The following is a 57,671-nucleotide window of genomic DNA, read 5'->3' as shown; positions in this document are numbered from 1 at the left end:
CGGCAGCGGCAACATGCAGTCGCTGCAGCAGCAGGCGACCGCCGACGGCGTGGTCTGGCTGACGGTGATCTCGTCGGCGCCCGGCAAGCAGGGCCATGTCGATGCCGCCGAAGCGCAGCGACTGACCGAAAAGCGCAAAGCCGCGCCGAGCGCCGTGTTGCTCGACGAATCCGGCACCGCGGGGCGCCTGTATGAAGCCAAGACCACACCCCACATGTTCCTGATCGACCCGGAGGGCAAGCTGGTCTACGCCGGCGCGATCGACAGCACGCCCAGCAGCGACCCGACCGACATCGCCTCGTCGAAGAATTACCTGAAGGTCGCGCTGGACGAGGCGCGTGCCGGCAAGCCGGTCAGCGAACCGCTGACCTCACCCTACGGCTGCAATATCAAGTACTGATCGCCATCGGCCGCGCCAGCGGCACGGCCAGCGCGTACGCCACGAACGCTGCTGCCAACGCCAGCAAGTACGGCGACGACAGATCGATCCAGTACGCGCCGACGACATAGCCGACCGTGCCGACGACCAGCGCCGCGTACGCGCTGGCGGCGCCACCCCAGCGCGGAAGCCACAGCGCGACCACCATCAGCACCAGGATGCCGGCCGTACCGGTGGCCGAGGACTGCTGCACCAACTCGTAGACGCTGTCGCTTCCGAGCGCGATCCCGTACGCGACGACGCCGAACAGCACGACCGCGATCCGGTCGCTACGCAGGCGGCGCGCATCGCTCCAGCCCGGAAACAGCGGCGCGATGACGTTGTGCGCCAGCAGCGAGCCGGCCACCAGCAGCGCGCCGGACAAGGTCGACAGAATGGCCGACACCAAGGCGCCGAGGAACAAGATGTACAGCGGCAGCGGCAGTTGCTGCTGCGCAAACAGCGACAGGGATTGCTCCGGGTCGCGCCCGGCACCGATAAACGCAGCGGCGCCCAAGCCGATCGCCATTGGCAGCAAGCCCAGCAACAGATACAGCGATCCCGCCGCGACGGTGGCACGCGTCGCCAGCCGTGCACCGCGCATCGACAGCACGCGCGACACCAGTTCTTGTGCGGCGATCGTCGAGAACACCGGGATCGCCAGCGTGTCGAGAATGTCGAGCAGGCCGCGGTCGTGAGCGGGGTCGAGGCGCTCGGGCGGTAGCGAGACCAGCACCTGGGCGCCGCCGATGCTCAGGAACACGACGAACAAAGCCACGACGCCGGCGATCAGCACCAGCCCCTGGACCAGATCGGTGACCGCGTCGGCCCACATGCCGCCGATCGCGGTATAGGCGATCACCACGGCGGCCGCGAGCGTGATCGCCACCAGCAGTCCGATGTCACTGGCCGAGGCCAGCACTTGGCCGAAAGCACGGATCTGCGCCGCCGCCCACATCACCGACGACGGGATCATCACCAGGGCAGCCAGACGCTCGACGCCGCGCCCGTAACGCTGGCGGAACAGGTCGGCCAGCGTCATCAAGCCACGCTTCCACAGCGTGGCGGCAAACAGCACACCGAACAGCACGATGCCGATCGCATAGCCGAACGGATCGGCCAGCACGCCGGAGACGCCGGCCGCATAGGCTTCGCCGGCGGCACCGATGCAGGTCTCGGCGCCGTACCAGGTGGCGAACACGCTGAAGGTCCCCAGCCACGGCCCGAGGCTGCGGCCCGCCAGCAAGTAGTCGCTCTCGCTGCGGACGCGGCGCGCAAACCAGAACACGAACAGCAGTTGCGCGGCGATATACGCCAGCACGCAGCCGAGGACCAGATTCATCGAGGCCGTCGCCCGAGCGGCTTACAGGTCTTTGAACTGCCGGCGAAGCTCGTATTGGGTGTCGCCGACCACCGCTTCGAGCGCCTGGATGCGCGCTTCAAGCTGCGCGATGCGCTGCTGCTGCGCGTGAGCCAGCGACTGCAACTCGGCCAGTGTGCTGATCGGAGCAGCCGTCTTGTAGCGGCTGCGCAACACGCCGGCGATCAGTGCGGCGATCACGATGATCGCAACCATTTCGAACGGGTTCATCGGCGGACTATCAGTGGAATGGAGCGACGTGAAAGCTTACGACAGCAAGCCCTTGCGCGCTGCGTAGCGGACGACTTCCGCCGTGTTGCGCAGGCCGAGCTTTTCCATCATGCGAGCGCGATGGTTCTCGGCAGTCTTGACGCCGATATCGAGGATCTGCGCGATTTCCTTGGTGGTCTTGCCCTCCACCACCAACTGGAATGTCTCGCGCTCGCGCGCCGTCAGGGTGTCGTACGGGTCCAGACCGACTTCGCGCGGGCGTTGATGCTGGTCGGCCAGCGCCTTGGCGGCGCGCGGGCCGAAGTACGCCTGCCCGGAATGGATCGTCTTGATCGCCGTCATCAAGTCGGCCACCGAGGTGTCCTTGTTCAAGAAGCCCGAAGCGCCAGCGCGGATGATCGGCAGGATGTACTCCTCCTCCTCGTGCACGGTCAGCACCAAGGCCTTGGTGTGGGGCAGCTTCTCGCGGACCCGCTTGACCACTTCCAAGCCCGACAGCCGCGGCATCGACAGGTCGGTGACGACGACGTCGGGCTGCGTGCGCATGGCCAGTTCGACGGCCTCGTTGCCGTCAGCGGCTTGTGCGACCACTTCGCACTCGCCGGTTTCTTCGAGCATCGACACCAGACCCTGGCGCACGATGGTGTGATCATCGGCCACCAGCAAACGAATCGCCATCAGAGCCCTCCGGGCTTGGTTGCAGCGCCAGGCGCCGCCGAAATGTCATCGCCGGCTTCAACCGGCACTACCAGCGTAACGCGCGTCCCTTCACCGGGCGCCGATTTCAGTTCGAGCCGGCCACCGAACAGCTCGGCGCGGTCGCGCATGCCGCGCACGCCGACGCTGTCGCCGAGTTTGTCGGGATTGTTCAGCTCGCCGGGGTCGAAGCCGCGGCCATCATCGCTGACCTGCAAGCGCAGCAGATTGCCGATCCGCGTCAGGCGCACCTGAGCCTCGCTGGCACCGCTGTGCCGGATCACGTTGGTCAGCGCCTCCTGCGTGATTCGGAACACCAGGGTTTCCAGATCCGGCGTCAATCGCTGCTCACCAACCGTGGAACTGCATTCGATCGCGATCGCGCAGCGCTCGGCGAGCGTGCGCGTCAGCCACTGCAGCGCGACTTCCAGGCCCAGATCATCGAGCAGCGTCGGACGCAACAGCCGCGACAACTCGCGGGTGTCGTGCAGCGCGCTGCGGGTGATGTCGAGCGCATCGCCCAGCCGGCTGGCCAAGCCGACGTTTTCGTGCGCGTGCGCGTCATCGGCAATGCGCTGAAGGTGGTTGGCCAGCGCGGTCAGCGTCTGGCCGATGCCGTCGTGCAGTTCGCGGGCGAGACGGCGGCGCTCGTCTTCCTGAATCTTCCAGACCGCTTTGGCCAGCATCCGGAAGCGCTTTTCACTGCGCAGCGCCGCCTGAAAAAGCCGCTGGTTGTCCTCGGTTAGGGCCCGGACCTGGCGCAGTACGGCCTCGCGGTAGTCCTCGGAGGCGGCATCGAGCCGCTGTTCGGGTGTACCGGCCGATTGTTGATGCGGCGGAACCGGGTTATCCATTCCCTGACCGCGATCTAGATGGCGATGCGCGGCAAGCTGGTGCCCGATCGCAAGCAGGCCTCGAGTTGCGCCAGCGCAGTGCAGGCCGAACTGGCGCCGATCACCAGAGAGGCTTGGTCGCACAGGCCATGCAGGATCTCCAGGTCGAGCGCGCCGATCATCGATGCGTCCGTTCCGCGCAGCGCGCACAGCAAGCCCGAACGGCGACTGCCCAAGTCCAGCGGCATGCAGAACAGCGCCGCGCGACGCGAGTCGACGGCATTGGCTTCAAGCTGGAACGCGCGGCCCAGCTCGTCGGCGGCCACTGGCTGGCGTTCGCGCAGCACGGTGCGGACCACCAGCGACGCCTGCGTCAGCACCAGATCCATGGCCTCGACCGGGCGCATCGCGCGGATGCAGGCAATCTCCATCACGCCACTGTCATTGCAGATCAGCAAGAATCCGCGCGCCGCGCCGAGCAGATCCGTGGCGGTGTGCAGAATTCCGGCCAGTGCTTGGGTTGCGCCCTCCGACCCGACCGCATCGGTCAGAACGTCGGGTGTCAGCAGCTCGGCCGGCTGATCGCCAGCGATACGTTGACGGGCAGTCGTGCGCCGCCGTGGTGCAGCCGGGCGGACGCGCTCGGCGGACATCGAAAACGCACTGCGGTGGCCATGAAGCGTTAGGCGTGTCGCCATGGGCCTCGACCTCTCTGGTTCAATGTTGGAGATGGACGCTGGTGCCGAAGGGTCTGATCTTCCTCTTGAATCAAGGGAGACGCCACTGGCGACTAGCGTGTCGTAATGGGGCTACCGGGGTGCAAAACCCGAGCCACTTCCGCCTAGTAGGTCAATTTCCCTATAGGGTGTCTTACCCCGAACGCAGCAGCTGCTCTTGATGACTTCCCATTCGATCGTCGCGTCGCTGGCCGACGCCCTGACCCGCCGCCGGCAGCAACTGGCCTGCGCCGAATCCTGCACCGGCGGACTGATCGCCGCGTGGCTGACCGACCGCCCCGGCAGCTCGGCGTGGTTCGAACGCGGCGTGGTGACCTACACCAACACCGCCAAGTCCGAGCTGCTCGGGGTGCCGGACGACGTGTTCCGCGAGCACGGCGCGGTCAGCGCCGCCTGTGTGGCAGCGATGGCCTCGGGCCTGCTGCAGCGTGCGCCAGTCGACTGGACGCTGTCGGTCAGCGGCATCGCCGGACCCAGCGGCGGCAGCCCCGACAAGCCGGTTGGCACCGTCTGGTTCGGCTGGGCCGGTCGCGGGTTGGCGGCCGAAACCGAGTGCCGGCACTTCGACGGAGACCGCCAAGCGGTCCGGGAGGCGGCCGCGCTGCATGCACTGACCGGACTGCTGCAACGGATCGACCGGGCTGCCGGCTGAGTCTGTCGCCGGGCCTCGAACGCGGTGGCCGGGGCGACACCGATCACGCCCGGCCCCGCGATCTATGGGACAATCCAAGCCGTTCCGGCTACCCGCGCAAGCCTGCATCCGCCGCGGCGCCCACCCCGATTCACACCCGCAAGCCCGGCGGCCGTCATGGCCTGCCTACGAGAGAGTCACGAGAGAGCCAATGGACGAAAACCGCAAGAAAGCCCTTGAAGCCGCGCTAAGCCAGATCGACAAGCAGTTCGGCAAGGGCACGGTCATGCGCATGGGCGCCAACGACCGCACCGAAGTCGAAGCGATCTCCACGGGTTCGATCACGCTCGACGCGGCGCTGGGCATTGGCGGCGTGCCGCGCGGCCGCGTCGTCGAAATCTACGGCCCGGAATCGTCGGGCAAGACGACGCTGACGCTGCACATCGTCGCCCAGGCCCAGAAGGTCGGCGGCGTGGCGGCCTTCATCGACGCCGAGCATGCGCTCGACGTGTCCTACGCCGAAAAGCTCGGCGTCAACATCCCCGACCTGCTGATCTCCCAGCCCGACACCGGCGAGCAAGCGCTGGAAATCGTCGACATGCTGGTGCGCAGCAACGCGGTCGACATCGTCGTCGTCGACTCGGTGGCCGCGCTGGTGCCGAAGAGCGAAATCGAAGGTGAAATGGGCGATGCATCGGTCGGCGTGCAGGCGCGCATGATGTCGCAGGCGATGCGCAAGCTCACCGGCAACATCAGCCGCTCCAAGTGCACGGTGATCTTCATCAACCAGCTGCGCATGAAGATCGGCGTGATGATGCCGGGCCAGAGCCCGGAAACGACGACGGGCGGCAACGCGCTGAAGTTCTACGCGTCGATGCGCCTGGACATCCGCCGCATCGGCTCGATCAAGAAGGGCGACGAGGTCATCGGCAACGAAACCAAGGTCAAGGTCGTCAAGAACAAGCTGGCGCCGCCGTTCAAGCAGGTCGTGTTCGAAATTCTGTACGGCGAAGGCATCTCGCGCGAAAGTGAGCTGATCGACTTGGGCGTGGAACACAAGATGGTCGAAAAGTCCGGCGCCTGGTACGCCTACAAGGGCGAAAAGATCGGCCAGGGCAAGGACAACGCCCGCACCTACTTGCGCGAGCACGAAGATGTCGCGATGGAGATCGAGACCGCGCTTCGCACCAAGCTGCTGCCGCCGCGCGGCCGTGCGGCAGCGGAATAAGCCCCCGCTGGAAACGCCGCAGGCGCGCGACACCGCGCTGCGGCTGCTGGGGCGACGCGAGCATTCGGCTCGCGAGCTAAAGTCCAAGCTGCGTGCTCGGGGCCTGGAGTCCGACGACGCCGACCAAGTCGTCGACGGACTCGCCGAGCAAGGCTGGCAGAGCGACGACCGATACGCCGAGATGCTGGTGCGCTCGCGCATCGGCCAAGGCCACGGCCCGCTGCGGATCGAAGCCGAGATGCGGATGGCCGGCATCGACGCGGACGTGATCCGGGCGACACTCGACGCTGCCGGTGAAGACTGGGACGCCGTCGCGCGGCGTGTGTGGCAACGCCACTTTCGCGAACCGGCCACCAGCATGGCCGAGCGCCAGAAGCAGTACCGCTATCTGATGGGACGCGGCTTCGACGGCGGCACGATTGCCCGAGTACTGCAGCACGACCCCGAAGACGACTGACGTCACCCAGCGCACCGCGGCTAAAACCTAGCCCGGCCTCGGGTTTTTGACCTATCATGCGGCCCTTTTCTCTGGGGCTCGGGTCACCGTGAACAGCAACGAACTGCGCGCAAAGTTTCTCGCCTACTTCGCGCAACAAGCCCATACCGTAGTGCCCTCGTCACCGCTGGTGCCGGGCAACGACCCTACCCTGCTGTTCACCAACGCCGGCATGGTGCAGTTCAAGGACGTGTTCACCGGCCGCGACAAGCGGCCCTACACCCGTGCCGCCAGCTCGCAGCGCTGCGTCCGCGCCGGCGGCAAGCACAACGACCTCGAAAACGTCGGCTACACGGCGCGCCACCACACGTTCTTCGAGATGCTGGGCAACTTCTCGTTCGGCGACTACTTCAAGCGCGACGCGATCCAGTTCGCCTGGGAGTTCATCACCGGCCGCGACTGGCTGGGCATCGACCCGAAGCGCCTGTGCGTGACCGTCTACCAGGAAGACGACGAGGCCTACGAGATCTGGAACAAGACGATCGGCGTGCCGGCTGAGCGCATCGTCCGCATCGGCGACAACAAGGGCGCCCGCTACGCATCCGACAACTTCTGGAGCATGGGCGACACCGGCCCCTGCGGCCCTTGCACGGAAATCTTCTACGACCACGACCCGGACGGCTCCAAGGGCATCTGGGGCGGCATGCCCGGCTCGCCCGAAGAAGACGGCGACCGCTGGATCGAAATCTGGAATGTGGTGTTCATGCAGTTCGACCGCAGCAAGAGCGGCGAAATGACGCCGCTGCCCGCGCCGAGCGTCGATACCGGCATGGGGCTGGAGCGGATCAGCGCCGTGATGCAAGGCGTACACAACAACTACGACATCGACATCTTCAAGACACTGATCGATGCCGTTGCCGCACTGGCAAAGGTCGCGCCGGATTCGTCGGCCTCGCTGAAGGTGATCGCCGACCACATCCGCGCGACCAGCTTCCTGATCTGCGACGGCGTGATGCCGTCGAATGAAGGCCGCGGATACGTGCTGCGCCGGATCATGCGTCGCGCGATCCGCCACGGCTACAAGCTGGGCTTGAACGAGCCGTTCTTCTACAAGCTGGTTGCGCCGCTGGCTCAGGTCATGGGCGAGGCCTATGGCGAGCTGCGTACGCAGCAGGCGCTGATCGAGAAGACGATCAAGACCGAAGAAGAGAGCTTCGCGATCACACTCGACAAGGGCATGAAGCTGCTCGATGACGCCATCGGCAAGCTCAGCGGCCAGACGGTGATTCCCGGCGATGTCGTGTTCAAGCTGTACGACACCTATGGCTTCCCGTTCGACTTGACCGCCGACATCGCCCGCGAGCGTCAGCTGACGCTCGACGACGCCGGCTACGAGCGCGAAATGGAAGCGCAGCGCGCTCGTGCACGCGCCGCCAGCAAGTTCGGCGGCGCCGACGAACTCAAGCACGAGGGTGAGGCCAGCACCTTCCACGGCTACGACGCGCTGACGCATGAGCAGTCGCGGATCACGGCGATCTACGTCGGCGGCCAGAAAGTCGACACGCTGCCGGCCGGCAGCGAGGCGGTGATCGTGCTCGATCACACGCCGTTCTATGCCGAAGGCGGTGGCCAGGTCGGCGACCGCGGCGAGCTCAGCGCCGGCGATGCCCGGTTCACGGTGATGGACACCATCAAGGTCGGTTCCGGCGGCTTCGGCCATCGCGGGCGGCTGGAATCGGGCACGCTGACCAGCGGCCAGATCGTCAGCGCCGCGGTCGACGAGGCGCTGCGCGCCGCCACACAGCGCAACCACTCCGCCACGCACTTGCTGCATCGCGCGCTGCGCGAAGTGCTCGGCACGCATGTCGCGCAGAAGGGATCGCTGGTCGACGAAACCCGCACGCGCTTCGACTTCAGCCATGGCGCGGCGCTCAGCGCCGACGAGATCAAGCAGATCGAACAGCGGGTCAACCGCGCGGTGCTGGCCAACGTGCCCGTCGGCGCCACGCTGATGCACTACGACGCGGCGATCGAAGCCGGCGCGATGGCGCTGTTCGGCGAAAAGTACGGCGACGAAGTTCGCGTGCTGGCGATGGGCGACTACTCCACCGAACTGTGCGGCGGCACGCATGTGACGCGCACCGGCGACATTGGCTTGTTCAAGATCGTCAGCGAATCCGGCGTTGCCGCCGGCGTGCGCCGCGTCGAAGCGATCACCGGCGAAAACGCGCTGGCCTACGTCGGCACGCTGGAAGCCCGCTACAAGCAGGCTGCCGATCTGGTCCGGGCGGGTCGCGACGATCTGGCCGACAAGATCGAGCAGTTGCTCGACCGCAGCCGGCAGCTCGAAAAGGAACTGGGCGCGCTGAAGGGCAAGCTGGCCTCGGCCGCGGGCTCGGACCTCGCCGCGCAGGCGCGTGACGTCGCCGGTACTCGTTTGCTGGTGTCACGCCTCGACGGCGTCGAGGGCAACGACCTACGCACGCTGCTCGATCAGCTGAAGAACAAGCTCGGCTCGGGCATCGTCGTGCTCGGCGCCGCCAGCGCCGGCAAGGTCAGCCTGATCGCCGGCGTGACCGCCGACCTGACCGCCAAGGTCAAGGCCGGCGAGCTGGTCAACCTGGTGGCGCAGCAGGTCGGCGGCAAGGGTGGCGGCCGGCCCGACATGGCCCAGGCCGGCGGCACCCAACCCGAGCACCTCGACACGGCCCTGGCCAGCGTCGAAGCCTGGGTCACCTCCAAGCTCGGCGGCTGACACGGCACCGGGCACTATCCAGCGCAGCCTGCCGAGGGCTGCGAACCCACTCCTAGCAGGTAGCAACAACGTCATGGCATTGATTGTCCAGAAGTATGGCGGCACCTCGATGGGCTCGGTCGAGCGTATCGAGCATGTCGCCAGCAAGGTCGCCAGCTGGCGCGCCAAGGGCCACCGCGTCGTCGTCGTCGTGTCGGCGATGTCGGGCGAAACCGACCGCCTTCTGAAACTCGCCAAATCGATCGACCCGCGCGGCAGCGAGCGCGAGTTCGACCAGATCGCCTCGACCGGCGAGCAGGTCACGATCGGCTTGCTGGCGCTGGCGCTGAACAAGGTCGGCGTGCCGAGCAAGAGCTACACCGGCTGGCAGGTCGCGCTGCGAACCGACAGCGCGCATATGAAGGCCCGGATCCAGGCCATCGACAGCGAGCGCCTGCTGGCCGACCTCGACGCCGGCATCGTGCCGGTGGTCGCCGGCTTCCAGGGCATCGACGACACCGGCGCGATCACGACGCTGGGCCGCGGCGGCTCGGACACGACCGGTGTGGCGCTGGCAGCGGCATTGAAAGCCGACGAATGCCAGATCTACACCGACGTCGACGGGGTCTACACCACCGACCCCCGCGTCGAGCCCAAGGCACGTCGCCTGGACCGGATCACGTTCGAAGAAATGCTGGAGATGGCCAGCCTCGGGTCGAAGGTGCTGCAGATCCGCTCGGTCGAGTTCGCCGGCAAATACAAAGTACCGCTGCGGGTGGTGTCGACCTTCGTCGACGGCCCGGGCACCCTGATCACGCTTGATGAAGATTCCCTCGGAGGGAACGTGGAAGACGCACTGATTTCCGGCATCGCGTTCAATCGCGACGAGGCCCAGCTGACCATCGCCGGCGTACCGGACCGGCCCGGCATTGCCGCCGCCATCCTGGGCCCGGTCGGCGACGCCAACATCGAAGTCGACATGATTGTGCAAAACGTCGGCGCCGATGCATCCACCGACTTCACCTTCACCGTACACAAGAACGATTACGACCGAGCCAGCGATGTGGTCAAGGCGCTGGCGGTGGAGTTGGGCGCCAAGGGCGTGCGCACGGCGACCGACATCGTCAAGGTCTCGCTGGTCGGTGTGGGCATGCGTAGCCATGCCGGCATCGCCAGCAAGATGTTCAAGGCGCTGGCGGCGGAGGGCATCAACATCCGAATGATCTCGACTTCAGAAATCAAGATCTCGGTCGTTATCGAAGATAAATACTTGGAACTGGCGGTACGGACGTTGCACCGGGCGTTCGAGCTGGATCAGGCGAAGAGCTAGCGCCTATACCAAATCGCCGGTCCTGGCAATCATGCATTGCGAGGACTAGCGACGCCGATCCCGCCGGGCGAGACTGAACACTGAATGCAGGAGAGCAACATGTTGATTTTGACCAGGCGGGTCGGCGAAACAGTGATGATTGGTGATGACGTGGCCGTTACGGTTCTCGGCGTCAAAGGCAACCAGGTGCGGGTCGGCATCAAGGCGCCCAAAGACACCCCGGTGCACCGCGAAGAAATCTTCGAGCGCATCCGTCGCGAAAACGAAGAGCTCCCCTCGGTCGTCAACGGCTGAACGCCGTTTTTTGCGGCCCGAACCTGACAGCCGACTCTAAAGTCGGCGTCATCAGGGCCTCGCAAAATAGTGCTGCAAAATCGCTTGTCGCAGCGGGGCTGGATGGATACAATGCGCGCCCTCGCCGGCGGCAGACACATAGCCCCTCGGCATTCGGAGAGTTGGCCGAGTGGACGAAGGCGCGCCCCTGCTAAGGGCGTATAGGGTTTATAGCCTTATCGAGGGTTCGAATCCCTCACTCTCCGCCAGTTAGCATTGGCGACAAGAAGTGAGAGCTTCTTGTGGTGGTTGTAGTACCTGCAGTTTCATGCGGGCCCGTAGCTCAGCTGGATAGAGTACCTGGCTACGAACCAGGTGGTCGGGAGTTCGAATCTCTCCGGGCCCACCAATTCGGTGGATCGTTGTAAACAAAAAAGCCGACGAGCTTCGCTCGCCGGCTTTTTTGTTGGCCGTCGGCCGCGGCGGGCTACAAGGCGCCGAGACGGAAGCGGTCGACGCGTACCGTCGCCGCGTAATAGTCGGTCAATGCGGCCAGGTAGCCGAGGCGAGCTTCAATCTGGCGGACGCGGGCATCAGCGGCTGCTTCTTCGCGCAGGTTGACGACGAAGAAGTCGCTGGCGCCGTCCTCGAACTTGTCACGCTCCGCGGCGGCCAGCAGGTCGGCCTGCTCGACTTCCTGGGCAGCCAGATCGACGAAGCGGCGCGCAGCCAACAGCTCGTTAGCGATGTTGCGGATCTCGATGGCGATACGCTCGTTGAGCAGCTGCTGGTCGAGCGTCAGCCGGTTGAGGTTGGCTTCCGACTCTGCAATGCGCCCGCGTGCGCTGCGCTGCTCGATCGGGATCGTCACATCGAGTTTGACGATGGCATCGGTGCCGTCGCGCGTGCGGCTGCCGGCGCCGAAGTCGCGCGCGGCTTCCAGGTTCAGATCCACGCGCGGCTTGAGCGCGTTCTGGCCCAGCGCCAAGCGGTTGCGCTCACGTTCGATGTCGGTGGCGATCAAGCCGACTTCGGGGCGCACCGCCAGCGCGGCATTGATCGTCGGCTCGATCGAGTCGGGATCGACGCTGCCCAGATCGGGCCACTGCGCGGGGCGCTCATCCGGCTGCGGCTGGCGCGGAAGGCCACGGTCGGTGCGCAGGAACAGGGACAGCTTGTTGGCCGACTCGGCGAGCTTGCGCTCCCCTTCGGCCACTTTGCCGCGACGCTTCAGAATGTACTGCAGGTTTTCGTTCAGATAGACCGACGCCAGATCGCCTTCGGACACGCGCGTCTGCAGGCCGCTCTGGCGCGTTTCGGCCAGCGCCAGCAGATCACGGTAAACCGACAGTGCATCGCCGGCGGCAAGCCAGTCGACATAGGCGCGCGCGGCTTGGTGCTGGACCCGCACCCGCGTCAGCGTCGCTTCGCGTTCGGCCTGCTGCAGGGCCAGACGGCTGTCGTAAAGACCACCACGACGCTCGTCGATATCGCGGTCGCGCCACAGCGAAAAGATCGCGCCGACCTTGACCTCGCCACCGCTGAGCGTCGCGAACTCATCCTCATAAACCGGGAACAGACCGTCGGCGATGCGGTAGCCGCCGTACAGCCGCGTACCCAACTCCGGCAGCGGCTTGACCACTTTGGAATCGAGATAGCGGCCGTCGTAGTAGCCGCTGAGCCGGTTCTTGGTCGACTGCTCCAGCCGCGCGTCGAACGCACCTTCGCTGGCCAGCAGTTTGCCGGCCTGGGCCTGTGCTTTCTGCAGCGCCGACAGAATCTGCGGGAATGAGTCGCGGGTGCCGTCGAGCAGCGCTTCCAGCGTCAGCGGCGGCACTGCCGAGGCCTCGCCCGGTGGCGCTTCGGCAGCGACCGCGGCGCCAACCGCCAACAGCGCGCTGGCGCCCCAAGCGCGCCATGCAGCGGCGTAGCGGCTCAGCCTCATTTCGACGACGCCTCACCCGAACCCCCGCGCGGGTCGGCGGCAACCGTCGGCTCCGGCGGGAAGTAGTTCAGCTGTCGCCAGATCTCATAGCCCAAGCGCACCTCGTTGAGCAGCACCCAGCCGCGCACCTTGCCGCCCAAGCGCAGGTAATGGTCGCCGGGCCACGGCTCGCCAGGCGGCTCGACAACGACGATGCGGTAGCGGCCATTGATCGATACGGCGGGGTCGACGTACTGAACCACGCCAGCAAACGTGCCGACCGCGACCGACGGCCAGCCGCTGAACTGCACCGCCGGCCAGCCTTCGAACATCAGCCGCACTTGCCGGCCCGGCCGCACCAGCACGGCGTCGAGGCCGCTGACGTAGATTTCGACCGCGCGCGATACCGACTGCGGCGCGAACGTCACCAGCACATCGCCTTCCTTGATGTAGGTCGAGGTATCGGCATTGGCCGTGCGCAGAATCATGCCGTCGCGCGGCGCCGTGATCAGCTGCGTTGCCTGACGCGACACAGCCGTCTCGGCCTTGGCCAGATCGGCGGCTGCACTGGCCTGGTAACCGCGCAGTTCTTTGTACTTGATCCGCGCTGCTTCGACGTCGCGGCGAGCGGCCAGGCCCTTCTTGAACAGCCGCTCCTTGCGCTCGACGTCGATCAGCGCGGTTTCGGTGGCGATGCGCGACGCATCGACGCGGCTGCGCACGGCGTCGAGTTCGGCTTGCAGACGCTGGATGTACTGCGGGTCGTTGTCGGCGATCTCCACCAGCGGATCGCCCTGGCGGACGATGCTGCCGTCGCGGACGTGCCAGGCCTTGATTCGGCCGCCGGTCAGCGCGGTCACCGACTGCACGCGATCGACCGGATTGAGTGCGATCAGCTGGCCGCTGCCGGGCGCAGTCTGTATCCACGGCGTCAGCGTCAGCATCAGCGCCAACAAACCGAGCATCGCGAGGATCAGCGCGCCGATCGCACGCGTCAGTCGCGGCGGACGCAGTGCCTGAATCGATCGAAACGGGGCCTCGTAGCGGGCGTCGAATTCGTGTTTGACGTTCATGCGGCGTCTCCGTCGCGGCGATCCAGCGGATGACCCAGCGTCTCAGGCCCCTGCAGTCCTTGTACGTCGTCGCGATGCGTAAACAGCACGAAAGTGAGTGACGGCTGGGCCAGCACGGCGTCAATCACGGCCTGCCGCTGGCGCTGCGACAGGCGATCGAGCACCGGGGTGACGATCAGCACGCGCGGGCGAGCCAGCAAGGCGATGGCGATCTTCAGCCGGATCGCATCCTCGGGCGACAGCGGGTAGCCGGTGCGGGCCAGCCGCGTGTCCAGCCCTTCGGGCAGACGCTCCAGCACATGCCCCAGGCCGAGCGCCTGCAGCTGGTCGCGCATTTGCGAGCGCGTGATCGACTCATCGCCCAAGCTCAGATTGTCGGCAATGCTCTGCTCCAGCGGCTCGGCATCATCGACGACGATCACCGCGTCGCGCAGTTGATGCACGTCGAGCTCGTCGACGTGCGCAGAGCCGATGCGAAGGCAGCCGCTGTCGGCGACGTGACGACGCTGGACCAGCGCCAGAACAGCAGCGCGCAGATCATCGTCGTCGTCCTGCACCCAGATCTTGGCACCGGCCGCCAGTGCGTAATCGAGCTGGTAGCCGATGCCGGCCCACTGCGTGTCGACACGGTCGAAGTGCAAGCCCAGCGGGCCAGCCGGCAAGGGCTCGCCCTGAATCTTCGATTCCTGCGGCGCTTCGAGCAGCTCGCCGAGTTTGTCGACGGCAGCGCACAGCTCGTAGTACTGGTCGAGCAGCGACGGCAAGCGCGTCAGCGACGTGAACACCGCAGCAAAGATCAGTTCCGCGGCGACCAGCTGGCCGAGCGTCAGCTGGTTGCGGATCACCAACCAGCCGCCGACGCCCAGCAGTCCGGCGCTGGCCAGCGCGTACAGTCCGTAGTAGCCGCACAACTGCGACAGCTTGAAGCGGAAGTGGCCGCGATGCTCTCCAACATAGGCAGCGATCAGATTCTCGGTCTGCTGCGCGGCGTAGCGGATCGTGCGCTCTGACTGGAACGATCCATGGACGCGGCCGAGTTCGGCAATCCAGCGCGCGGTCTTGAACTTGGCGCGCGACGCGGCCAGCTTGGTGGTGACCGCGTCGTCGACCCAGCCGCGCCAGATCATCCAGGCGATCAGCAGCAAAACCGCGCTGAACACGATGAACACCGGGTTGTAGGCCGCCACGACGACGATGCCGACCAGCGACTGCAGCAGCACCGAGGTGCCGTCCAGAACCAGCTTGGGCACGTTGCGCTGCACGGTGACGACTTCGAAGAAGCGGTTGGCCAGCTCTTCGCGGTTGAGCCCGGGCGTCTCGATCACGCGCGCATGCAAGCTGCGCAGCACCGCGGTCTGCGACAGCCGCGCAAAGAAGCGGCGCTCGAAGCGGTCCATCAGATGCGATTGCACCGCGTACAGCAGGCCATACATCAGCAGCAGCGAAAAAAGCACGATGGCCAGCACGACGACCGGCCTCAGCAGCGCGGTATTCGACACCGTGCTGATCAATACCTGTACCGAGAACGGCACCGCGAGCGCCAAGACTGCAGTGGCCAAGCCGTAGACGAAGGCCAGCCAGTAGAAGCGGCGGTCGGGGCTGATGATCGAACTGAACAGCCGCGACAGACGTTGTCGTTGTGACGCGACATCCAACGGCGCGCCCATCAGCCCAGGCCTCCACTGCGAACGACCGCCGTCATCGACAGACGGCCGCGAATCGGTAGAGGCGCGTCGTGGCACGCGCCGCTCAAGCACACGGGCAGCTTCATCGGTGAGATCGCTTCTGTTTGTTCAGCTCAAGCCATTACAAGGGGGCGATTGGCCGAGATTCAAGCGGGGCCGCTAATTTTTTTGTGCAATGCGGCAGCGGCGGGGACGTCGGGAGCCGACCCGGCGACGATCATCTGTCGCATGAACGGCCCGTCAGTTTGGGTGGGCATCGGTTTTGACGGTATCCAGCTGCGCCGCCGCTGCTTGGCGCTGCGTCAGCTCTTGGATCAGCGCCTCGGCCTTGGCATAGCCGTAATACACGCTGCCGTCGGGAAAGATGCTGACCGGCGTACCGCGCAGGCTCAGGTCACTGGCGACCTGATACTGCTGCCGCACCGGGTCGTCATCGCACGCGACTTTGCGACTGCTGACGACGCCGGCGCGCAAACCAGCATCGAGCGCACCACGACGATCCTTCTGACACCAGACCACGCGAGCGCGCTCATACGGCTTGGACCCTTCGCCGAAGCGCGAAAAAAACAGATACCGCACGCCGACACCCTGCTCGTTCAACCGCGGCACTTCCTGATGCAGCAGGCGGCAGTACTGGCAGTCGATGTCGGTGAACACCGTAATCCACTGCGTCGGCGCTGCCGGAGCAAATTCGATAGCGCCGGACAGCAGCGGCGCGATCGTCTGCAAGCGGTCCTCGTTAAGGCGACGCTCGGTGATCCGCTCGCCGGTGTCGATGTCGACCAGGCTGCCCGACAGCAGAAATCGGCCGTCGGCGGTCACGTAGCCGATCGTGTGTTCGGCCCGCACTTCGAACAGGCCCGGCGATGCAGAGCGGACGATGTCCTCGCGCCGGACTTCGGGCAGCCGGCTGGCGAGGTGATCGCGCATCTGTTCGAGCACGGTGTCGACCGGCGCCGCTGGATCGCCAGCGGCCGCTGGCGCGGTCCACGCCAGCATCAGCAACAGCGCGCGCCGCAGCACCGCTCCGGCGCCCGGATGCGCGACCGGCTTGGGCATGCCGATCAACTGGCTGGGGTTTCGCCGGCCGCCTTCTGCAGCACCGCCAGCAGATCGTCGGGCGGACGATAGCCGGGCACCAGTTCGCCGTTGGGCAGCAGGATCGACGGCGTGCCGCGCAAACCCAGCTCGGCGGCCGCCTGCAGCTGCGCCATCACCGGGTTGTCGCAGGACTTGTCGCCCTTCAGATCGGCGCCCGACTTGGCTTGGGTCAGCGCGGCCTTGCGGTCGGCCGAGCACCAGACTTCTTCGGCCTTGTAGAACGACGGCGTGTCGGCGCCGGTCCGCGGGAAGAACAAATAACGCACGGCGATGCCGCGCGCGTTGTACTCGGCGATCTGGCGATGCAGCATCCGGCAGTAGCCACAGTCGACGTCGGTGAACACGGTGACCGTGTACTTGGCGGGCTGGGCCTCGGGCGCAAACTCGATGTAGCCGCTCTGATCGAGCTTCTCGACGAGCGCGATCCGCGCCTGGCGGCGACGGTCTTCGGTCAGTTCCTTGCGCGTCTGCAGGTCGGTCATGTCGCCGGCGATCAGATAGCGGCCGTCAGCGGTCACGTAGCCGAAGTTCATGCCGATCTGGATCTCGTACAGGCCGGGCATCGGCGTGGCACGCACGTGTTCGGGCAACAGCTCCGGCATGTTGGCGACGACGGCGGCGCGCACCGCTTCCAGCTCGGCGCTGGAGGCCGGCGCTGCCGGTTCCGACGCGGCGGCAGGCTGCGATGGCGGCTGATCGGGCGGCGTCGGCGGCTTGCAGGCGACCAGCGACAGCAATAGCAGGGCAGGCAAATAAAGGCGCAGTTTGTTCACGGAACGATCCACGAGGTGGGGGACCGGCGGGCTCGCCACCGGAGCTGCATGATGCCACCAACGCTGTGACGACGACGACCGCTTAGGCCCGAGGGTGATGTCGCTGGTGCAAGTCGCGCAGGCGTACCCGGGTGACATGCGTGTAGATCTGCGTTGTCGACAGGTCGGCGTGGCCCAGCAAGGTCTGCACCACGCGCAAGTCAGCGCCGTGGTCGAGCAGATGCGTTGCAAACGCGTGGCGTAGCGTGTGCGGCGACAGGTGCTGGCGGATGCCGGCTTTGGCCGCGTAGCGCTGGATCAGCTGCCAGAAGTTGTGACGCGTCATCGGCCCGCCGCGCGAGGTGACGAACAGCCAGTCGGATTCCTGACCTCGCGACAGCTCGGGGCGTGCCTGCGCCAGATAGTCCCGCAGCCATTGCTCGGCAATCTCGCCGATCGGCACCAGCCGCTCCTTGCCGCCCTTGCCGACCAGCTGCACCAGATTCTGCTGCAGGCTCAGCTGGTGTCGCTTCAGATTGACCAGCTCGCTGACGCGCAGGCCGCTGGCGTACATCAGTTCGAGCATCGCGCGGTCACGCAAGCCGCGCGGGCTGGCGACATCGGGCGCGTCGAGCAGCTGGTCGACCTGCGCCTGTTCCATGTGCTTGGGCAGCGCACGCGGCAGCTTGGGCGAGGTCAGCCGCGCACTGGGGTCATCCTTGCGCTGGCCGTCGCGGACCAGAAAGCGGTAGAAGCGCCGCAGTGCCGACATCAGCCGGGCTTGCGACCGAGCCGAAAACTGCAGGCTGCGGTCCTTGCCGCGCATCTGCTCGTGCAACCGGCCGCGCATCGCCAGATAGTCGCGGATGTCGGCTTCGCCAGCCTCGGCGATGGCAACGTCGCGGGTCGCCAGCCAGCGCGCGAACAGCATCAGATCAGACCGATACGCGGCCAGTGTCTGCGTGCCGCTACCGCGCTCGATCCACAACAAGTCGAGCAGCCGCTCGATCGCCGCTGCATCGTCGGCACGGGCCTGCTCAGCAAACGGAGAGGGGTCGGTCATCGGCGCATTGTAGAAGCGGATCGTCGCTCGATCCCCGATAATGCCGCGCCATGGCCACCGACACTCCTTCCCTGCCCGCGCGCCTGCTGGCAGGTCTCTACACCGCGTATGCCACGCTGGTGTTCTGCATCAACACCTTTTTGCTGATCTGCCCGCTGATCCTGATCGCGCCGGGGCAGACGCTGCGCCGTCACATCGGCGCCTATGGCGTGCGGCTGGGCCTGATGCTGATGCTGGTTCCGCTGCGGATCCGCGGCGCCGGCAATCTGCCCGCCGGGCCCTGCATCGTGGTCAGCAATCACGCCAGCTACCTCGACGGGCTGGTGATGACCGCCGTGCTGCCGCGCCGCTTCACGTTCGTGATCCAGCACGGGGTCGCCAGCTGGTTCTACGCCGGCACCGTGCTGCGTCGCATGGGCTACCGTTTCGTCAACCGCAGCAGCGCGCGAGCCGGCGCCGTGCAGACGCGGGCGATGCTGCGCGATCTGCACAACGGCGAGTCGCTGGCGATCTTCGCCGAAGGCACGTTCAAGGCCGAACCCGGCCTGCTTCCATTCAAGAACGGGGCCTTTCTGCTGGCAGCCAAAGCCGGCATTCCGGTCGTACCGGTCACGATCCGCGGCACGCGGCGCTTGCTCGGTGGCGGCTCGGTCCGCTTCCGCTGGAGTGCGGTGGAAGTCGACATCGCGCCCCCGCTGCCGGTCGGCGACCACGCTGCCGCATTGCGCGACGCGGCCCGCGCCGTGGTGCTGGCCCGCTGCGGCGAACCCGACGCAGCCGTCGCGCTCGCTGGCGCCGAGCCCGACCCGATCGCCGCCACGGCAGAACCCGCATGAGCCTCGAAAGCCCCGAAACCCCCGCTGCAGACGCCCTGTCGCCGCGCCAGCGCTACCAGCAGGACCTGGCGCGCAGCGGCTTCGTCGCCGACGCCTCGCAGGCGGCTGCCGTCGACGCGCTCGACGAGGTGTATCGCGAACTGCTGGCGTATCCGCCGAAAAAGAAGCTGCTCAGCAACCGGCTCAGCTGGCCGCCGGTGTCAGGCCTGTACCTGTGGGGCGGCGTCGGGCGCGGCAAGACGCATCTGATGGACGCGTTCTATGACTCGCTGCCGTTTGGCTACAAGCAGCGCACGCACTTTCATCGCTTCATGCTCGATGTCCACGAGCGCCGGCGCACCTACTCGCACAAGCGCGACCCGCTCAAGCTGGTCGCGCTGGAGATCAGCCATCAAGTGCGCGTGCTCTGTTTCGACGAGTTCTACGTGTCCGACATCGCCGACGCGATGATCCTCGGCAAACTCGTCGAATACCTGTTCGACGAGGGCGTGACGCTGATTGCGACCAGCAACTGTGCGCCGGACGAGTTGTACAAGGACGGCTTGCAGCGCCAGAACTTCGTGCCGGCGATCGAGCGCATCAAGCAGCGGCTCAAGGTGCTGAACGTCGACGGCGGCGTCGACTACCGACTGCGCGCGCTGACGCGGGTCAAGCTGTATCTGGTACCGGCCGACGGCGACGCCGACGTGCTGCTGCCACCGTGGTTTGCGCAACTGGCCGGCGAAGCCGGCAAGCCGGACGCGGTGATCCAGGTGCAAGGCCGGCCGCTGCGCACGCGGCGCAATGCCGGCGGCGTGGTCTGGTTCGACTTTGCCGAGCTGTGCGAAACCGCGCGCTCGGCCGCCGACTACATCGAGCTCGGCCGTGAGTACCACACGGTATTGCTGTCGAACATCCCGCAGCTGAGCTTCGAGCACGAGGACGGCGCGCGGCGCTTCATCAATCTGGTCGACGAGTTCTACGACCGCGGCGTCAAGCTGATCCTGGCCGCCGCCGTGCCGCAGGATCAGCTGTATGCCGGCCGCAAGCTGCGCTTCGAGTTCAAGCGCACGCTGTCGCGGCTCAAGGAAATGCAGTCCGAGGAATACCTGGCCAAGCCGCACCAGGTCTGAGCCATGCGCGGCGTTACGGCAGCTGCGCCTTGCCGTTGCGCTTGTAGACCAGGCCCTCTTTCATCACGAACTGCACGCGCTCCAGCTCGCTGACGTCCTTGAGCGGATCGCCGCTGACGGCGATCAAATCGGCGTAGCGACCTGGCGCGATGCGGCCCACGCGGTCGCTGCGACCGAGCAAGTCGGCCGCATGTCCGGTGGCGGACTGGATCGCCTGCATCGGGGTCTGGCCCCACTCCACCTGCTTGGCGAACTGCTTGCCGTTGTCGCCGTGCGGATAGACGCCAGCGTCAGTGCCGTAGGCGATCCGCACGCCGGCCTGCACGGCCTTGCGGAAGTTCTCACGCTGCAGCCGGCCGACCTGGCGCTCTTTGTCCAGAATTTTTTCCGGGTAGTTCAGACGCGCGTATTCGGCCAGGATGTAGTCGTCGTCGTAGACGTCGGCGACCAGATACGTGCCGCGCGCCTTCATCATGCGAATGCCCTCGGCATCGAGCAGGCTGCCATGCTCGATCGAATCGACGCCGGCGCGCACCGCCATCTTGATGCCCTCGGTGCCATGCGCGTGGGCGGCCACCTTGCGGTCCCAGCGATGCGCTTCGTCGACCAGCGCATCCATTTCGGCCTGGGTGTACTGCGGTGCGCCGACCGAATCTTCTTCGCTGAGGACGCCGGCCGTGGCCACCATCTTGATCACGTCGGCGCCGTACTTGACCTGCTCGCGCACCTTGAGCCGCACGGCTTCGACGCCGTCGGCGACGCCGGTGAATCCAGTAAAGCGCAGCGACGGCGACAGCCCGGTGAAATCGGCGTGACCGCCGGTGGCACCGATGCCGTGCCCGGCAGCGACGATGCGCGGACCGCGCGTACGCTGTTCGTCGATCGAGCGACGCAGGGCCACGTCGACGAAGTCCGGCGCGCCCAGATTGCGCACCGTCGTGAATCCGGCCAGCAAGGTGCGCTCGGCATAGAGATGAGCATTGACGGCCACGTCGATCGAGCTGTCGCGGACCAAGGACTCGTAATAATCGCCAGGATCGCCGGTGATATGCGTGTGGCAGTCGATCAGGCCCGGCAGCAGCGTGGCGCCGCCCAGGTCGATCAGCTGCGCGCCTTCGGGGATCGGCAACGCGCTGCCGACCGCGGTGATGCGCCCGCCTTCGATCAGCACCACGGCGTCACGCAGCGGCTGGTCGGCGACCCCATCGATCAACTGCGCCGCGCGGATCGCGGTCACAGGGTCGGCGGCCTGAAGCGGCATCGAGGCGAGAGGCCATAACGCAAGCAGCAGCATCGTGGCGGTCGCCATGCGGCCCGCGCTAACCAAAGTCGTCAAAGTCCGTCCTCATCGTGATTGCGGCCGTGATCGGCCCGTCCGGCGGCAGGCTAGGCCGGCGCCGAGAAGGGCGTCAACGCAGGCGGCGCGATTGCCCCCGCATCACAGGCGCGCGGCCATCGCGGCCACCACGGCTGCCACCCGCTGCCGCAACGTTGGGCATCGATGCACCCGCGCCCATTCAGGCCACGGAATGTCGTTGTCACATGCCAGCGCGGCGCCCGTTCACCGATTCGGCGTCAGCAAATTGCCTACAGATCGCGGTGCGCCGCTGGAAGTTTACAGGCGTGCACAAAGCGGACCATGATATTCGATAACTGCCCCCGTCTCGGGCAACAGGGAGAGAACCCATGACGTCTGTTTCGATTAGGCTTCCGCTGTTCACGGCCGGTCTGCTGCTGATCGCCACTCCGCAGGTCGCGATGGCACAGGCGCGCGCTTCGGCGGGGGTCAACGTCAACGTCGACGTCAATGCAGGGCGCGGCGTTGTTCGCCCGAACGATCGTTACTACGACGAGCGCTACTACGACGACGGCTATTACGACGATCGTCGCGCACCGCCGCAGCGCGGCTTGGTGGGCGGGATCGTCGGCGGCGCGCTCGGCATTGCCGGCGACGCTACTCGCGGCGCACTCGGCATTGCCGGTGACGCCACCCGCGGCTCGCTGGGCCTGGCGCGCGACGTGACCCAGGGCGTGCTCGGCGCTCCGCAAGGCGGCCGCGTGTACGGCCCTGGCCCGGCGCGTGGTGGCAGCGTCAATGTCGGCGTTGGCGTCAACGTCGGCGCCGGTGTCGGCACCGTGCGTCCCGCGCCGCCGCGCTCGCCTTACATCTACCGCCACGATGACCGTCGCGACGATCGCCGCGACAACCGTCGTGACGAATGGCGTAACCGCGACTGATCCTCGGACGCATCGGCGACTCGGCTCAACCGGCTACAGTATGGAAAAGCCAAGAGAGCGACCCGATGCGTCATGTCTTCGTACTGGCGGCGCTGGCTTGGCCAGCGCTGCTGCAAGCTGCGGCGGTTGAGCACTTCACACCGACCGGCAGCTCGCGCGACGTACAACAGGCCGTAGCCCGCTTTTCGGAGCCGATGCAGGCTCTCGGCGACGCCACGGCCGCTGCGCCTTACGACGTCGACTGCCCCACGGCCGGCCAAGGCCGCTGGATCGACGACCGTCAATGGGCTTATGACTTCATCGAGCCCCTGCCCGCTGGCCTGCGCTGCCGGTTCACGCTAAAACCCGGCCTGACCACGCGCTCCGGTGCCCCGATCACCGGCACCCGGGACTTCGCTTTCGACACCGGCGGACCTGCAATCCGCCGCTCCCTGCCAGCCGATGGCGATCGCAGCGTCGACTCCGCTGCGATCTTCCTGCTGATGCTGGATGCATCTGCGACAGCGGCCAGCGTTGCCGAGCACGGCTACTGCAGCGCCGACAATCTGGCCGAACGTCTGCCGCTGCAGGTTTTGCAAGGCCCCGAACGCGAGGCGGTACTGAGTCAACGTCGCGCGCTGGGCTATCGCTACTACGAATTGCTGCGCGACGAGCGGGACCAAGACTGGAACCCGATGCCGGCGTCGGAACGCGAACAGCGCGAGCGTCGCTTGCTCGTGGTGCGCTGTGCGCGGCCACTGCCCGAGAACACCGACATCGCGCTGACCTGGGGTGCCGGCATCCGCAGCGCCAGTGGCGTTGCCACGACCCACGATCAGGTATTGAAGCTGCGCACCCGCGCCCCGTTCACGGCGAGCCTGGGCTGCGACCGGGTCAACGCCAATGCCCCCTGCGTGCCGGTGTTGCCGCTGCATCTGAGCTTCAGCGCGCCGGTGACCGCACAGCAGGCGCGTCAGATTCGTCTGGTCGGCCCTGGCTTCGAACGCGCCGCGCGCTGGGACGAGCCGGACTCGGGCGGCCCGGTCGAGCGTTTGCGCTTCGATGCACCGCTGCCCGAAGGCGCCCAACTGCAATTGCAGCTGCCGGCCGACTTGCGCGACGACGCCGGCCGGCCGCTGGCCAACGCCGGCAGCTTCCCGCTGGCGGTGGTCACCGACCAAGCGCCGCCGTTGGTCAAGTTCAGCGGCGAGTTCGGCATTCTCGAATCCAAGCTCGGCGGCGTGCTGCCACTGAGCTTGCGCGACGTCGAGCCGGCCGTGGCCGCGCAGCGCATCGGCGGTACGCGCCGGCGCATCGACGACGAGGCCGAGGTGCTGCGCTGGATCGCGCGCGTGCGTCAGCGCATGTCGCCGCAGTGGGCCGACGACAAGCCGGTGCCGCCCGGCGTCGAGTCGGTATTTGCCGGCGCGGGCGATGACGCCAACGGCGCGCAGGCGTTCGAGCTGACGCGGCCGGCCGGCGGAAAAGCCTTCGAGCTGATCGGCATTCCGTTGACCGAGCCCGGCTTTCACGTCGTCGAGTTGGCCAGCCCCAGGCTCGGCGCCGCGCTGCTGGGCAAACCGGCCACGCGTTACGTGGCGACGACGGCCTTGGTGACCAACCTTGCGGTGCATTTCAAATGGGGCCGCGAAAGCTCACTGGCGTTCGTGACCACGCTCGACGGCGCGCGCCCGGTGGCGGCGGCCCAGGTCCGCGTCGTCGACGGCTGCGACGGTCGGCCGCTATGGAACGGCGTCAGCGACGCCAACGGCATCGCGCGGATCGACGACGTGCTGCCCAAACCGGCGTCGTGGGGCGATTGCAGTGGCGATGACGGCCATCCGCTGATGGTCAGCGCCCGCGCCGACGGCGATTTCTCGTTTGTGCTGAGCAGTTGGAGCGAGGGCATTTCGCCCGGCGATTTCGGATTCGATAGCGGGCTGTGGAGTGCGCCGCAGATCGGTCATGCGGTGCTCGACCGACGCCTGTTCCGCGCTGGCGAAACGGTGTCGATGAAGCACTACTGGCGCCAGCACACGCGTAGCGGCATCGCGATCGGCCAGCAGGCGCCGACGGCGCTGGTGATCGCTCACGCTGGCAGCGACGAGCGTGTGACGCTGCCGCTGCAGTTCGACGCGCAAGGCATCGCCGAAGGCCACTGGGCGATCCCGGCCAACGCGCGTCTCGGCCAGTACCAGTTGTCGTATCAGCGCGGCGACGAGACCCTCGGCGACGGCGGCAGTTTTCGCGTGGAGCAATATCGCGTGCCGCTGATGCGCGCGATGCTGCAGGCGCCGGCAGAACCCGCCGTGGCTCGACGCGAACTGCCGCTGGACTTGTATGTGGGTTACTTCAGCGGTGGCGGCGCCGGCGGGCTGCCGGTCAAGTTGCGTACGCAACTGCAAGCGCGGACGCCCGAGTTCGACGGCTACGAGGGCTATCGCTTCGACGCACAGCCGATCGAGCCCGGCATACGCGATGAAAGCGACACTGGCCTGTTTCCGGACGCGAACGAGGCCGATTCTGGCAGCGCGGCGAGCCGGGCCAGCCGCACACTGCCGCTGACGCTCGATGCCAACGGTGCCGCGCGCGCGGTCGTCGACGCGCTGCCGGCCGACGACACGCCGCAGACACTGATCGCCGAACTGGAATATCCGGATGCCAATGGCGAGCTGACCAGCGTCCGCAACAGCACCGCATTGTGGCCGTCGTCGGTGGTCGTCGGTATTGCGACGACCACGAACGGCGCCGCACCGGGCCGCGTGCCGGTCAAGGCCGTCGTGCTCGGGCTGGACGGTCGGCCGCTGCGCGGGCGCAAGGTCGACGTGACGCTGTATCAGGTCAAGCAGCACGCCTATCGCAAGCGACTCGTCGGCGGCTTCTATACCTATTCGCAGAGCAGCGAAACGATACGTCTCGACGCCGGCTGCAGCGCACGCAGCGACGCTCAGGGCTTGGTCCGCTGCACGCTGACACCCGGCGTCAGCGGCATGCTGTTGATCGAGGCGCGCGCGGCCGACGATCAGCGACGCGTCGCGCGAGCCGTCGATACGCGTTGGCTCGCCGGCGCCGACGACACCTGGTTCACCCAAGGCGATTCCGACCGCATGGACCTGGTCGCCGAGCGCCGCCAAGTCGAGCCCGGTGAATCGATCCGCTTACAGGCGCGGATGCCGTTTCGTCATGCCACGGCCTTGGTCACGGTCGAACGCGAAGGCGTGATCGACGCCTTCGTTACCGAACTGTCCGGCCGCGATCCGGTGGTGACGATCCCGGCGCTGGATCGTTACGCGCCCAACGTCTACGTGTCGGTACTGGCGCTGCGGCCGCGCGTCGGCGACTTCCGCTCGCGGTTCTATCGCTTCCTGCGCTGGCTCGGACTCGACCGCTGGCTGACGCTCGACGGCGACAGCCCGACCGCGACCACCGACCTGTCGCGGCCCGCATTCCGGATCGGCATGGCGGCGGTCGACGTTGGCTGGGCGGCGCATCGACTCGACGTGCAAGTGAAGCCTGGGAGCGACACCTACCAAACCCGCTATACGGCGCGCGTCGATGTGCAGGTCAAGCCGAGCGACGGCAGCGCGTTGCCGGCGCGGGCCGAGATCGCATTCACCGCCGTCGACGAAGCACTGCTCGACCTGCTGTCGAACGACAGCGTCGATCTGCTCGGCGCGATGATGCAGCGTCGCGGCTACGAAGTGCTGACCTCGACTGCGCAGACGCAAGTCGTCGGCAAGCGTCACTACGGGCGCAAGGCGCTGGCGCCGGGCGGTGGCGGCGGCCGTGGCGCGGCGCGCGAACAACTCGACAGCCTGCTGCTGTGGAAGGGGCGCGTGGCGCTCGACGCGCAAGGCCACGCGCAGATCGACGTGCCGCTGAACGACGCGCTGACCGGCTTCCGGCTGACCGCGGTGGCCAGCGCCGGCGCCGACCGCTTCGGCACCGGGCACGCGAGCATCCGCACCACGCAGGATCTGCAATTGCTGTCCGGACTGCCGCCGTTGGTGCGCGAAGGCGATCGCTTCGACGCGGTGTTCACGCTGCGCAACACCACGGCTCGCGCGCTGTCGCTGCGCGTCGACGCGCAAGTCGGCGCTGATGTCGGCGCGCCGATGCCGCCCCAGCGTGTCGACATCGACGTCGCCGCCAACAGCGCCGCACCGGCGCGCTTCCGCATCGAGGCGCCCGCCGGCGTCGACCATCTGCAATGGCAGGTCAGCGCTCGGCCGCGCGATGCAGCCGCCGATGCGACGCCGCTGGATGCGTTGAAGGTGTCGCAGATCGTCGCACCGAGCACGCCGGTCCGCGTGACTCAAGCCGCGCTGCTGGCGATCAACGACGGCCGGCTGACGTTGCCAGTGGCCACGCCGCCCGGCGCGCTGACCGGGCGCGACGGCGTCGCGCTCGGCGGCTTGCGGATCGGCTTGTCGCCGTCGCTGACGGCGGGCCTCGATGCGAGCCGCGACTGGATGCGCGACTACCCTTATGCCTGCGCCGAGCAGCGTGCGTCGCGCGCGGTGGCGCTCGGTGACCGCGCGCAGTGGGACGCCTTCGCCAGCGAACTGCCGCGCTATATCGATCGCCAAGGCCTGCTGCGCTACTTCCCGTCGAGCGCGCTCGACGGCGACGCCGAACTGACGGCCTACCTGCTGCAGCTGGCCAGCGAGTCCGGCTGGACGCTGCCCGATGATCTGCAATCGACACTGCTGTCCGGCCTGCGCCAGCAACTCGACGGCCGCGTATCGACCGTCGGCATGTCGCGTGGCATCAGCGACGCGATCCGGCTGCAGTCCATCGAAGCGCTGTCGCGCTACCAGATGGCGCGCGCAGCCGATCTGACGACGCTGCCGGGCGATCCGAGCCTGTGGTCCAGCGGCATGCTGGTCGACTACCTCGGCGCGCTGCAGCGGATCGATGACGCGCCCTCGCGCAATCAACGCCTGGCGCGAGCCAAGCAACTGCTGCGTGCACGCTTCAACGTACAGGGCACGGTCATCACGCTGAGCGCCGCTGGCGGCGACGCATCGCGACGCCCGCTGCTGACATCGGACGACAGCGTCGCGCTACGCGCGGTGCTGGCGCTGCTCGCCGAAGCCGACGCGCGCGACGAACTGCCGGCACTGATTCGCGGCGCGTTGCAGCGCCAACATGCGGGCCGCTGGGATCTGACCACGGCCAATGCCTGGGGCGCGCTGGTACTGCAAGGCTTCGCAGCACGCTACGAGCGCGGCCGCGTCGACGGGCGCACGAGCGCCACGCTCGACGGGCAGCAAGCCGATCAACGCTGGGCAGCCGCACCACAAGGCGCCGCGCTGGACTTGGCGTGGCCTGCGGCGGCATCGACTCTGCAACTGAGTCATGACGGCAGCGGCGCGCCGTGGGCGCTGGTGCAAAGCCGCGCCGCGCTGCCGCGACGCGAACCGTTCTCCAGCGGCTATCGGATCACGCGCACGCTGACGCCGGTGGATCAGCAAGTGGCCGGTCGCTGGACGCGTGGTGACGTCGCACGGGTGCGCCTCGAAGTCGACGCGCAGGCCGACATGCGCTGGGTCGTCGTCGACGACCCGATCCCTGGCGGCAGCACGCTGCTCGGCACCGGCCTGGGCCGCGATCCGGCCCTCGTCGCTGGCGACGGTGGCGCATCGTCGGCCAGCCGCGTGTGGCCCGCGTTCGAGGAGCGGCGTTTCGACGCCTACCGCGCCTATTACGCGTTCGTACCCAAGGGCCGTTTCCAGATCGAATACACGGTGCGCTTCAACACCAGCGGGCACTTCTCGATGCCGCCGACGCATGTCGAGGCGATGTACGCGCCGGAGATGCTCGGCGAGCTGCCGATCGATGCGCTCGACGTGGCCGGCGATGCCGCGCCGGCTGACTAATCGTCTGCTCGCGGCGCTGGCGCTGCTGATGGCCGGCAGCGCCAGCCTGCTCGCAGCTGCCTGGCTGTGGGACGTGACCACGCCGCCGGCAATGCCCGACCCGGACGCCGCACGCGCTGCATACCGAACGTCCGACGCGGTACTGCTGGATCGCCATGGCGCGCCGATTCAATCGCTGCGGATCGACCTGCACGGTCGCCGGCTCGAATGGACGCCGCTAACGGACGTGTCGCCTGCGTTGCGGGCTGCCGTGATTCAGGCCGAGGACCGGCGCTTCGAACAGCATGCAGGGGTCGATCCGCTGGCCGTGCTCGGCGCGCTGCGCGACCGCGTCAGCGGCCGGGCACGGCGCGGCGCCAGCACGATCACGATGCAGCTGGCCGCGCAGCTCGACCCGCAACTCGGCGGTGGGCGCCAGCGCCGCAGCATGCTGCAGAAGCTGCGCCAGATGCGCGCCGCGCAGGCGATCGAAACGCGCTGGAGCAAGGATCAGATTCTGGAGGCCTACTTGAACCGCGCCGGGTTTCGCGGCGAGCTGCAAGGCATAGCCGCTGCGTCAGCCGCGCTGTTCGGCAAACAGCCCGCAGGCCTGGACGCTGACGACGCGTGGACGCTGGCCGCGCTGCTGCCGGCGCCGGGCGCAGCGCCGCCAGCGGTCGCCGTCCGCGCCTGCCGCTTGGCCCGGATCAGCGGCGCCGCTTGCGCCGCGCAGCAAGCGCGAACGCTAGCCGCGTTGGCCGCGCAACGGTCCGTCGGCGGCACCGGCGCTGCTGACGACACGTCGCTGGCGCCGCACTTGGCGCGCCAGCTGCTGCGCCGGGCCGGCGAGCGCGTGGTGTCGACACTGGACGCCGGCGTTCAACGGCTGGCGCAGCAGGCCTTGCGCACGCAGCTGGCGGGCCTGGGCCGCGAACAGGTCCGCGACGGCGCGGCCGTGGTCGTCGACAACGCCAGCGGCGACATGCTGGCCTACGTCGGATCGGCCGGGCCGGCCAGCCGCGCGCCGCAGGTCGACGGCGCGCGGGCGCTGCGCCAAGCCGGCTCGACGCTCAAGCCGTTTCTGTACGCGCTGGCGATCGAACAGCGCTGGCTGACGGCCGCCTCGCTGCTCGACGACGCGCCGGTGGCGCTCGAAGCCGGCCCCGGCCTGTACCGCCCGCAGAACTACGAGCACGACTATAAGGGCTTGGTCAGCGTGCGCACCGCGCTGGCCGGGTCGCTGAACATCCCCGCCGTGCGCACGCTGCTGCTGACCGGCGTGGACCGCTTCCGCGAACGGCTGCACGACGTGGGCTACGTCGCCGGACTGACCCAGCCCGGCGACTGGTACGGCTATTCGCTGGCGCTGGGCTCGGCCGACGTCAGCCTGCTGGAACAGGTCAATGCCTACCGCACGCTGGCGCGCGGCGGGCGCTGGTCGCCGCTACGCTTACGGCCGTCAGACCCATCGCCGGACCCGCGCCCGGTGATCGCGTCCGAGGCCGCGTGGATCGTCCGCGACATCCTCGCCGACCGTAGCGCGCGTGCGATCACGTTCGACCTGGAAGGTCCGCTGTCGACGCCGTATCGCGCCAGCGTCAAGACCGGCACCAGCAAGGATCTGCGCGACAACTGGTGCATCGGCGGCACGCAGCGCTATACGGTCGGCGTGTGGGTCGGCAACTTCGAAGGCGACCCGATGCGCACCGTCTCGGGCATCACCGGCGCGGCGCCCGCCTGGCGCGAGATCCTCGACGCACTGCCGCGCGACGACGCCGATACCGATGCCGCGCCGGCCGGGCTGGTGCAGCAGGCGCTGCGCTACGAGGCCGGCATCGAGCCACCGCGCCAGGAATGGTTCATCGCCGGCACCCAGACCTCGCAGGTCGCCATCGCGCGCCCGACCGCGCAACGCGCCCGGCTGGTGTCGCCGGCCACGGGCAGCCTGATTGCGCTCGACCCCGACATTCCGCTGAGCCGCCAGCACGTGCCGCTTCAAGCGCAGCCGGCCAGCGCGTCGCTGCGCCTGAGGCTCGACGGCCGCGACATCGGCAGCGCCGCCAAGGTCGTGCTGTGGACCCCGCTGCCCGGGCCGCATCAGCTGGAGCTGCTGGACGCCGAGGGGCGTTCGCTGGACCGCGTCGACTTCAGCGTGCGCCGGCCCGGCTGACGCCGACGGGCTTGCATTTGTTCGCCTGCGCACATAGTTTGTCCGCATGAGCACACATTATCCTGCCAAGCCGATGCTCGATGACGAAGCGCTGCGGGTCGCCGAAGCGGCGCCGGGCAGACGCGTCAGCTACGGCAAAGACGAGCGCGCGCGGCTGGCCAAGATGGTCACGCGCCTGTTTGATCACTGGCAGCTCGATACCGCCACGCAAGCCGAATTGCTGGGCCTGTCGGCCGGCAGCCGCACCGCGCTGAGCCGCTACCGGCGCGGCACCCCGTTGCCCGACAGCCGCGACCTGATGGACCGCGTCGGGCATCTGTTCGGCATTCACAAGAGCCTGCGCCTGCTGTATCCGGACAACCCCGAACTGGCCTATGACTGGCCGCAGCGCCGCAACGCCTCGCTGGATCGCTACACGCCGCTGGAGATCATGCTGGAGCAGGGCCTGCCTGGCCTCGTCGCGATTCGCGGCTATCTGGACCATCTGCGCGGCTTGTAGCGATGGCGCTCTACGACCAAGCCGTGCATTTCGACGGTGACCTGTATCGCAACGTGGTCAGCCTGCGCGTGTCACGCAATCTGGCCGACGACCTCAGCGACGACCCGGCCGACGCCGCACTGTTCGCGCAAGCCGAAATCGCCAGCAAGCCGCGCCTGCCGCTGCCGGCGATCAACCGGCCGTTCGAGGCCGGCTACGGTCAGGCGGTGCTCTACCCGTTCGTGCGCGGCCACTGGTTCGCTACGCGGTTCTCCGATGGCGGCCACCCGGCTTGGTACGGATCGCTGGACCTGGAGACGACGGTGCACGAAACCGTGCATCACTTCCGTCGCCGGCTGATCGACGACATCGGCGCCCAGGCACACGCGCGGCCGATCAGCGGCGAACGGCGCGTGTACCGGGTCGCCGCCGACGCGCTGCTGGTCGACCTGCGCGGCAAGCTCGACGAACAACCGGCATTGGTGGACCGCAATTCCTACGCGGTCTGCCAAGGCATCGGCCGCGATCTGCAGCAACGCGGACATCCCGGCCTGCTGACGCGCTCGGCGCGCTGTGCTGGCGACAACGCGGTGCTGTTTGACCGGCGCTACTTGTCCGATGTGCGCGACCACTGCTACCTGCGCTATCGCTACGACCCGGCCAGCGCTATCGTCGAAGTCGAACGCACGCCGGGCCAAGTCTGGCTGCGGCTTTCCTGACCAGCCGGACTCTGCTTTTGGCCACCAACAAGACCATCGACCACGCCAAACTCGACCGCATCGTCGCCGACCAGCGCCGTGCGTCAGAAGCGCGCAACCTCGGCTACCGCGAGCGAGCGCTGAAGATGTATCCGTGGGTCTGCGGCCGCTGCGCGCGCGAGTTCACGCGAGTGAATCTGCAAGAGCTGACCGTCCATCATCGCAATCACAATCACGACGACAATCCGGAAGACGGCAGCAACTGGGAGTTGCTGTGCGTCTACTGCCACGACAACGAGCACTCGCGCTACAAGGATTTCACCGGCGACACCTCGACGCCGGCCCCGGCGGCCGTGGCCACCGGCAATCCGTTCGCCGACCTCAAGTCGCTGCTGAAGAAGTAGGCCGCAGCGGCGCGCGGGGCGCCGGCGGCAGGCGGCGGTCTAGCGTTCGAGCAGCTGCAGCTTGCCCGGCTTGCCGTCCCAGTCCTTGGCGTCGGCCGGCTGGGGCTGCTTTTCGGTGATCACCGGCCAGGTTTTGGCCAGCTCGGCATTGAGCTTTTTGAACTCGGCCTGGTTCTCGGGCAGATCGTCTTCGGCAAAGATCGCTTCGGCCGGGCACTCCGGCTCGCAGAGCGTGCAGTCGATGCATTCTTCCGGGTCGATCACCAGGAAGTTAGGGCCTTCGTGGAAGCAGTCCACCGGGCACACCTCGACGCAGTCGGTGTATTTGCACTTGATGCAGTTTTCGGTGACGACAAAGGTCATGGCGCGGACGGTCTGAGGCTGATGTAGGGGTGTGAAGCGCGCGCATTGTAGCCGATGCCGCTGCCGTCCAAGTCCCTACATCCGGACGACGCCGGCCGCCGCGCAAAGCGCTGGCGGTAATCGGTTGGCGTTACCATGGCGGTCCCCGACGCACTGGATGGACACCATGGCCGACGACGCCCTCGCTCTCACCAGCGGCAACACCTCACCGCTGCTGACCTTCGAGACGCAGCTGCTCAAGCAGTCCGCGGATATCGAAGCCTGGTTCCGCAGCCAGTGGCACCAAACCCCGCCGCCGTTCTACTGCTCGGTGGACCTGCGCAATGCCGGCTTCAAGCTGGCGCCGGTCGATACCAACCTGTTCCCCGGCGGCTTCAACAACCTGAATCCCGAGTTCGAGTCGGTCTGCGTCCAGGCGATCCAATCGGCGGTCGAACGCGTCTGCCCGACCGCGACCGGCTTGTTGCTGGTGCCCGAGAACCACACGCGCAACAAGTTCTATCTGGAAAACGTCGCCACGCTACATGACTTGATCCAGAAGGCCGGCTACCACGTCCGTGTCGGATCGCTACTGCCCGATCTGCGCGAGCCCACCGAACTGACGCTGGAGATCTCCGGCCGCACGTTGCGGCTCGAACCCTTGCAGCGCAGCGGCGACCGCGTGAACGTGGCGGGCTTCGATCCCTGTCTGGTGCTGCTCAACAACGATCTGTCGGGCGGCATTCCCGAGATCCTGCAGAACCTCGACCAGAACGTGATGCCGCCGCAGGAGCTGGGCTGGCATTCGCGGCTCAAGTCGTCGCACTTCGGCTACTACCGCGAAGTGGCGCGCGAGTTCGGCGCGGTGGCTGGCATCGACAGCTGGTGGGTCGATCCGCTGTTCCGCAACTGCGGGCAGATCAACTTCCTGAAGCGCGAAGGCGAGGAATGCCTGATCAGCAATGTCGAGCTGCTGCTCGAAGACATCAAGGAAAAGTACCGCCAGTACGACATCAAGGAACAGCCGTTCGTCATCGTCAAAAGCGATGCCGGCACCTACGGCATGAGCGTGATGACGGTGCGCAGCGTCGATGAGCTGCGCGAAATGAACCGCAAGGCACGCACGCACATGTCCAGCGCCAAGGAAGGCCGCGACGTCACCGGCGCGATCATCCAGGAAGGCGTCTACACGTTCGAAACCTGGGGCGCTGAAAACCACACAGCTGAGCCGGTCGTGTACATGATCGACCGCTTCGTCGTCGGCGGCTTCTACCGCGTCAACGAAAAGCGCGGCAACCAGGAAAACCTCAATTCGCCCGGCATGAGCTTCAAGCCGCTGCCGTTCGAAAGCTGCTGTAGCCACCCGGACCGAACGCTGTCGCCCGACGCAATGCCCAACCGCGCTTATGCCTACGGCGTGGTCGCCCGGCTGGCGCTGCTGGCTGCCGCCCGCGAAGTCGCTGCGTCGCACCGCCTCGTCGCTGCATCCAAGGCCGCTTGAGCATGCCGCGCCTAGGCGTGGTGATGGACCCGATCGGGTCCATCAAGCCGTACAAGGACACGACGCTGGCCCTGATGCTGGCCGCGCAGAAACGCGGCTGGCAGCTGGTGTATTTCGAGCTGGGCGACCTGTGGCTGCGCGATGGCGTGGCCTGGGGTCGCGGCCGCCGCGTCACGGTGGCCGACGACAAGCGCAACTGGTACCAGTTTGACTCCCAAGCCGAAGCACTGCGGCTCGGCGAGCTCGACGCGATCCTGATGCGCAAGGACCCGCCGTTCGACCTCGAATACGTGACGGCGACTTACCTGCTCGAGCGCGCCGAAGCGCAGGGTGCGCTGGTGGTCAACCGCCCCGACAGCCTGCGCGACTGCAACGAGAAGATGTTCACCGCGTGGTTCCCGGAGCTGTGCCCGCCGACGCTGTTCTCGCGCGACGCGGCGACGCTGCGTGCGTTTCACGCCGAACACGGCGACGTGATCTACAAGCCGGTCGACGGCATGGGCGGCATGGGCATCTTCCGCGTCGGCGCCGACGGTATGAATCTGGGGTCGGTGATCGAGCAGCTGACGCTGATGGGCACGCGCACGATCGTCGCCCAGCGCTATCTGCCGGCGATCAAGGACGGTGACAAGCGCGTGCTGGTCGTCGACGGCCAAGCGGTGCCGTACTGCCTGGCGCGCGTGCCGCAGGCCGGCGAGACGCGCGGCAATCTGGCCGCCGGCGGCAGCGGCGAGCCGCGCCCACTGACCGACGACGACCGCCGGATTGCCGCTGCGGTCGGACCCGAGCTGCAGCGCCGCGGCCTGCTGTTTGTCGGCCTCGACGTGATCGGCGACCGCCTGACCGAAATCAACGTGACCAGCCCGACCTGCGCCCGCGAGATCGACGCTGCGTTCGGCACCGACATCGGCGGGCTGCTGATTGATGCCATCGAGCGCCGGCTCGCCGCGCGCCGTTGAAGGCTTGGGCGATACTGCGGGCATGAGCCAGGACCACTTTCTGAAAAACCAGTTTCTCGTCGCAATGCCCGGCATGCAGGACGAGACGTTCAATCACACGGTATCGCTGCTGTGCGAGCACAACGACAAAGGCGCCGTGGCGCTGGTGATCAACCGCCCGACGGACCTGGCGCTCAGTGCGATGCTCGAACAGATGGGCCTGTCGCACGACGGCATCGGTGACGATCCGCCGATCTACTGGGGCGGCCCAGTGCAGCCGGAACGCGGCTTCGTCGTGCATCGCGAGCCGGGCGGCTGGGAATCCTGCCTGCATGTGCAGGACGACCTGTACATCACCACGTCGCGCGACATCCTCAGCGCGATCGGCAACGGCCGCGGGCCGCGCGACTATCTGGTCACGCTTGGCTACGCCGGCTGGAGCGCCGGCCAGCTCGAAGACGAAATCCTGCACAACTCCTGGCTCAACACACCGGTCAACGGCGACGTGCTGTTCGCGCTGCCGCCGCGTGAACGCTGGCAGGCGGCAACCCGGCTGCTTGGCGTCGACGTGACCCAGCTGACCGGCGCAGCGGGGCACGCCTGAGCCAGTACCTGGCCTTCGACTACGGTCAGCGCCGCATCGGCACGGCCATCGGCGACCGCCTGACCGGCGCCGCCCGCCCGCTGGCCACGATCGCCCAGCACAGCCAGCCGGACTGGGCGGCGATCGACCGGCTGATCGCGGACTGGCGGCCGGCGGCCCTGATCGTCGGCCTGCCACTGGACGAAGACGGCGGCGAGCAGCCGATCACCGAGCCGGCGCGCCGCTTCGCTCGACAACTGGAAGCGCGAACGCGGCTGCCTGTGCACTTGGCCGACGAGCGCTACAGCTCGCGCGCCGCCGACGATGCGCTGCGCAGTGCGCGCGCCAGCGGCGCAATGAACCGCCGGGTCCGCAAAGGCGACCGCGACGGCGAGGCGGCGCGGATCATCCTTGAACAATGGATGGCCGAGCAGCCGGGCTGAGTGCTGCCGGCGGAGTAGGACAAAACAGCCCATCCAGCACGGCGGGGCGCTCTGCTAAACTCGCGCCCCAGCATGAAAACTCCCTCCCTGCAACTCGACGAGCACGGCCGCCTGCGGCACTTGCTGACGATGGAGGGTCTGCCCCGCGACCTGATCCTGCGTCTGCTCGACCGTGCCGAAGGCTTGGCTCAAGCCACATCCGGCGCCGAAAAGAAGGTCGCGCTGCTCAACGGCCGCACGGTCGTCAACCTGTTCTTCGAAGCGTCGACCCGCACCCGCACCACGTTCGAGCTGGCGGCCAAGCGCCTGTCGGCCGACGTGATCAACCTGCAGATCGCCGCGTCGTCGACCAGCAAGGGCGAAACGCTGCTCGACACGCTCAAGACGATGGAAGCGATGCAGGCCGACATGTTCGTCGTCCGCCACGAAGCCAGCGGCGCAGCGCATTTCTTCGCCGAACATGCGGCACCGGGCGTGGCGATCCTCAATGCCGGCGACGGCCGCCACGCGCATCCGACGCAGGGCTTGCTCGACCTGTACACGATCCGCGCGCACGCGCCCAAGGCGCGCAGCGCCGGCTTCGGCGCCCTGTCGGTCGCGATCGTCGGCGACGTGCTGCATTCGCGGGTCGCACGCTCGGACATCCACGGCCTGCGCACGCTCGGCTGCGTCGACATCCGCGTCGTCGCGCCGCCGCCGCTGATCCCGGCCGGCATCGAATCGATGGGCGTGCGCGTGTTCCATGACCTCGAACGCGGCCTCGACGGCGTCGATGTCGTGATCCTGCTGCGACTCCAGAAAGAGCGGATGCTCGGCGCCTTCCTGCCGTCGCTGGCCGAATTCCATGCCGACTTCGGCCTAACTCGCGAGCGGTTCCGCCAGCTCAAGCCGGACGCGATCGTGATGCACCCCGGCCCGATCAACCGCGGCGTCGAAATCGAAGGCGAACTCGCCTATGGCGAGCGTTCGCTGATCCTGCAACAAGTCACGCACGGCATCGCCGTGCGCATGGCGGTGATGGCCGAGATTCTCGGCTCGCCTGCCGCCGAGGTGCTGTCATGAGCTCGTCGAGCACCGCGCTGTCGCTGCTGATCCGCAACGTCCGCGTGCTCGACCCGAGCAGTGGCTTTGACGCGGTGGTCAACGTCGGCATCCGTGACGGTCGCATCGACCATCGCGGCGAAGCGCTGCCCGACACCGCCTACGACCAGACGCTGGATGGTGACGGCTGCTGGCTGATGCCGTCGGCGATCGACCTCGCCGCCCGCTTTCGCGAGCCAGGCGCCACGCACAAAGCCGACTTCCAGTCAGAAACCGGCGCTGCCCAAGCCGGCGGCATCGGCTGCGTCGTGCTGCCGCCCGACACCAGCCCAGTGGTCGACTCCCCCGCCGTCGTCGACCGCATCAACGGCAAGGCCGCCCGCATTCACGGGCTCGACATCGCCGTACTCGGCGCGCTGACGCAAGGCCTCAAAGGCGAAGCCCTGGCATCGATGAGTGCGCTGCAGCGCGCCGGCTGCGTCGGCTTCGGCAATGCGCTGGCACCGCTGCGCAATGCGCTGGTGGCGCGGCGCGCCCTGGAATACGCACACGGCTTGAACGCCACCGTGCACGTGTTCGCCCAAGATGCTGATCTGGCCAACGGCGGCTGCGCCCACGAAGGGCCGGTCGGCACGCGGCTGGGCTTGCCGCCGATTCCGATCGCAGCCGAGGTCGCGGCGCTGCGGCTGTGGATCTCACTGGTCGAAGACACCGGAGCCCGGGTTCATTTTTGCCGGCTGTCGACCGCCAGCGGCGCGCAGTTGCTGGAATCGGCGCAGGCGCGTGGCTTGCCGGTCAGCGCCGACGTCGCTGCACACCAGCTGGCGATGATCGACGCCGACGTCGAAGGCTTTGACGCGATGGCACATCTGGTGCCGCCGCTGCGCACCGCGCGCGACCGCGACAGCCTGCGCGAAGCCGTGGCGCGCGGCGTCATCAGCGCCGTCTGCTCCGATCATCAGCCGCATGAGCCCGACGCCAAGATCAATCCGTTCCCGCTGACCGAGCCCGGCATCGCCGCGCTCGAAACGCTATTGCCGCTGCTGATCGAACTGGTCCATGCCGGCCTGCTGAGCCCGCTGCAGCTGGCGGCGCGCACCAGCCTTGGACCGGCGCTGGTACTCGGCCGTGCCGAGCCGGCCATCAGCCCCGGTTCCCCGGCCAACCTGGTGTTGATCGACCCCGAGCGCCGCTGGACGATCGACACCCGTGACCCGCTGAGCTGGCACAGCCGCGGGCGCAATACACCATTTGCCGGCCGTACATTCTGCGGGCGGCCGGTGCTGACGCTGCACGGCGGGCGCATCGTCTGGCAGGCACCGGCGGCCGCCGCCGGTGCGGCTTGATCAGCGCGTGGCGTCCACCGGAGCCGGCAGCGTGACGTATGGAGCGGCGTCGACCGGCGCGGCCGGTTTGCGGAACATGCTGCCGGGACTGACCGGCCGGGCATCGACGACCGGCGCCCGCCCCTCTTGCTCCCGCTTGAAGTTGTGCTGGGCAAAGTTGCCCTTGGCCGCATCGCCGAAATGACCTTGGTCGATATCGCCAAAGTGACCGGCCTGGCGGTCGCCGAAACGAGCCGGTGCGGACGCCGGCTCGTCGGCTTGGGCCAGACCGCCGGTGCCGAGCGTGGCCACTGCCAGCACGCCGGCGGCGACGTAGGTCGATGCGAGTCGATTCATCGTCAATACACTTCAGGAAGGACAGGCTGAGCCCGAGTATAGGCCGCGCGGCACAGGGTGCCTGCACGTTCGGTCATGGATATTTTGCACCCCGCTCACTATGCTTCGAAATATGGATTGCAGCGCTTTTGCATATGGCAGCCGCGCGTTTTGCCGTCACCCGCTTTAAGAACTTCCAAATCCTTGAGGATGCATCATGACGTTTCAGACGAGCTTTCAGGCCGATCTCGAAAAACTGTTCGGTCTCAAGACCGTCAGCTACAAGTACAACCTCGGCAAGACCGAGCTGTTTCATGAAGCCATCGCCAACGACCGCGGCCGGGTCAAGCGCGGCGGCGGCAGCAACGAGCAGAAGGCGTTCCCGACCATCCTCGGCGACAAGGGTCCGCTGGTGTACTACACCGATCCGGACTGCACCGGCCGCCGCACCAAGGACACCTACGCGGTCAAGTGGCCCGACGTGGCCGACGAGATCTGGTTCAAGGCCGACCTGAACCCCTACCAGCCGGCCCAGTACGAAGCCCTGCTCGCCCGCGTCGTCGCCCATCTGAATGAAAAGAAGGGCACGTTGTACGTGAAGGACCTGTTCATGGGTTCGGACCCGGATTTCGCGGTCCCTTATCGCTTCGTCGGCGAATACGCGACGCATGCGATGTTCTGCCACAACATGTTCCCGAAGGACCTGCAGGGCGTGAAGGACGTCGACAGCCGTCGCTGGACGATGCTCAACGTGCCCAGCTTCGTCTGCGTGCCCGAGCGTGATGGCTGCCGCGCCGAAGCCGCGGTGATCGTCGACACCAAGAACAAGATCTGCCTCGTGGCCGGCCGCGCCGACTACTGCGGCGTCAATAAGAAGACCATCTTCACGGTCGGCAACTACCTGCTGCCCAAGGAAGGCCGTCTGTCGATGCACTGCTCGGCCAACGTCGGCAAGAACAACGACGCGGCGATCCTGTTCGGCTTGTCGGGCACCGGTAAGACCACGCTGTCGGCCGATGCCAACCGCCGCCTGATCGGCGACGACGAGATCATCTGGTCGGACAACGGCCTGTGCAACCTCGAAGACGGCTGCTACGCCAAGCTGATCGACCTCGACAAGGAAAACGAGCCGGTCATCGCCCAGGCGCTGAGCAAGCCCGGCACGATCATCGAAAACGTGCCGCCGCTGCCCGGCAAGAAGATGGAAGAGTGCCACCCGGACGAACTTGATCTGTTCGACGGCTCCATCGCCGAGAACACCCGTTTCAGCTACCCGCTGGACGCCAACCCGAACATCATGCCCAACGGCCAGGGCCCGCATCCGAAGACCATCGTGCTGCTGACGGCCGATGCGTTCGGCGTGCTGCCTCCGGTGTCGATCCTTGAACCCAAGGACGTGATGTACCACTTCGTGTCCGGCTTCACCGCCCGCGTCGCCGGCACCGAAGTCGGCGTCAGCGAACCGCAGCCGACGTTCTCGGCCTGCTTCGGTGGCCCGTTCATGGCACAGCGTCCCAACGTCTACGCCGAGCTGCTGGCCAAGAAGATGGAGCAGAACAAGACCCGCTGCATCCTGCTGAACACCGGCTGGAGCGGCGGCGGCGCCACCAGCGGCGGCGCCCGCATGAAGCTCAAGGTCACGCGCGCATTGCTCAATGCAGCGCTCAACGGCGAGCTGGACAACGTTGAAACCGAAGTGCAGCCGATCCTGAATCTGAAGATGCCCAAGAGCTGCCCGGGCGTGGACAGCACGATCCTGAACCCGCGCAACACCTGGACCGACAAGGACGCCTACGACGCCACGGCGACCAAGCTGCGCGACATGTTCCGCGACAACTTCAAGAAGAAGGGCTTCGCCGCGTTCGGCATCGAAGAACGCATCTAAGCCTCGCGCGACATCGCGGTACAAAACGGCCACCCTCGCGGTGGCCGTTTTCGTTGGCGGCGCCGCAACGGCGCGGCGCCCGCGCTTTAGAACTGCGCTGCGATCGCGACGAACAGCTGCCGGCCGTTGGCCTGCTGCGCGAAGTAGGTGCCGGGGAAGAACGTCGCGTCGATCACCTGATTGAGCACGCGCTTGTCGCCGAGGTTGGTGCCGCCGATCGTCAGCGACAGCGATTCGTCGTCGTTGGCGATCGTCAGACGCGCGTTATAGATCGTGTAGGCCGGGACGAACGTGTTCGGGTCGAGATCGGCGTCGGTGAACTGGTCACCTTGATAGATCACGTCGCCGGCGAGGCGCCCGCCGAGGCCCAGCGGCAGCGGAAAGCTCAACTGCGGTGTCAGCGATGCGGTCTGTCGCGGCGCGAATGCGATGCGCTTGCCGCTCAGGTCCTGCAAGGCGCCGATCTGCAGATTGCCGTTGGCGTCACGCACCGGTGCCGGGGCATCGCGATAGTCGTCGTAGGTGGCGTCGAGCAGGCCGAAGCTGCCGCTGATCTGCAACGGCTGCCACGGCGTCAGCCACAGAAAGTCGCCTTCCAGGCCCTGCGAGGTCGCCGATGCCGCGTTGCTGACATCGAAGAACACGCCGTTGAATGCCAGCACCTGCAGGTCGGTGAACTTCGTGCGATACAGCGTGGCATTGAAGCGCAGCGTGCGGTCGAAGAACTCGGACTTGGCGCCGAGTTCGAAGGTGTCGGCGGTTTCGGGACGGAACTCCAGGTCCTCGCCGGTATACGACAGCGAATTGAAGCCGCCGCTCTTGTAGCCGCGCGCGTAGGAGCCGTACAGATTGACGCCAGTATCGGCGAAATACTGCAGCACCAGCTTGGGTGACACGTCGAACTCATTGCGCTGAAGTCCGCGCTGGTCGTAGGCATTGGCCATCAACAGCGTCGAGATCACGCATGGCGGGTTGTCGCCAACCGCGAGCCGGCAATTGGGCGTGCCGCGCGAATCGACATCCTTCTGCTCGCGGTTGATGCGCACGCCGGGCGTCACGGCCCAGCGCTCGGTGATGTGCCAGGTCGCCTGGCCAAACCCGGCGATCGACAGCGTGTCCTGCAGATAATCGAATGCGTAGTTGTCGGGCCCGATCAGCGGCGCTGTGATGTCGCCGAAGATCGGCAGGCCCGGCAGGCTCACATTGCTGCCGTCGCCGCAGATGCCGGGCGGCAAGCCGGCGAGCTGGCAGAAATCGCGCGTCAGCAGATAGCTGCCAATATCGGCGCCGGCATTGATGCTGGCCCGCAGCTGATAGCGCGAGTCGTAAACGAAGCCACCGGCGACGAACTCGACCTTGTCGCCGAGGCCAAACAACGTGTCGGTCTCGCCGGCGAAGCGCAGCTCGGCCGATAGCTGCTCGTGATGCTCGTGGCTGTCGAGCCGCGCGATGTCAGCCGGTGATACGTCCAGCTCGTTGAGCTGATTGATATGGAAGCGCGACCCGGCCAGCACCAGCACCGCGTTGCTGTTGTGCACGCTGCCGATGTCACCGATGGCCCACTGCGTGCGCAAGCCCAGCGTCTGCGAGCCCTTGTTGATGAAGCCGGCCGTATCGCTCTGCGTGCGGAAATTGGTCGGGTTGTCTTCGACGCCGGCATCGAAGGCTTCCAGATAGCCGCGCGTGTCGTCGTCGAGCTTGAACAGCTGGTACGGCCAGAACGGCGCCGAGGTGTCAGACGCCTGGAACATCAGGTCGCTGGTGACCGAATCGAACGGAAACAGCCGGAACTTCAGCCGCGCAGCTTTCTGCTCGAGCGCTTCCTCGTCGCGGTTCAGGAACGTGTTGCGCAGCTGGCCGTCTTCCTTGCGATACAAACCCGCGACGCGCGCCCCGCCCCAGTCGGCGAACATGCCGCCGGCGCCGGCATCGATGCGCTGCGTGTTGAAACTGCCGTAGGTCACGCGGCCGTCGCTGCTGAACGTATCGGTGGGGTTTTTCGTGGTCACGTTGAACACGCCGGCGATCGTGTTCTTGCCGAACAGCGTGCCCTGCGGGCCGCGCAGCACCTCGACGCGGTCGACGTCGTACATCGACTCGGTGAAGTAGCCCGGCCGGCCGTAGAAAATGTCGTCCTGGACGAAGCCCACCGAGCTTTCGAAGCTGGGATTGAACGCATTGGTGCCGAAGCCGCGGATGAACAGCTGCGGCGATCCAAGATCGTCGGCGTCGACGCGCACGTTGGGCACGTAGAGCGCCACGTCGGCCAGATCGGCCGCACCGGTTTCGCGGATGAAGCCACCGTCGAGCGCCGTGACCGAAATGGGCACCTCCTGCAATGACTGGCTGCGCTTCTGCGCGGTGACGACGATTTCTTCGAGCTGCGCCGGCTCGCTGCTACTCAATGCTTCGGCTGGCTCGGCCGGAGGTGCGACCGCGATCGTCTCCAGCGAATCGACTTCAATGTCGGCCTGCTGGGCCGCAGCAGTCGCGGTCGCGGCCGCCAGCAGCAGCGCCGTGAGGTTCAATGACTTCATCCTGTGTCTTCCCCGAGTGGTAGCGGACCGTGCAAAGCGGCGCCGTCGCGCCCGCATGCTAACGAAATCCGCAGCGACGTCCGCGCGCCTGCTCGCGTGAATCACGCCATGTCGGTGCAATTAGGCTGCATTTGCTGGTGCATCGCCAACCCCTCGGACCACGACCGGAAATCCCCTCAGGCGATGCGGTCATCGAATCGTCATCATCGAAGTGAACGTCGAGTCGGGTCGCTATCGATGCCTCGACCGCGCACGTTTCAGGGGGATGCTCGATCCGTCCGCACAGGGGTGTGCAGACGACTTTTTCCACGCCTCGATCGCCAATGGACGGGCGATGGCGTATCGCTGGATTGCCACCACTCGATGACTTCACTTCCGCGTCTGCTCCCGGCGGCCGCCAGCCTCGCGCTGCTGCTGTCCGTCACGCTGCCCGCCCAGGCCGTCTTCCTGGCCACCGACAAGCCGGCGCCGGCCAGTGTCGATCTGCGCCCCGGCGTGCTGCAGCCGGCGGCTGCGCAACTGGCGGCCGTATCGGCGCTGGGCGGCCACGCCACGTGGAATCGCTTCGGCACCGTGCACTCGCTGGTGCGTCACGGTGGCTATCTCGCGACCGGGCTCGCCGGCACGCCGGTCGAAGCCGCGCGTACGTTCATCAAGACCCACCGCGATTTGTTCAAGCTGTCGGCGGCCGCAGTTGATCAACTGGAGTTGGTCAACGACGGCATCACGCCGGGCAGCGCCGGCCATGCGGTGCTGTTCCGCCAACGCTTCGGCGGGATGCGCGTCAGCCACGACGGCCTGATCACGGTCGGCATCGCCGGCGGCAAGGTGTACTACGTGTCCTCATCGTCGGCCGGCGATCAGCCGCTGCCGGCAGCGCCGCGCCTGACGGCCGGTCAGGCTTGGCTGGCCGCCGCGGACGACATCAACCGGCGCGTATCGCCGAGTGCGATCCGCTCGATCACCGACACGGTGCAGGGCAAGGGCTGGAATCTGTTGCGCGTCGCCGGCTTTGCCGACGTGCAGCGTGCGCGCCTGGTGGCAATGCCGATGCCGCTGGGCGGCGTCGTGCCGGCCTACGAGACCATCGTGCTCGACAGCATCGCCGGCGTGCCGATGGCCTATGTGCACTTCATCGACGCGCGCAGTGGCGCGGTGCTGCGCCGTGAAAACCGCTTGTACAACCAGAGCGCCGGGGCCACGCCCACGCCTTTCACCGGCTCGCTGCCGGACGACGGCAGCTGCGCCGAGCGCGCCGACTTCGATGTCGCGGCCGGCAATGCATCAATCAGCGTCGTCGCCTCGGCCATCAATGTCGGCAATGACATCAACATCAACCTTTATACCGGCGGCAAGCTGGTGGCGACGACCGACCTGCTGACCTCGCCCGAAGCGCTGAACTACGCGCCGCCGGGCGGCGTCGCGGCTGGCACCTATCAGGTCGAAATCTGCAGCTTCGACGGCGCGGCACCGCTGCCGCCGACGAACTACGCCGGCTTGTTCACGGCCAGCACGACGGCGGCGCCCGGCACCGGCTCGCTGCTGCCGTATCCGCCGAAGTGGTCGTGGTTCGCCGGTACGCCGACGCAGGACTACAGCGACACCGACAACCGCGTGCTCGGCTGCTGGCAGAACACCGTCAACGGCAGCCCGGTTGCCGGCTGCGGCCTGGAACTGAACAACATCGCGGCGCGCGCGCCCTGGGACATCATCCCGGCGCTGGGGCTGCCGAGCTTCACGACGATCGGCAACGCCGCCGTCACCGCGCAAGCCTGGCTGTCGCCGCTGACGCCAGCCGAAAATATTCGGCCGGTCAGCACCACGCGCGAGTACGTCTACCCGTTCACCAATGTCTGGCACAACTCGCAGTGCAGCCCGACCAATCTGGTGCCCGGCGGCAACGACATCGACGCGGTGGTCGCGCATCTGTTCGCCACGCACAACCGCATGCACGACTGGAGCTACTTCCTGGGCTGGACCGAGCGCAACTACAACATGCAGCTCGACAACTTCGGCCTGACCGATCCGACCGTCGCCAACGACCCCGAGATCGGCAACGCGCAAGCCGGTGCGATCACCGGCGCACCCGGCACGCCGACGTTCGCGCTGCTCACCGGCCGTGACAATGCCAACCAGATCGCGCTGCAGGACGGCGTGCCCGGCATCACCAACCAGTATCTGTTCCAGCCGATCGGCGGCGTGATCTATGCGCCTTGCGCCGACGGCGATCTGGACATGGGCATCGTCGGCCACGAGTACACGCATGCGACGAGCAATCGCATGATCGGTGGTCCTGACCAAAGCATCGGTGGCCATCAGGGCGGCGCGATGGGCGAAAGCTGGAGCGATCTCGCGGCCACCGAATACCAGCTCGAATACGGCTTCCTGCCGCAGGCCGGCACTGACGACACGGCGCTCGGCTCTTACGCCACCGGCAACAAGCAGCGCGGTATCCGCGACTTTTCGCTTGAGGACAACCCGCTCAACTACAGCAATGTCGGCTTCGATACGCCCGGCCCGGAGGTGCATTCCGACGGCGAGATCTGGAACGCGGTGCAGTGGCAGCTGCGCAAGGCGTTCATCGACGAGTACAACGGCCGCTTCCCGGTCGGCGATGCCGCGCGTCAGAAGGACTGCGCCGACGGCAAGTTCCTGGCCGATGCCTGCCCCGGTAATCGGCGCTGGATCCAGCTGGTGTACGACTCGTTCCTGCTGATGCCCGCGGCACCGAGCATGCTCGATGCGCGTGACGCGATGCTCGCCGCCGACATGGCGCGCTTCGGCGGCGCCAACCAGAAGCTGATGTGGAAGGTGTTTGCGCAGCGCGGCATGGGCGAGGACGCGTACTCGGTCGACGGCGAAGACACCGCGCCGATCGCGCACTTCGGCTCGCCGCTGGAGAGCGCACAGACCACGCTGCGCTTTGCAACGCGCGCCGGTGATGAGTCCAATGCGGCGATCACCAATGCCAAGCTGTACGTCGGCCAGTTCAGCATGCGCAGCCGGCCGATCGCTGACACCGACCCGGCCACGGTCATCGACACCACGTCGGACATCACGCGGCTTGCCACGCAGAATCTCGGCGACACGGCGACGCTGGTGCCGGGCACCTACGATTTCATCGTCGTGGCGCCGGGCTACGGTATCCACCGCTTCTCGCGCGTGCTCTCCGCCGGCACCTTCGACTTTACGGTGACCTTGCCGACCAACTGGGCTTCGCTGAGCAAGACCGCCAGCGTCGTCACCACGGCCACCGACGAAGCCAACATCGCGCTGAAGGACACGGTGATCGACGACTCCGAAGAAACCGGTGCGCGCATCGGCGACAACGGTTTGGTCGCCGGCGCCTATGCGATCGTCAAGTTGGCTGGCGGCAGCCACCGCATCAGCAGCGTCAACGTCAGCACGGCGGCAGGCCCGAACAACCCGGGCCGCTTTACCGCGCTGCGCGCGTTCGAGTTGCTGGCCTGCAGCGGCAGCTGCGACACGCCGGATGCATTTACCAAGGTGATCTACACCAGCCCGGCCGATGCGTTCCCGAGCTTCTTGATCCGTCCGGTGCAGAACGATCTGTTCATCAAGAGCTTCAGCTTCGCGCCCGTCGACGCGACGCATTTGATGCTGAAAGTCGTCAGCAGCCAGTGCACCGGCAACCCGTTGTTTGCCGGCGAACAGGACGCCGACCCGCTGAACGACACCGACTGCGCAACGGCGGCGGCGCTGACCGATCCGACCGACCCGACGCAGCTGATCACGCCGCCGCCGGCACCGGGCAGCGTCGTGCGCCTGACCGACCTGCAAGTGTTCAGCGCTGCGCCGAGCGCGACCGGCACGCCGCCGGCCAGTGGTGGCGGTGGTGGCAGCGATGGCAGCGCCAGCACCGGTGGTGGTGGTGGCGGCGGCGCCGTCGGTGGCGTCACGCTGCTGTCGCTGATGCTGGCCGGCTTGCTGCGGCGCCGTCGCGCCGCAGAGGCTCGCTGAGCACGTCGCGGCCTCGCGCGCGGTATCGAGCCGCGTGCGGTGTTGCCTTCGGGGCAGCGCCGCACGCGGCTTTTTTGTGGCCGCGCGCGGCGCGGGCTAGGCTTGCAGCCGGCAGCCTTCGCGCCGCGACGCGGCCGCTGCGATGCGTATTGATGCCCTTGTTCAAACCCGTACCGGAGCTGCCATGCATCGCCTTGCGCATCTGATCTGCTGCCTTTCTCTGCTCGGCGCAGCCGGCGCTGCGATACCCTGCGCGCACGCGGCGCCGGCTGCGGACGCAGCGCGCAGCACGGCGCTGCCGTCGATCGCCGACAAGACGCGCGGCTGGACACGGTTTGACGGCTTCATGCCGCTGTACCGGGACGACAGCGAGGGCCGGCTGTATCTGGAACTGCCGCAAGCCGACATCGGCGCGCTGTACGTCACCACGCTGACGCAGGGCTTGGGCTCGAACGACATCGGGCTCGACCGCGGACAGATCGGCGACTCGCGCTACGTGCGCTTTCGCCGCGTTGGCCGCAAGGTGCTGATGGTGCAGCCCAACCTCGCGTTTCGTGCCGGCAGCGACGATCGTGACGAGCAGCGCGCCGTCGAGCAGTCATTCGCTGAATCCGTTCTGTTCGGTTTTCCGGTCGTTGCCGAAAACGGCGAGCGCAGCCTGGTCGACGCCACCGGCTTTGCGCTGCGCGACGTCCATGATGCGATCGGCGCGATCAAGCGTGCCGAGCAAGGCAGCTATCAGCTCGACGTCGAGCGCAGCGCGGTCTATTTGCCTGGCACCAAGGCGTTTCCGCGCAACACCGAGATCGAAGCGACGCTGACGTTCAAGGGTGAGACGCCCGGCGCCTATGTCAAGGACGTCACGCCCACACCCGAGGCCATCACACTGCGCGAGCGCAGCTCGCTGATCGCACTGCCGGAGCCCGGCTATCAGCCGCGCCGTTCGCACCCCGGATCGGGCTATATCGAAACCACGTTTGCCGACTACGCCACGCCGATCGATCACCCGCTGATGCAGCACTACATCCTGCGTCACCGCCTGCAGAAAAAAGACCCCGGTGCCGCCGTCAGCGATGCTGTCGCGCCGATCGTCTACTACGTCGATCGCGGCGCACCGCAGCCGATCCGCGACGCCTTGATCGCCGGTGCGCGCTGGTGGAATCAGGCGTTCGAGGCGGCCGGTTATCGCGATGCATTCCGTGTCGAACTGATGCCCGAAGGCGCCGACCCGCTCGATGTCCGCTACAACGTCGTGCAATGGGTGCACCGCGCGACGCGCGGCTGGAGCTACGGCAATGCCGTGATCGATCCGCGCACCGGCGAGATCATCAAGGGCAATGTGTCGCTGGGCTCGCTGCGCGCACGCTACGACTATCTATTGGCCGAAGGTCTGCTATCGCCGTACGACGATGCAGCCGGCGATGCCGCATCCGATGCGATCCGAGCGCTGGTGATGGCGCGGCTGAGCCAGCTGGCCGCGCACGAGATCGGCCACACGCTCGGCTTGCTGCACAACTACGTCGCCAGCCACGACGGACGCAGCTCGGTGATGGACTATCCGCAGCCGCTGGTCACGCTGCGCGACGACGGCAGTATCGACATCAGCGCGCCGTATACGCAGCAGATCGGCGCCTGGGATCAAGTGGCGATCGATTACGGCTACCGGCAGTTCGCACCCGGCACCGACGAGACCGCCGCACTGCGCGAAATCCTGACGCGGGCGCAGCGCGCCGGCATCGGCTTTCTGACCGACGAAGACGCGCGACCTGCCGGTGCCGCGCACCCGGATGTCGCGCTGTGGGACAACGGCCGCGACAGCGCTGCCGAACTGCGACGGATGATGGCCTTGCGGCGCGCGGCGTTGGCGCGTTTTGGCGAGCGTGCGATCAAGGGCCAGATGCCGATGGCGACGATCGAAGAAGCGCTGGTGCCGCTTTACCTGCACCACCGCTACCAAGTCGATGCGGTCGCCAAGACGCTCGGCGGCCAGCGCTATGTGTATGCGCTGCGCGGCGACGGGCAGCAACCGCTCAGCGCGGTGCCGGCCGCTGAGCAAGCCAATGCGCTCGATGCGCTGATCGACACGCTGGCGCCATCCGCGCTGGCCCTGCCCGACACCCTGCTCGATGCGATCCCGCCGCGTCCGCCCGGCTGGCCGGCGACGCGCGAGCTGTTCACGCGCACCACCGGTGTGAGCTTTGACGCGGTTGCGCCCGCGCGCGCGGCATCGGCGATCACGATCGCCGCGCTGCTGCAGCCGGACCGCGGCGCGCGGCTGGTGCAACAGCAAGCGCGCAACCGCCGCATGCCGGGCCTGGACACGGTGATCGACCGCTTGATCGCCGCCACGTTCGATGCCCAGCGCAGCAAGGACGACACGCAGCGCTTGATCCTGCATGCGCAGCAGCTGATCGTCGTCGACAAGCTGGTCGCGCTGGCGCGCAGCGCGTCCGATGGCAGCGTGCGCGGACTGGCCTTGCTCAAGCTGGACCAGCTGGCCGCGCGCAAACCGGCGGCCGGCACCGGCATGGCTGAGGCCGCCCAAGCGCGGCTGATCGCCGAGCGGATCGCGCGCGCCGCCGACGCTCAGCGCGACGCTGCGCCTGCCGGCATCGAGCTGCGACTGCCACCGGGTCCGCCGCTGGGCGGCTGAGCGTTCACGCCAGCGGCGTCCGATTGCGTCTACCATCTGGGGCCCACCTGCATCGCCATAGGCCATGAACGTCAAGCGCATCTTCTGCATCGGCCGCAACTACGCCAAGCACGTCGCGGAGCTGGGCAACACGTCCGACGGCGACTGCGTGGTGTTCATGAAGCCGCCGAGCTGCATCGTCGATGAAGGCGAGCCGGTGGTACTGCCGCGCGGCATCGGCGCGATTCACCACGAAGCCGAGCTGGTCGTGCTGCTGACCGGCGGCGGCCGCGATATCGCCGTCGACGAGGCGCTGGACTGCATCGCCGGCATCACGCTGGGCTTGGACCTGACCGCGCGCGACTTGCAGACGCAGCTAAAGAACAAGGGCGCGCCCTGGGAACTGGCCAAGGCCTTCGACGGCGCCGCGCCACTGGGCGACTTCAAGCCCTATCTCGAACAGGACCTGCAGGCGATCGAGTTCACCTGCCACGTCAATGGCCAGCTGCGACAGCGCGGCAACACCGCCGACATGCTCTACAGCGTGGCGCGACAGATCCACATCCTGAGCCATACCTGGACCCTGGAGCCGGGCGACGTGATCTACACCGGCACGCCGGAAGGCGTCGGGCCGGTCGAACCGGGCGACACGATCGAGCTGGCCAGCGCCGGCATCGGCCGCTTCCGCTGGACGTTCGCCTGATGAAATTCGACTGGAGTCGTATCGACTGGCGCGCGGCCGGCGCACGTCGCGGCTCGCTGCGGCTCAGCGGGCGCAAGCTGTCGCGCACGTTCTTCACCGGCCTGCTGGCGGTGCTGCCGATCATGGTCACGCTGGCGGTCGTGATGTGGCTGATCGGCGTGGCGGACACGTTCTTCGGCAGCTTCGTGCGCTGGTTTGCACCGGGCACTGCGTCGCTGCCGGGCATGGGCTTACTGATGTCGCTGCTGGTGATCTTCGTCGTCGGCCTGCTGATGCAGGCGGTGTTCTTCCGCGAGTTCATCAAATGGACCGAAGAACAGCTCGAACGCGTGCCGCTGATCAAGACCGTCTACAGCGCCGTCCGCGATCTGACGGGGTTTTTCTCGAAGAAGGACGATTCGCGCTTCGGCCGCGTGGTGATGGTGGCCATGCCGAATCTGCCGTTCCGGCTGCTCGGCTTCATCACCGTCGAAGACCTGACCGCATTCGGGCTGGCCCAGGACCACGACACGGTCGCGGTCTACCTGCCGATGAGCTACCAGATCGGCGGCTACACGGTGCTGATCGCGCGCCAGCATCTGGTCGAAGTCGACATGAGCTTTGAAGATGCAATGCGCTTTTTGATCACGGCCGGCATGTCGCGTGGCGCCGATGCGGCGCCGGGCGCCGCCGTCGTGATGCCGCCCGGCGTCACGCCACCGGGCTGAGGCGCGCGCCGGCATGACGCAAGCCGCGCTGTCGCCCGTCCGTGTCGCAGCGCCGTACACGCTGATGCTGCTGACCGGGCTGTATATCGCCCAGGGCATTCCCTACGGGTTTTTCACCCAGGCGCTGCCGGTGCTGCTGCGCGACGCCGGGCTGTCGCTGAAGGCGATCAGCCTGACGTCGCTGCTGTTCGTGCCGTGGACGCTGAAGTTCGTCTGGGGGCCGTTCGTCGATCGCGTCGGCGCGCCACGGCGCTGGCTGCTGCCGCTGCAACTGGGCAGCGCCGCCGGCGCTGCGTTGCTGACCCAGGTCGATCTGCAGCAGGGCTTTGCCGCGCTGTTCGCCGCGTTCTTCCTGTTCAACCTGTTTGCTTCGGTACAGGACGTGGTCACCGATGCGCTGGCCGTGCGGCTGCTGGACGAGCGCCAGCGCGGCTTGGCCAACGGCGTTCAGGTTGGCGCCTACCGGATCGGCATGGTGCTCGGCGGCGGGCTGCTGCTGTACGTCTACGCACGCTTCGGCTGGCGGCCGATGTTCCTGTCGATGTCGATGTTGCTGCTGCTGTGCTCGCTGCCGGCGTTCTGGCTACGCGTGCCGGCCGCACGCGCCGAACCGCTGCGCATCACAGGCCGCGCGCTGGTCGCCGGCTGGTGGACGCGCTTGCGTCAGCCCGGCGTGCTCGGCTTCATCGGCCTGATCGCCGCCTACAAGTTCGGCGACACGATGGCCGCCTCGCTGATCGGCCCGTTCATGCGCGACTGGGGTCTGCAGAAGGAGGCGATCGCGCTGATCAAGGGCACGGTCGGCTCCAGCGCCGGTCTGGCCGGCGCCGCAATCGGCGGCTGGGCAGCGTGGCGCTTTGGCCGGCGTCCGGCGCTGCTGGTGTTCGGGCTGGCGCAGACCGCGAGCATCGCGCTGTACGCGCTGGCCGGACTCAAGCTCGGCGGCGTGGGCATGGTGTGGGCCGCGTGCATCGCCGAACACGCCTTGGGCGGCATGGCCACGGTGGCGCTGTTTACGCTGATGATGGACGCCAGCGACCCCGATCATGCCGGCACCGATTACAGCCTGTACGCCTGCGCGATCGTGCTGACGCAGGGTGCAGCGGCCTTCGTCGGTGGCGCCGTCGGCGATGCATCGGGCTACGTCACCAGCTTTGTCGTGGCGACGCTGGCGTCGGGCGTCGGCTGCTTGCTGCTGGTGGCCCGCCTCGACCGCGGCGCCGGTCCGGCGGCGCTGCGCACGCACTGGCGCCGCTAGACCCGCAGCGCAGGCAGCACGCCGAAATCGGCCATGCTGCCCGCGACACCTCCCGTTATTCCGGGAACGGAATGCTGTTGTAGGCGCGCGTTGCCAGCCCCGCGTAGGCCGCGCGGCTGACGGTGCCCTTGGGGTTGATCCGGGCCACGGTGGCGCCGCCCTGCTGCGACAGCTGCACGTCGAGAATGCCCAGCGCGATGGCGTCCTGCACGTGGTTACGCAGCGCCGGATCGACGTCGGCGGCATCCGCCACCGGCACCGTGTTGCCTTCAGCGTCGAACGCAAACAGATCCATGCCCTCGTACTGCGCCGTCAGGGCCTGACGGCCGATCGCCTGCACCAGCGCAAACGCGGCCTGCTGGCGGCTGACCGTGCCAGCCGGGTTGAACTTGCCGTTGCTGGCAGGCGCCAGCGGCGGCAGCGCCTCCGGCGACAGGTCCATCAGCAGCTGGCCCGGTGCCGTCACCGCATCGGCAACGGCGGCGGCGAAACCGGTGGTGTCGGTGTAGCGCTTGGCCTGCGACGGCTCGCGCGTCTGGCGGACGCCGAAGGCCATCAGGTATTCGGCCAGCTGACGGCGCGTCAGCAGCGCGTCGGGCGTGAAGCCGGCCGGCAGGCCATCCACCAGGCGCTTGGCGACGGCGAATTCGATCGTCGTCTGGTCGCTGCGGCCGCGAATGTCGGCCAGACCCTGGGTCGTGCCGGTCTTGAACACGGTCAGCGTCGCATCGACGGTGCCCGGGCCGGCAATGCCGTTGGTGACGCCAAGTGGGTCGAGCGACACACCCGACAGCGAGCCGATGCCGCTGACGCTGAACTGCCAGATGCCGGCCCTGGCCGGCGCCGAGGTCGCGACCGTGGCGCCGAGCACCGGCAGCGCAATCGATGAGCCGTAGCGGTTGCCATCCGGGTCGGTCAGCACGATTGCGCAGGTGCAGGCATTGCCCTCGGGCTGGGTCCACTGCGCCAGCACCAGGCTGTCGTCGGCACCGACTTCGAAGCTGACCGGCTCAACCGCGCCGGCGGGTGCAAATGCGACGCTGACCGGGGTCACGGTCGACTCGCCGAGTGCAATCGACGCGAAGAAGCCACGCTGAGTGTGATTGGGCACGCCGTAGTCGCGGCGCAGCGACAGCGCCATTGCCAGCGCGGCCTCGACGTTGGCCATGCCGGCGCCGACTTCCCAAGGCTCGTAGCCGGGCATGTTGGTCGCCGTTTTCTCGAAGATCGGCTTGATCTCGCGCCAAGTCAGCGCCGGGTTGGCTTCGAGCAGCAGCGCGACCAGGCCAGCCAAGTGCGGTGCGGCCATGCTGGTGCCGGTCTTCTGCGTGTAGAACGGAATCAGCTCCAGCGGGATCGCGCCACTGCTGATGTCGGCCTCGGTATCCAGCGGCGTGAACGGGTCGGCCGCGACCGCGCGCGCCGAGATGTAGTTGGTGCCCGGCGTGACCACGGTCGGCCGGTCGTTGACGATCAGACGTTCGCCGTCGACGTCGGTGAAGTAGCTGCCGCGCGCCAGCGAGCCACGCGACGAACTCGGCGCCAGCAGGCCCGACTTCTCGGCGTTGGCCGCCGCCAGCACCCATGGCGCCTTCTTGAAGTTGCCGGTGATCGTGTCGGGGCCGCTGCCGGAGTTGCCGGCCGAGAACACGACGATCACGCCGCGGTCGGACAGCGCCTTGGTGGCGATGTTGGTCGGGTCGGCCGGGTCGAAGCAGGTGCCAACGTCGCCGGTGTTGCCGAACGAGTTGGTGACGATCCGCAGGTTGTATTCCGGGTGCGTGTCGAGGATCTGCATCGCGTAGTCGAAGCCGCCGAGCGTGTCGAGCACGAACAGCGCCGCGCCCGAGCCGTAACCGATCAGGCTGGCACCCTTGGCCGAGCCGGTGAACAGGCCGGCCGAGGCGGTGCCGTCGCCGGCGGCAATGCCGGCCACATGGCTGCCGTGCGAGCCGAGCACGTCGGTGTTGGGCACGTTCTCGATCGGCAGATTCGGGTTGATGCCGACCACGTCGCCCAGGCCGTTCAGATGGCCGAGCGCGTTCTGCAGCAGCTTGCCGCCGAACTGCAGGTCCCGATGCGTGCCGTCGATGCCCGAGTCGTTGACCAGAATGCTGATGCCCTTGCCGGTGTACGGCTGGCCGTCAGCATTGACCAGCGCGGTCTGCGCCTGGGCGCGCGTGACCGACGTCAGCACGTTGGCGGCTTCGTCGTCGAGCGTGACCGGGTCGTTGAAGCGCAGCGAGCGCACGCCGGGCGTGGCCATCAGCTTCTGTGCCGCTTCACGGGTGGCGACGATGCCGGCGATCGGCAGGCGGTTGAGTGTGTAAGCGCCACGCACCGGCAGCGTTTGCAACAGCGCCTTTTGCGCCGGCGTCACGCCGGCTTTGCCGTCGAAGCTGACGACGAACTGGCCCAGCGTACCGGGCCGCATCCGTGCCAGACGCTCGGCCGTGCGTGCGGCGCCGGTGGCCTCGCAGCTGCCGATCGACGCGGTCGGCGCCGGCGGCTCCGGTTGCGGCACTTCGGGCGTCGTCGGCGGCGTCCCGCCACCGGGCGCTGGCGTACCGGTGCCTCCAGCGCTGCTGCCGCTGCCGCAAGCCGCCAGCAGCACCAACCAGACCGACATCAACGAATGACGCACGACGAAACGCGAGACGCTCATAGGCTCGAGTGAAATGGCAAGACGAGGAAGCCTGGAGTGTAGGAAACCGCTGACAAACGGTCCTGAGAGATTCCCCGGCTAGCGTCTGCCTGCTTCCCCTCAGTGCCGTTTCGGCATCGAGTCGGTGATGGTGCGGGGGATTTGAGCCGCAACGCGTCGCACCGCCCCGACGGCTGCTGGCTGGCGCTGACGCCATACGCCGGCGGATGGCGGTCGCTACGATAGCGGCATGAACTTCCTGGCCCATCTGCTGCTGGCCGACCGCGTCGGCGCCGATCTGGCCGGCGCGGTGCTCGGCGACTTCGTCCGGGGGCCGGACCTGACGCGCTTCACGCCAGCGCTGGCGCACTCGATCCGCCTGCATCGGCGCTTGGACACGATCACCGACCAACATCCGCGCGTGCTGGCCGCGACGGCGCGGTTTGCGGCCGGCACGCCGCGCCGCTACGCCCCGATCATCCTCGACGTGCTGTGGGACCACGCGCTGGCGACCGACTGGTCGCACTACGCCGCTGGCGAGCGCCTGGGCGCATTCTGCCGGCGCAGCGCCCAGGCGATCGCAGCCCAAGCCGCGCTGTTCGATGGGCCGCGCCGGCCGAGTCGCAGCGGCATGAACGCGCTGCTGCTGAGCTATGCCACCGAGACCGGCATCGAGTTGGCACTGCGCCGCGTCGCGGGTCGGCTCAAACAGCCTGCACCGATGCTCGACGCGATCAACGGCTGGCAGGTGCATCTGCCGGCGCTGCGCGGCGACCTACCCGAGCTGATCCGCGACCTCGAGGCCGCGGCGCGCGACTTTGGCGCACCGCCAGCCGCGTCCCCGAATTCCTTTCCCTTGTCCCTTACGGAGTCACAACGATGAGCAAAACCCCGATGGTGCTGAGCGCCTGGCAACGCCTGTCCAAGCTGCCGCTGGGTCCGCGGCTGTTCACGCGGATGATCTGCATGAAGGCCCCGTACTTCGGCAGCATCAGCCCGCTGATCACCGAGCTGGCGTTCGGCCACTGCGTGGCCAGCGTCAAGAAGCATCGCGCCGTGACCAACCACTTGGGCACCGTGCACGCGATCGCGATGTGCAACCTGGCCGAAGTGGCCGGCGGCATCATGACCGAAGCCAGCGTGCCGCCCGACACGCACCGCTGGATTCCGAAGGGAATGACGGTGTCGTACTTGAAGAAGGCCGGCACCGACGTGCGCGCCGTGGCGCATTTCCCGACGCCGCCAGTGTTCGGCGACGAAGGCTTCGAGCTGCCGACCGCAGTGACGATCTACGACACGGCCGGTGAGGCCGTGTTCGAGGCCGAAATCAGGATGTGGGTTTCGCCCAAGCCCGCGAAGCGCTGAGCGTTTCGCCCGGGAAGGACGCCAGGATCTGGTTGATGCGCGCGTCCTTCTCGGTCCACAGCTGGCCCAGCCACAACTGGAAGCGCTTGCGGAACTCCGGATCGCTCTCGTAGCTGCCGACGAAGAATTCGTGCGGCACGGTCAGCTGCCGCACTTCAACGATCACCGTCCGCACCTGGCCGGACAGCAGGCCCCACAGGCCAAGCGGCCCTTCGGGATACACGATGGTGATGTCGAGCAGCGAGTTCAGCCGCTCGCCGAGCGCCGACAACGCAAACGCAAAACCACCGGCCTTGGGCCGCAGCAGATGCTGGTAGGGCGAGCTCTGCTGGTCGCGCTTGGCCACGGTGAAGCGCGTGCCTTCGAGGAAGTTCAGCACCAGCCCCGGCTGATTGCGGAAGCGCTCGCAAGCACGCCGCGTGGTTTCCAGATCCTTGCCGCGCAGCGCCGGGTTCTTCTTCAGCTCGCTGGTCGAATAGCGCTTCATGAACGGGTAATCGAGGCCCCACCACGCCAGGCCCAGCACCGGCACCCAGATCAGCTCCTGTTTCAGGAAGAACTTGAAGAACGGCGCCTTTTTGCCGAAGGCCTTCATCAACACGACGATGTCGTTCCAGCTCTGGTGGTTGGCGCAGACCAGGTACTGCCCTTTGGGATCGACGCTGGCGTCGACGCGGATCTGCCAGCGCGTCGGCAGAAAGTGGTCGACGAACCAGGTGTTGCAGACGGCCCAGTTCTGCGCGAGCGCCGACGCGGCGCGCGACAGCAGGTCTCGGGCTCGCGAGCCGACCGGCGTGAGCAGCTTGAGGAAGATCATCACGTAGAGCGGCACAGCCCAGAAGCAGGTGTTGACCACCAGCAACAGCGACATCGCCGAGCCGAGCAAGAAGCGCGACAGCGTTTTGAACATGCGGGTTTCCTATCGAGTCGTTGACAGCGACGGCTCTACGGCCGCTCGCAATGAAGGGACGGGTTTTACTCGTCCTGCGGCGAATGCGCCGACCAATGAATGTGTGCGATGCGCCAGCCATCGACACCGCGGCGCAGCAGCATCGTCTCGGTGCCATCGAGCACCAGCTTGCGGCCGTCGAACTGGCCTTCGGTGACCGTCGTCGAGATCACCCACGCGGTGTTGGTGTCCTGGCTGGCCTCGCGGCGCAGCACGCGGC

Annotated in this window: 47 protein-coding genes and 2 tRNA genes (2 of these 49 cut by a window edge); 31 read left to right on the top strand and 18 right to left on the bottom strand. The window is 67.3% G+C overall.

What is annotated here, in order from left to right; genetic code table 11:
- On the top strand, nucleotides 1-400 hold the 3' portion of the coding sequence (locus tag BUB09_RS14690; RefSeq protein ID WP_072898736.1) for a thioredoxin family protein. 212 nt of this gene lie to the left of the window's left edge; the window shows 400 of its 612 coding nt (coding positions 213-612); its start codon lies off the left edge, out of view; it ends in the stop codon at nucleotides 398-400.
- Here BUB09_RS14690 and BUB09_RS14685 read toward each other — a convergent pair.
- From BUB09_RS14685 to BUB09_RS14665, 5 genes are read right to left on the bottom strand one after another with little or no spacing between them, the layout of a single operon-like run.
- On the bottom strand, nucleotides 390-1,760 hold the full coding sequence (locus BUB09_RS14685; protein WP_072898734.1) for a sodium:solute symporter family transporter: 1,371 nt from the start codon (nucleotides 1,758-1,760) through the stop codon (nucleotides 390-392). The two genes, BUB09_RS14690 and BUB09_RS14685, sit on opposite strands and share 11 nt — an antisense overlap.
- 21 nt (nucleotides 1,761-1,781) lie before the next feature.
- Nucleotides 1,782-2,009: a hypothetical protein gene (locus BUB09_RS14680; protein WP_072898732.1), complete on the bottom strand. Its 228-nt coding sequence runs from the start codon at nucleotides 2,007-2,009 to the stop codon at nucleotides 1,782-1,784.
- Between the two features lie 36 nt (nucleotides 2,010-2,045).
- On the bottom strand, nucleotides 2,046-2,687 hold the full coding sequence (locus BUB09_RS14675; protein WP_072898730.1) for a response regulator transcription factor: 642 nt from the start codon (nucleotides 2,685-2,687) through the stop codon (nucleotides 2,046-2,048).
- Nucleotides 2,687-3,559, bottom strand: a complete 873-nt coding sequence (locus BUB09_RS14670) for a sensor histidine kinase (RefSeq protein WP_072898728.1) — start codon at nucleotides 3,557-3,559, stop codon at nucleotides 2,687-2,689. Before BUB09_RS14670 ends, BUB09_RS14675 begins: the two co-directional genes overlap by 1 nt.
- A gap of 14 nt (nucleotides 3,560-3,573) precedes the next feature.
- Nucleotides 3,574-4,236, bottom strand: coding sequence for a GAF domain-containing protein (locus tag BUB09_RS14665; protein WP_072898726.1), 663 nt, complete (start codon nucleotides 4,234-4,236; stop codon nucleotides 3,574-3,576).
- 199 nt (nucleotides 4,237-4,435) lie between these two features.
- Between BUB09_RS14665 and BUB09_RS14660 the strand changes: the two genes are divergently transcribed.
- The 8 genes from BUB09_RS14660 (at nucleotide 4,436) to BUB09_RS14625 (ending at nucleotide 11,316) form a co-directional block, all read left to right on the top strand.
- Nucleotides 4,436-4,927 carry a CinA family protein gene (locus BUB09_RS14660; protein ID WP_072898724.1) on the top strand — a complete coding sequence of 164 codons (492 nt, stop codon included), beginning with the start codon at nucleotides 4,436-4,438 and terminating at the stop codon, nucleotides 4,925-4,927.
- A 190-nt stretch (nucleotides 4,928-5,117) separates the two neighbouring features.
- A complete protein-coding gene (gene recA / locus BUB09_RS14655; protein WP_072898721.1) occupies nucleotides 5,118-6,134 on the top strand; it encodes a recombinase RecA in 1,017 nt (338 codons plus the stop codon).
- Nucleotides 6,118-6,591, top strand: a complete 474-nt coding sequence (locus BUB09_RS14650) for a regulatory protein RecX (RefSeq protein WP_245793298.1) — start codon at nucleotides 6,118-6,120, stop codon at nucleotides 6,589-6,591. Before recA ends, BUB09_RS14650 begins: the two co-directional genes overlap by 17 nt.
- Nucleotides 6,592-6,679: 88 nt before the next feature.
- The gene (gene alaS, locus BUB09_RS14645) at nucleotides 6,680-9,325 is read left to right on the top strand and encodes an alanine--tRNA ligase (protein WP_072898717.1); all 2,646 of its coding nucleotides are present in this window, start codon (nucleotides 6,680-6,682) and stop codon (nucleotides 9,323-9,325) included.
- A 73-nt stretch (nucleotides 9,326-9,398) separates the two neighbouring features.
- Entirely contained in the window at nucleotides 9,399-10,634 is a 1,236-nt protein-coding gene (locus BUB09_RS14640; RefSeq protein WP_072898715.1) for an aspartate kinase, read from the top strand.
- Nucleotides 10,635-10,733: 99 nt separating this feature from the next.
- Nucleotides 10,734-10,928, top strand: a complete 195-nt coding sequence (csrA, locus tag BUB09_RS14635) for a carbon storage regulator CsrA (RefSeq protein ID WP_072898933.1) — start codon at nucleotides 10,734-10,736, stop codon at nucleotides 10,926-10,928.
- Between the two features lie 155 nt (nucleotides 10,929-11,083).
- Nucleotides 11,084-11,176: transfer RNA gene (locus BUB09_RS14630), tRNA-Ser, on the top strand.
- A 63-nt stretch (nucleotides 11,177-11,239) separates the two neighbouring features.
- Nucleotides 11,240-11,316 (top strand) — tRNA-Arg (locus tag BUB09_RS14625).
- Between the two features lie 78 nt (nucleotides 11,317-11,394).
- Here BUB09_RS14625 and BUB09_RS14620 read toward each other — a convergent pair.
- The 6 genes from BUB09_RS14620 to xerD form a co-directional block, all read right to left on the bottom strand.
- Nucleotides 11,395-12,852 (bottom strand): TolC family protein, encoded by a 1,458-nt coding sequence (locus BUB09_RS14620; protein WP_084083473.1) that lies wholly within the window; start codon nucleotides 12,850-12,852, stop codon nucleotides 11,395-11,397.
- Complete coding sequence (locus BUB09_RS14615; protein WP_072898703.1) at nucleotides 12,849-13,904, bottom strand: efflux RND transporter periplasmic adaptor subunit; 1,056 nt, start codon at nucleotides 13,902-13,904, stop codon at nucleotides 12,849-12,851. Before BUB09_RS14615 ends, BUB09_RS14620 begins: the two co-directional genes overlap by 4 nt.
- Nucleotides 13,901-15,571, bottom strand: a complete 1,671-nt coding sequence (locus tag BUB09_RS14610; protein WP_072898701.1) for an ATP-binding cassette domain-containing protein — start codon at nucleotides 15,569-15,571, stop codon at nucleotides 13,901-13,903. Before BUB09_RS14610 ends, BUB09_RS14615 begins: the two co-directional genes overlap by 4 nt.
- A 258-nt stretch (nucleotides 15,572-15,829) precedes the next feature.
- On the bottom strand, nucleotides 15,830-16,648 hold the full coding sequence (locus tag BUB09_RS14605; RefSeq protein WP_072898699.1) for a DsbC family protein: 819 nt from the start codon (nucleotides 16,646-16,648) through the stop codon (nucleotides 15,830-15,832).
- 5 nt (nucleotides 16,649-16,653) lie between these two features.
- Nucleotides 16,654-17,463 (bottom strand): DsbC family protein, encoded by an 810-nt coding sequence (locus tag BUB09_RS14600; RefSeq protein WP_175550215.1) that lies wholly within the window; start codon nucleotides 17,461-17,463, stop codon nucleotides 16,654-16,656.
- Nucleotides 17,464-17,545: 82 nt separating this feature from the next.
- Nucleotides 17,546-18,505 carry a site-specific tyrosine recombinase XerD gene (gene xerD / locus BUB09_RS14595; protein ID WP_072898697.1) on the bottom strand — a complete coding sequence of 320 codons (960 nt, stop codon included), beginning with the start codon at nucleotides 18,503-18,505 and terminating at the stop codon, nucleotides 17,546-17,548.
- 50 nt (nucleotides 18,506-18,555) lie between these two features.
- Between xerD and BUB09_RS14590 the strand changes: the two genes are divergently transcribed.
- Nucleotides 18,556-19,341: a lysophospholipid acyltransferase family protein gene (locus BUB09_RS14590; protein WP_072898695.1), complete on the top strand. Its 786-nt coding sequence runs from the start codon at nucleotides 18,556-18,558 to the stop codon at nucleotides 19,339-19,341.
- Nucleotides 19,338-20,453, top strand: coding sequence for a cell division protein ZapE (gene zapE / locus BUB09_RS14585; RefSeq protein ID WP_072898693.1), 1,116 nt, complete (start codon nucleotides 19,338-19,340; stop codon nucleotides 20,451-20,453). The genes BUB09_RS14590 and zapE overlap by 4 nt, the downstream gene beginning before the upstream one ends.
- 13 nt (nucleotides 20,454-20,466) lie before the next feature.
- Here the strand turns inward: zapE and BUB09_RS14580 are convergent, their stop codons facing one another.
- Entirely contained in the window at nucleotides 20,467-21,762 is a 1,296-nt protein-coding gene (locus BUB09_RS14580; protein WP_084083471.1) for a Xaa-Pro dipeptidase, read from the bottom strand.
- A gap of 377 nt (nucleotides 21,763-22,139) precedes the next feature.
- On the opposite strand from BUB09_RS14580, the gene BUB09_RS14575 reads away from it, so the two are divergent.
- The 6 genes from BUB09_RS14575 to BUB09_RS14550 all read left to right on the top strand — a co-directional run bounded on the left by BUB09_RS14575 (nucleotide 22,140) and on the right by BUB09_RS14550 (nucleotide 32,281).
- Nucleotides 22,140-22,691 (top strand): hypothetical protein, encoded by a 552-nt coding sequence (locus BUB09_RS14575; protein WP_072898691.1) that lies wholly within the window; start codon nucleotides 22,140-22,142, stop codon nucleotides 22,689-22,691.
- 65 nt (nucleotides 22,692-22,756) lie between these two features.
- On the top strand, nucleotides 22,757-28,552 hold the full coding sequence (locus BUB09_RS14570) for an alpha-2-macroglobulin family protein (RefSeq protein WP_084083470.1): 5,796 nt from the start codon (nucleotides 22,757-22,759) through the stop codon (nucleotides 28,550-28,552).
- Nucleotides 28,512-30,701 (top strand): penicillin-binding protein 1C, encoded by a 2,190-nt coding sequence (gene pbpC, locus BUB09_RS14565; protein WP_245793297.1) that lies wholly within the window; start codon nucleotides 28,512-28,514, stop codon nucleotides 30,699-30,701. The genes BUB09_RS14570 and pbpC overlap by 41 nt, the downstream gene beginning before the upstream one ends.
- A 46-nt stretch (nucleotides 30,702-30,747) precedes the next feature.
- Nucleotides 30,748-31,200 (top strand): antitoxin Xre-like helix-turn-helix domain-containing protein, encoded by a 453-nt coding sequence (locus tag BUB09_RS14560; RefSeq protein WP_217650313.1) that lies wholly within the window; start codon nucleotides 30,748-30,750, stop codon nucleotides 31,198-31,200.
- A gap of 2 nt (nucleotides 31,201-31,202) precedes the next feature.
- Nucleotides 31,203-31,898 (top strand): RES family NAD+ phosphorylase, encoded by a 696-nt coding sequence (locus BUB09_RS14555; protein ID WP_072898689.1) that lies wholly within the window; start codon nucleotides 31,203-31,205, stop codon nucleotides 31,896-31,898.
- Nucleotides 31,899-31,915: 17 nt separating this feature from the next.
- Nucleotides 31,916-32,281: a YajD family HNH nuclease gene (locus BUB09_RS14550; protein ID WP_072898687.1), complete on the top strand. Its 366-nt coding sequence runs from the start codon at nucleotides 31,916-31,918 to the stop codon at nucleotides 32,279-32,281.
- Between the two features lie 39 nt (nucleotides 32,282-32,320).
- Here the strand turns inward: BUB09_RS14550 and fdxA are convergent, their stop codons facing one another.
- Complete coding sequence (gene fdxA, locus BUB09_RS14545; RefSeq protein WP_072898685.1) at nucleotides 32,321-32,644, bottom strand: ferredoxin FdxA; 324 nt, start codon at nucleotides 32,642-32,644, stop codon at nucleotides 32,321-32,323.
- Between the two features lie 166 nt (nucleotides 32,645-32,810).
- Here fdxA and gshA point away from each other — a divergent pair, with 166 nt between their 5' ends.
- From gshA to BUB09_RS14515, 6 genes are all read left to right on the top strand, one after another.
- Nucleotides 32,811-34,124 (top strand): glutamate--cysteine ligase, encoded by a 1,314-nt coding sequence (gshA, locus tag BUB09_RS14540; protein ID WP_072898922.1) that lies wholly within the window; start codon nucleotides 32,811-32,813, stop codon nucleotides 34,122-34,124.
- A 2-nt stretch (nucleotides 34,125-34,126) separates the two neighbouring features.
- Nucleotides 34,127-35,083 (top strand): glutathione synthase, encoded by a 957-nt coding sequence (gene gshB / locus BUB09_RS14535; RefSeq protein WP_072898683.1) that lies wholly within the window; start codon nucleotides 34,127-34,129, stop codon nucleotides 35,081-35,083.
- Nucleotides 35,084-35,105: 22 nt separating this feature from the next.
- Nucleotides 35,106-35,666, top strand: coding sequence for a YqgE/AlgH family protein (locus tag BUB09_RS14530; protein WP_072898920.1), 561 nt, complete (start codon nucleotides 35,106-35,108; stop codon nucleotides 35,664-35,666).
- Entirely contained in the window at nucleotides 35,597-36,088 is a 492-nt protein-coding gene (gene ruvX / locus BUB09_RS14525) for a Holliday junction resolvase RuvX (protein ID WP_366486510.1), read from the top strand. The genes BUB09_RS14530 and ruvX overlap by 70 nt, the downstream gene beginning before the upstream one ends.
- 72 nt (nucleotides 36,089-36,160) lie before the next feature.
- Nucleotides 36,161-37,150, top strand: a complete 990-nt coding sequence (locus BUB09_RS14520; RefSeq protein WP_072898679.1) for an aspartate carbamoyltransferase catalytic subunit — start codon at nucleotides 36,161-36,163, stop codon at nucleotides 37,148-37,150.
- A gap of 17 nt (nucleotides 37,151-37,167) precedes the next feature.
- Nucleotides 37,168-38,475, top strand: a complete 1,308-nt coding sequence (locus BUB09_RS14515) for a dihydroorotase (protein WP_072898918.1) — start codon at nucleotides 37,168-37,170, stop codon at nucleotides 38,473-38,475.
- On the opposite strand, the gene BUB09_RS14510 is transcribed toward BUB09_RS14515, so the two are convergent.
- Complete coding sequence (locus BUB09_RS14510) at nucleotides 38,476-38,811, bottom strand: hypothetical protein (RefSeq protein ID WP_072898677.1); 336 nt, start codon at nucleotides 38,809-38,811, stop codon at nucleotides 38,476-38,478.
- A gap of 196 nt (nucleotides 38,812-39,007) precedes the next feature.
- On the opposite strand from BUB09_RS14510, the gene BUB09_RS14505 reads away from it, so the two are divergent.
- Nucleotides 39,008-40,675 carry a phosphoenolpyruvate carboxykinase (ATP) gene (locus tag BUB09_RS14505; RefSeq protein WP_072898675.1) on the top strand — a complete coding sequence of 556 codons (1,668 nt, stop codon included), beginning with the start codon at nucleotides 39,008-39,010 and terminating at the stop codon, nucleotides 40,673-40,675.
- An 86-nt stretch (nucleotides 40,676-40,761) separates the two neighbouring features.
- Here BUB09_RS14505 and BUB09_RS14500 read toward each other — a convergent pair whose 3' ends face one another.
- A complete protein-coding gene (locus tag BUB09_RS14500) occupies nucleotides 40,762-43,212 on the bottom strand; it encodes a TonB-dependent receptor (protein WP_072898673.1) in 2,451 nt (816 codons plus the stop codon).
- 363 nt (nucleotides 43,213-43,575) lie between these two features.
- Here BUB09_RS14500 and BUB09_RS14495 point away from each other — a divergent pair, with 363 nt between their 5' ends.
- The 5 genes from BUB09_RS14495 (at nucleotide 43,576) to BUB09_RS14475 (ending at nucleotide 52,493) form a co-directional block, all read left to right on the top strand.
- Nucleotides 43,576-47,193: a M36 family metallopeptidase gene (locus BUB09_RS14495; RefSeq protein WP_072898671.1), complete on the top strand. Its 3,618-nt coding sequence runs from the start codon at nucleotides 43,576-43,578 to the stop codon at nucleotides 47,191-47,193.
- A 184-nt stretch (nucleotides 47,194-47,377) separates the two neighbouring features.
- On the top strand, nucleotides 47,378-49,846 hold the full coding sequence (locus BUB09_RS14490) for a zinc-dependent metalloprotease (protein WP_072898669.1): 2,469 nt from the start codon (nucleotides 47,378-47,380) through the stop codon (nucleotides 49,844-49,846).
- A gap of 64 nt (nucleotides 49,847-49,910) precedes the next feature.
- Nucleotides 49,911-50,528: a fumarylacetoacetate hydrolase family protein gene (locus BUB09_RS14485; RefSeq protein WP_072898667.1), complete on the top strand. Its 618-nt coding sequence runs from the start codon at nucleotides 49,911-49,913 to the stop codon at nucleotides 50,526-50,528.
- Entirely contained in the window at nucleotides 50,528-51,235 is a 708-nt protein-coding gene (locus BUB09_RS14480; protein WP_072898665.1) for a DUF502 domain-containing protein, read from the top strand. Before BUB09_RS14485 ends, BUB09_RS14480 begins: the two co-directional genes overlap by 1 nt.
- Before the next feature lie 13 nt (nucleotides 51,236-51,248).
- The gene (locus BUB09_RS14475) at nucleotides 51,249-52,493 is read left to right on the top strand and encodes an MFS transporter (protein WP_072898663.1); all 1,245 of its coding nucleotides are present in this window, start codon (nucleotides 51,249-51,251) and stop codon (nucleotides 52,491-52,493) included.
- 55 nt (nucleotides 52,494-52,548) lie between these two features.
- On the opposite strand, the gene BUB09_RS14470 is transcribed toward BUB09_RS14475, so the two are convergent.
- The gene (locus BUB09_RS14470) at nucleotides 52,549-55,158 is read right to left on the bottom strand and encodes a S8 family serine peptidase (RefSeq protein ID WP_072898662.1); all 2,610 of its coding nucleotides are present in this window, start codon (nucleotides 55,156-55,158) and stop codon (nucleotides 52,549-52,551) included.
- A gap of 229 nt (nucleotides 55,159-55,387) precedes the next feature.
- On the opposite strand from BUB09_RS14470, the gene BUB09_RS14465 reads away from it, so the two are divergent.
- Nucleotides 55,388-56,020, top strand: coding sequence for an acyl carrier protein phosphodiesterase (locus BUB09_RS14465; RefSeq protein ID WP_072898660.1), 633 nt, complete (start codon nucleotides 55,388-55,390; stop codon nucleotides 56,018-56,020).
- Nucleotides 56,017-56,502, top strand: a complete 486-nt coding sequence (locus BUB09_RS14460; protein ID WP_072898658.1) for a hotdog fold domain-containing protein — start codon at nucleotides 56,017-56,019, stop codon at nucleotides 56,500-56,502. Before BUB09_RS14465 ends, BUB09_RS14460 begins: the two co-directional genes overlap by 4 nt.
- Here the strand turns inward: BUB09_RS14460 and yihG are convergent.
- Both yihG and BUB09_RS14450 read right to left on the bottom strand, forming a co-directional pair.
- Nucleotides 56,465-57,412 (bottom strand): 1-acylglycerol-3-phosphate O-acyltransferase, YihG family, encoded by a 948-nt coding sequence (gene yihG / locus BUB09_RS14455; protein WP_072898656.1) that lies wholly within the window; start codon nucleotides 57,410-57,412, stop codon nucleotides 56,465-56,467. The genes BUB09_RS14460 and yihG overlap by 38 nt on opposite strands.
- Nucleotides 57,413-57,477: 65 nt before the next feature.
- Nucleotides 57,478-57,671, bottom strand: partial view of a YybH family protein gene (locus tag BUB09_RS14450; protein WP_084083466.1) — the 3' portion only. 262 nt of this gene lie beyond the right edge of the window; only the last 194 of its 456 coding nucleotides appear in the window; its start codon lies beyond the right edge, outside the window — the gene reads right to left on this strand; it ends in the stop codon at nucleotides 57,478-57,480.

Origin of the sequence: Hydrocarboniphaga daqingensis, from assembly GCF_900129825.1 — a bacterium.
Lineage (GTDB): Bacteria > Pseudomonadota > Gammaproteobacteria > Nevskiales > Nevskiaceae > Hydrocarboniphaga > Hydrocarboniphaga daqingensis.
This window is presented reverse-complemented; position numbering and strand designations above follow the sequence as displayed.

Excerpts from the sequence above, each read along its gene's own strand:
- BUB09_RS14685 (WP_072898734.1), bottom strand. The coding sequence starts at position 1,760 with ATGAATCTGGTCCTCGGCTGCGTGCTGGCGTATATCGCCGCGCAACTG.
- BUB09_RS14680 (WP_072898732.1), bottom strand. The coding sequence starts at position 2,009 with ATGAACCCGTTCGAAATGGTTGCGATCATCGTGATCGCCGCACTGATC.
- BUB09_RS14675 (WP_072898730.1), bottom strand. The coding sequence starts at position 2,687 with ATGGCGATTCGTTTGCTGGTGGCCGATGATCACACCATCGTGCGCCAG.
- BUB09_RS14670 (WP_072898728.1), bottom strand. The coding sequence starts at position 3,559 with ATGGATAACCCGGTTCCGCCGCATCAACAATCGGCCGGTACACCCGAA.
- BUB09_RS14665 (WP_072898726.1), bottom strand. The coding sequence starts at position 4,236 with ATGGCGACACGCCTAACGCTTCATGGCCACCGCAGTGCGTTTTCGATG.
- BUB09_RS14660 (WP_072898724.1), top strand. The coding sequence starts at position 4,436 with ATGACTTCCCATTCGATCGTCGCGTCGCTGGCCGACGCCCTGACCCGC.
- recA (WP_072898721.1), top strand. The coding sequence starts at position 5,118 with ATGGACGAAAACCGCAAGAAAGCCCTTGAAGCCGCGCTAAGCCAGATC.
- BUB09_RS14640 (WP_072898715.1), top strand. The coding sequence starts at position 9,399 with ATGGCATTGATTGTCCAGAAGTATGGCGGCACCTCGATGGGCTCGGTC.
- csrA (WP_072898933.1), top strand. The coding sequence starts at position 10,734 with ATGTTGATTTTGACCAGGCGGGTCGGCGAAACAGTGATGATTGGTGAT.
- BUB09_RS14620 (WP_084083473.1), bottom strand. The coding sequence starts at position 12,852 with ATGAGGCTGAGCCGCTACGCCGCTGCATGGCGCGCTTGGGGCGCCAGC.
- BUB09_RS14615 (WP_072898703.1), bottom strand. The coding sequence starts at position 13,904 with ATGAACGTCAAACACGAATTCGACGCCCGCTACGAGGCCCCGTTTCGA.
- BUB09_RS14610 (WP_072898701.1), bottom strand. The coding sequence starts at position 15,571 with ATGGGCGCGCCGTTGGATGTCGCGTCACAACGACAACGTCTGTCGCGG.
- BUB09_RS14605 (WP_072898699.1), bottom strand. The coding sequence starts at position 16,648 with ATGCCCAAGCCGGTCGCGCATCCGGGCGCCGGAGCGGTGCTGCGGCGC.
- xerD (WP_072898697.1), bottom strand. The coding sequence starts at position 18,505 with ATGACCGACCCCTCTCCGTTTGCTGAGCAGGCCCGTGCCGACGATGCA.
- BUB09_RS14590 (WP_072898695.1), top strand. The coding sequence starts at position 18,556 with ATGGCCACCGACACTCCTTCCCTGCCCGCGCGCCTGCTGGCAGGTCTC.
- zapE (WP_072898693.1), top strand. The coding sequence starts at position 19,338 with ATGAGCCTCGAAAGCCCCGAAACCCCCGCTGCAGACGCCCTGTCGCCG.
- BUB09_RS14580 (WP_084083471.1), bottom strand. The coding sequence starts at position 21,762 with ATGGCGACCGCCACGATGCTGCTGCTTGCGTTATGGCCTCTCGCCTCG.
- BUB09_RS14575 (WP_072898691.1), top strand. The coding sequence starts at position 22,140 with ATGACGTCTGTTTCGATTAGGCTTCCGCTGTTCACGGCCGGTCTGCTG.
- BUB09_RS14570 (WP_084083470.1), top strand. The coding sequence starts at position 22,757 with ATGCGTCATGTCTTCGTACTGGCGGCGCTGGCTTGGCCAGCGCTGCTG.
- pbpC (WP_245793297.1), top strand. The coding sequence starts at position 28,512 with ATGCGCTCGACGTGGCCGGCGATGCCGCGCCGGCTGACTAATCGTCTG.
- BUB09_RS14560 (WP_217650313.1), top strand. The coding sequence starts at position 30,748 with ATGAGCACACATTATCCTGCCAAGCCGATGCTCGATGACGAAGCGCTG.
- BUB09_RS14555 (WP_072898689.1), top strand. The coding sequence starts at position 31,203 with ATGGCGCTCTACGACCAAGCCGTGCATTTCGACGGTGACCTGTATCGC.
- fdxA (WP_072898685.1), bottom strand. The coding sequence starts at position 32,644 with ATGACCTTTGTCGTCACCGAAAACTGCATCAAGTGCAAATACACCGAC.
- gshA (WP_072898922.1), top strand. The coding sequence starts at position 32,811 with ATGGCCGACGACGCCCTCGCTCTCACCAGCGGCAACACCTCACCGCTG.
- gshB (WP_072898683.1), top strand. The coding sequence starts at position 34,127 with ATGCCGCGCCTAGGCGTGGTGATGGACCCGATCGGGTCCATCAAGCCG.
- BUB09_RS14530 (WP_072898920.1), top strand. The coding sequence starts at position 35,106 with ATGAGCCAGGACCACTTTCTGAAAAACCAGTTTCTCGTCGCAATGCCC.
- BUB09_RS14520 (WP_072898679.1), top strand. The coding sequence starts at position 36,161 with ATGAAAACTCCCTCCCTGCAACTCGACGAGCACGGCCGCCTGCGGCAC.
- BUB09_RS14510 (WP_072898677.1), bottom strand. The coding sequence starts at position 38,811 with ATGAATCGACTCGCATCGACCTACGTCGCCGCCGGCGTGCTGGCAGTG.
- BUB09_RS14505 (WP_072898675.1), top strand. The coding sequence starts at position 39,008 with ATGACGTTTCAGACGAGCTTTCAGGCCGATCTCGAAAAACTGTTCGGT.
- BUB09_RS14500 (WP_072898673.1), bottom strand. The coding sequence starts at position 43,212 with ATGAAGTCATTGAACCTCACGGCGCTGCTGCTGGCGGCCGCGACCGCG.
- BUB09_RS14495 (WP_072898671.1), top strand. The coding sequence starts at position 43,576 with ATGACTTCACTTCCGCGTCTGCTCCCGGCGGCCGCCAGCCTCGCGCTG.
- BUB09_RS14490 (WP_072898669.1), top strand. The coding sequence starts at position 47,378 with ATGCATCGCCTTGCGCATCTGATCTGCTGCCTTTCTCTGCTCGGCGCA.
- BUB09_RS14485 (WP_072898667.1), top strand. The coding sequence starts at position 49,911 with ATGAACGTCAAGCGCATCTTCTGCATCGGCCGCAACTACGCCAAGCAC.
- BUB09_RS14480 (WP_072898665.1), top strand. The coding sequence starts at position 50,528 with ATGAAATTCGACTGGAGTCGTATCGACTGGCGCGCGGCCGGCGCACGT.
- BUB09_RS14475 (WP_072898663.1), top strand. The coding sequence starts at position 51,249 with ATGACGCAAGCCGCGCTGTCGCCCGTCCGTGTCGCAGCGCCGTACACG.
- BUB09_RS14470 (WP_072898662.1), bottom strand. The coding sequence starts at position 55,158 with ATGAGCGTCTCGCGTTTCGTCGTGCGTCATTCGTTGATGTCGGTCTGG.
- BUB09_RS14465 (WP_072898660.1), top strand. The coding sequence starts at position 55,388 with ATGAACTTCCTGGCCCATCTGCTGCTGGCCGACCGCGTCGGCGCCGAT.
- BUB09_RS14460 (WP_072898658.1), top strand. The coding sequence starts at position 56,017 with ATGAGCAAAACCCCGATGGTGCTGAGCGCCTGGCAACGCCTGTCCAAG.
- yihG (WP_072898656.1), bottom strand. The coding sequence starts at position 57,412 with ATGTTCAAAACGCTGTCGCGCTTCTTGCTCGGCTCGGCGATGTCGCTG.